Origin of the sequence: Comamonas brasiliensis (assembly GCF_018292285.1) — a bacterium.
In the GTDB taxonomy this organism is placed as follows: Bacteria; Pseudomonadota; Gammaproteobacteria; order Burkholderiales; family Burkholderiaceae_C; genus Comamonas; species Comamonas brasiliensis.
On the sequence record NZ_JAANES010000001.1, the window covers coordinates 1,753,053 to 1,810,508 of the forward strand.

General features: G+C 58.5%; 53 protein-coding genes and 1 tRNA gene (2 of these 54 running past the window's edge). 21 read left to right on the forward strand and 33 right to left on the reverse strand.

Annotated elements, in window-relative coordinates; genetic code table 11:
- Positions 1-149, forward strand: partial view of an acetyl-CoA acetyltransferase gene (locus DJFAAGMI_RS07950; RefSeq protein ID WP_211456614.1) — the 3' portion only. 1,024 nt of this gene lie to the left of the window's left edge; 149 of the gene's 1,173 nt are visible here — the last part of the coding sequence; its start codon lies off the left edge, out of view; the stop codon is at positions 147-149.
- Positions 150-339: 190 nt separating this feature from the next.
- Here the strand turns inward: DJFAAGMI_RS07950 and DJFAAGMI_RS07955 are convergent, their stop codons facing one another.
- From DJFAAGMI_RS07955 to DJFAAGMI_RS08035, 17 genes are all read right to left on the reverse strand, one after another.
- Positions 340-687: a hypothetical protein gene (locus DJFAAGMI_RS07955; RefSeq protein ID WP_003054158.1), complete on the reverse strand. Its 348-nt coding sequence runs from the start codon at positions 685-687 to the stop codon at positions 340-342.
- Entirely contained in the window at positions 684-2,069 is a 1,386-nt protein-coding gene (locus tag DJFAAGMI_RS07960) for a cytochrome P450 (RefSeq protein WP_211456615.1), read from the reverse strand. Before DJFAAGMI_RS07960 ends, DJFAAGMI_RS07955 begins: the two co-directional genes overlap by 4 nt.
- Positions 2,066-3,256 carry a hypothetical protein gene (locus DJFAAGMI_RS07965; protein ID WP_249333913.1) on the reverse strand — a complete coding sequence of 397 codons (1,191 nt, stop codon included), beginning with the start codon at positions 3,254-3,256 and terminating at the stop codon, positions 2,066-2,068. The genes DJFAAGMI_RS07960 and DJFAAGMI_RS07965 overlap by 4 nt, the downstream gene beginning before the upstream one ends.
- A gap of 141 nt (positions 3,257-3,397) precedes the next feature.
- A complete protein-coding gene (locus tag DJFAAGMI_RS07970; RefSeq protein ID WP_249333915.1) occupies positions 3,398-4,834 on the reverse strand; it encodes a capsule biosynthesis protein in 1,437 nt (478 codons plus the stop codon).
- Between the two features lie 158 nt (positions 4,835-4,992).
- The gene (locus tag DJFAAGMI_RS07975; RefSeq protein ID WP_349305222.1) at positions 4,993-6,984 is read right to left on the reverse strand and encodes a capsular polysaccharide biosynthesis protein; all 1,992 of its coding nucleotides are present in this window, start codon (positions 6,982-6,984) and stop codon (positions 4,993-4,995) included.
- 103 nt (positions 6,985-7,087) lie between these two features.
- Complete coding sequence (locus tag DJFAAGMI_RS07980) at positions 7,088-8,074, reverse strand: KpsF/GutQ family sugar-phosphate isomerase (protein WP_211456619.1); 987 nt, start codon at positions 8,072-8,074, stop codon at positions 7,088-7,090.
- Between the two features lie 26 nt (positions 8,075-8,100).
- Entirely contained in the window at positions 8,101-9,435 is a 1,335-nt protein-coding gene (gene kdsB, locus DJFAAGMI_RS07985) for a 3-deoxy-manno-octulosonate cytidylyltransferase (RefSeq protein WP_211456620.1), read from the reverse strand.
- Positions 9,436-9,533: 98 nt separating this feature from the next.
- Positions 9,534-10,367, reverse strand: coding sequence for a 3-deoxy-8-phosphooctulonate synthase (kdsA, locus tag DJFAAGMI_RS07990; RefSeq protein ID WP_211456621.1), 834 nt, complete (start codon positions 10,365-10,367; stop codon positions 9,534-9,536).
- 10 nt (positions 10,368-10,377) lie between these two features.
- A complete protein-coding gene (locus tag DJFAAGMI_RS07995; RefSeq protein WP_211456622.1) occupies positions 10,378-11,940 on the reverse strand; it encodes a glycosyltransferase in 1,563 nt (520 codons plus the stop codon).
- A complete protein-coding gene (locus DJFAAGMI_RS08000) occupies positions 11,937-13,220 on the reverse strand; it encodes a capsular polysaccharide export protein, LipB/KpsS family (RefSeq protein WP_211456623.1) in 1,284 nt (427 codons plus the stop codon). The genes DJFAAGMI_RS07995 and DJFAAGMI_RS08000 overlap by 4 nt, the downstream gene beginning before the upstream one ends.
- 180 nt (positions 13,221-13,400) lie before the next feature.
- Positions 13,401-14,117 (reverse strand): CatB-related O-acetyltransferase, encoded by a 717-nt coding sequence (locus tag DJFAAGMI_RS08005; protein WP_211456624.1) that lies wholly within the window; start codon positions 14,115-14,117, stop codon positions 13,401-13,403.
- Between the two features lies 1 nt (position 14,118).
- Positions 14,119-15,336 carry a hypothetical protein gene (locus DJFAAGMI_RS08010; RefSeq protein WP_211456625.1) on the reverse strand — a complete coding sequence of 406 codons (1,218 nt, stop codon included), beginning with the start codon at positions 15,334-15,336 and terminating at the stop codon, positions 14,119-14,121.
- 59 nt (positions 15,337-15,395) lie between these two features.
- A complete protein-coding gene (locus DJFAAGMI_RS08015) occupies positions 15,396-16,823 on the reverse strand; it encodes a mannose-1-phosphate guanylyltransferase/mannose-6-phosphate isomerase (RefSeq protein ID WP_211456626.1) in 1,428 nt (475 codons plus the stop codon).
- Positions 16,824-16,835: 12 nt separating this feature from the next.
- Positions 16,836-18,611 carry a polysaccharide biosynthesis/export family protein gene (locus DJFAAGMI_RS08020; RefSeq protein ID WP_211456627.1) on the reverse strand — a complete coding sequence of 592 codons (1,776 nt, stop codon included), beginning with the start codon at positions 18,609-18,611 and terminating at the stop codon, positions 16,836-16,838.
- 26 nt (positions 18,612-18,637) lie between these two features.
- Positions 18,638-19,768, reverse strand: coding sequence for a KpsE/RkpR family capsule polysaccharide export protein (locus tag DJFAAGMI_RS08025; protein ID WP_211456628.1), 1,131 nt, complete (start codon positions 19,766-19,768; stop codon positions 18,638-18,640).
- Positions 19,765-20,436: an ABC transporter ATP-binding protein gene (locus tag DJFAAGMI_RS08030; RefSeq protein WP_211456629.1), complete on the reverse strand. Its 672-nt coding sequence runs from the start codon at positions 20,434-20,436 to the stop codon at positions 19,765-19,767. The genes DJFAAGMI_RS08025 and DJFAAGMI_RS08030 overlap by 4 nt, the downstream gene beginning before the upstream one ends.
- Complete coding sequence (locus tag DJFAAGMI_RS08035) at positions 20,433-21,245, reverse strand: ABC transporter permease (RefSeq protein ID WP_249333918.1); 813 nt, start codon at positions 21,243-21,245, stop codon at positions 20,433-20,435. The genes DJFAAGMI_RS08030 and DJFAAGMI_RS08035 overlap by 4 nt, the downstream gene beginning before the upstream one ends.
- Positions 21,246-21,777: 532 nt before the next feature.
- Between DJFAAGMI_RS08035 and selD the strand changes: the two genes are divergently transcribed.
- On the forward strand, positions 21,778-22,848 hold the full coding sequence (gene selD, locus DJFAAGMI_RS08040) for a selenide, water dikinase SelD (protein WP_211456630.1): 1,071 nt from the start codon (positions 21,778-21,780) through the stop codon (positions 22,846-22,848).
- A gap of 119 nt (positions 22,849-22,967) precedes the next feature.
- On the opposite strand, the gene DJFAAGMI_RS08045 is transcribed toward selD, so the two are convergent.
- From DJFAAGMI_RS08045 to DJFAAGMI_RS08065, 5 genes are all read right to left on the reverse strand, one after another.
- Positions 22,968-23,444, reverse strand: coding sequence for an Lrp/AsnC family transcriptional regulator (locus DJFAAGMI_RS08045; protein ID WP_211456631.1), 477 nt, complete (start codon positions 23,442-23,444; stop codon positions 22,968-22,970).
- Positions 23,445-24,209: 765 nt separating this feature from the next.
- Positions 24,210-24,286, reverse strand: a tRNA-Gln gene (locus DJFAAGMI_RS08050).
- A gap of 114 nt (positions 24,287-24,400) precedes the next feature.
- On the reverse strand, positions 24,401-24,721 hold the full coding sequence (locus DJFAAGMI_RS08055) for a heavy metal-binding domain-containing protein (protein WP_043373436.1): 321 nt from the start codon (positions 24,719-24,721) through the stop codon (positions 24,401-24,403).
- A 282-nt stretch (positions 24,722-25,003) separates the two neighbouring features.
- Entirely contained in the window at positions 25,004-25,906 is a 903-nt protein-coding gene (locus tag DJFAAGMI_RS08060) for a LysR family transcriptional regulator (protein WP_019042081.1), read from the reverse strand.
- A 23-nt stretch (positions 25,907-25,929) separates the two neighbouring features.
- Positions 25,930-26,478 (reverse strand): MarR family winged helix-turn-helix transcriptional regulator, encoded by a 549-nt coding sequence (locus DJFAAGMI_RS08065; RefSeq protein ID WP_211456632.1) that lies wholly within the window; start codon positions 26,476-26,478, stop codon positions 25,930-25,932.
- 272 nt (positions 26,479-26,750) lie between these two features.
- Between DJFAAGMI_RS08065 and DJFAAGMI_RS08070 the strand changes: the two genes are divergently transcribed.
- From DJFAAGMI_RS08070 to amaB, 15 genes are all read left to right on the forward strand, one after another.
- Complete coding sequence (locus DJFAAGMI_RS08070; protein WP_211456633.1) at positions 26,751-27,878, forward strand: cupin domain-containing protein; 1,128 nt, start codon at positions 26,751-26,753, stop codon at positions 27,876-27,878.
- Between the two features lie 141 nt (positions 27,879-28,019).
- Positions 28,020-28,727, forward strand: a complete 708-nt coding sequence (locus DJFAAGMI_RS08075) for a fumarylacetoacetate hydrolase family protein (RefSeq protein ID WP_211456634.1) — start codon at positions 28,020-28,022, stop codon at positions 28,725-28,727.
- Between the two features lie 12 nt (positions 28,728-28,739).
- Complete coding sequence (gene maiA / locus DJFAAGMI_RS08080; protein WP_211456635.1) at positions 28,740-29,384, forward strand: maleylacetoacetate isomerase; 645 nt, start codon at positions 28,740-28,742, stop codon at positions 29,382-29,384.
- A 136-nt stretch (positions 29,385-29,520) separates the two neighbouring features.
- Positions 29,521-30,495, forward strand: coding sequence for a Bug family tripartite tricarboxylate transporter substrate binding protein (locus DJFAAGMI_RS08085; RefSeq protein ID WP_419095607.1), 975 nt, complete (start codon positions 29,521-29,523; stop codon positions 30,493-30,495).
- A 386-nt stretch (positions 30,496-30,881) separates the two neighbouring features.
- A complete protein-coding gene (locus DJFAAGMI_RS08090) occupies positions 30,882-31,550 on the forward strand; it encodes a hypothetical protein (protein WP_211456636.1) in 669 nt (222 codons plus the stop codon).
- A 278-nt stretch (positions 31,551-31,828) separates the two neighbouring features.
- Positions 31,829-33,352 (forward strand): CoA-acylating methylmalonate-semialdehyde dehydrogenase, encoded by a 1,524-nt coding sequence (locus DJFAAGMI_RS08095; RefSeq protein WP_019042050.1) that lies wholly within the window; start codon positions 31,829-31,831, stop codon positions 33,350-33,352.
- A gap of 82 nt (positions 33,353-33,434) precedes the next feature.
- The gene (locus tag DJFAAGMI_RS08100; protein ID WP_249333920.1) at positions 33,435-33,908 is read left to right on the forward strand and encodes a lysozyme inhibitor LprI family protein; all 474 of its coding nucleotides are present in this window, start codon (positions 33,435-33,437) and stop codon (positions 33,906-33,908) included.
- Complete coding sequence (locus DJFAAGMI_RS08105) at positions 33,905-34,396, forward strand: lysozyme inhibitor LprI family protein (RefSeq protein WP_211456638.1); 492 nt, start codon at positions 33,905-33,907, stop codon at positions 34,394-34,396. The genes DJFAAGMI_RS08100 and DJFAAGMI_RS08105 overlap by 4 nt, the downstream gene beginning before the upstream one ends.
- Positions 34,397-34,450: 54 nt before the next feature.
- Complete coding sequence (locus tag DJFAAGMI_RS08110; protein WP_211456639.1) at positions 34,451-35,617, forward strand: acyl-CoA dehydrogenase family protein; 1,167 nt, start codon at positions 34,451-34,453, stop codon at positions 35,615-35,617.
- A gap of 31 nt (positions 35,618-35,648) precedes the next feature.
- The gene (locus DJFAAGMI_RS08115; protein ID WP_211456640.1) at positions 35,649-36,164 is read left to right on the forward strand and encodes a TfoX/Sxy family protein; all 516 of its coding nucleotides are present in this window, start codon (positions 35,649-35,651) and stop codon (positions 36,162-36,164) included.
- 18 nt (positions 36,165-36,182) lie between these two features.
- A complete protein-coding gene (locus DJFAAGMI_RS08120; protein ID WP_211456641.1) occupies positions 36,183-36,602 on the forward strand; it encodes a DUF488 domain-containing protein in 420 nt (139 codons plus the stop codon).
- Positions 36,603-36,674: 72 nt separating this feature from the next.
- The gene (gene mmsB / locus DJFAAGMI_RS08125; protein WP_211456642.1) at positions 36,675-37,571 is read left to right on the forward strand and encodes a 3-hydroxyisobutyrate dehydrogenase; all 897 of its coding nucleotides are present in this window, start codon (positions 36,675-36,677) and stop codon (positions 37,569-37,571) included.
- Between the two features lie 4 nt (positions 37,572-37,575).
- Entirely contained in the window at positions 37,576-37,908 is a 333-nt protein-coding gene (locus DJFAAGMI_RS08130) for a cupin domain-containing protein (protein WP_211456643.1), read from the forward strand.
- Between the two features lie 258 nt (positions 37,909-38,166).
- Complete coding sequence (locus tag DJFAAGMI_RS08135) at positions 38,167-39,255, forward strand: saccharopine dehydrogenase family protein (protein ID WP_211456644.1); 1,089 nt, start codon at positions 38,167-38,169, stop codon at positions 39,253-39,255.
- A 34-nt stretch (positions 39,256-39,289) separates the two neighbouring features.
- Entirely contained in the window at positions 39,290-40,810 is a 1,521-nt protein-coding gene (gene amaB, locus DJFAAGMI_RS08140) for an L-piperidine-6-carboxylate dehydrogenase (protein ID WP_211456645.1), read from the forward strand.
- 57 nt (positions 40,811-40,867) lie between these two features.
- On the opposite strand, the gene DJFAAGMI_RS08145 is transcribed toward amaB, so the two are convergent.
- From DJFAAGMI_RS08145 to DJFAAGMI_RS08165, 5 genes are all read right to left on the reverse strand, one after another.
- Positions 40,868-41,785: a LysR family transcriptional regulator gene (locus DJFAAGMI_RS08145; RefSeq protein WP_211456646.1), complete on the reverse strand. Its 918-nt coding sequence runs from the start codon at positions 41,783-41,785 to the stop codon at positions 40,868-40,870.
- Positions 41,786-42,696: 911 nt separating this feature from the next.
- Positions 42,697-43,860 carry an acyl-CoA dehydrogenase family protein gene (locus DJFAAGMI_RS08150; protein ID WP_211456647.1) on the reverse strand — a complete coding sequence of 388 codons (1,164 nt, stop codon included), beginning with the start codon at positions 43,858-43,860 and terminating at the stop codon, positions 42,697-42,699.
- A gap of 82 nt (positions 43,861-43,942) precedes the next feature.
- Complete coding sequence (locus DJFAAGMI_RS08155; protein ID WP_003075812.1) at positions 43,943-44,335, reverse strand: cupin domain-containing protein; 393 nt, start codon at positions 44,333-44,335, stop codon at positions 43,943-43,945.
- Complete coding sequence (locus DJFAAGMI_RS08160; protein ID WP_211456648.1) at positions 44,320-45,606, reverse strand: CaiB/BaiF CoA transferase family protein; 1,287 nt, start codon at positions 45,604-45,606, stop codon at positions 44,320-44,322. The genes DJFAAGMI_RS08155 and DJFAAGMI_RS08160 overlap by 16 nt, the downstream gene beginning before the upstream one ends.
- A gap of 1 nt (position 45,607) precedes the next feature.
- The gene (locus DJFAAGMI_RS08165; protein ID WP_211456649.1) at positions 45,608-46,594 is read right to left on the reverse strand and encodes a Bug family tripartite tricarboxylate transporter substrate binding protein; all 987 of its coding nucleotides are present in this window, start codon (positions 46,592-46,594) and stop codon (positions 45,608-45,610) included.
- 472 nt (positions 46,595-47,066) lie between these two features.
- On the opposite strand from DJFAAGMI_RS08165, the gene DJFAAGMI_RS08170 reads away from it, so the two are divergent.
- The gene (locus DJFAAGMI_RS08170) at positions 47,067-47,402 is read left to right on the forward strand and encodes a cupin domain-containing protein (RefSeq protein ID WP_043003822.1); all 336 of its coding nucleotides are present in this window, start codon (positions 47,067-47,069) and stop codon (positions 47,400-47,402) included.
- Between the two features lie 7 nt (positions 47,403-47,409).
- Here DJFAAGMI_RS08170 and DJFAAGMI_RS08175 read toward each other — a convergent pair whose 3' ends face one another.
- Together DJFAAGMI_RS08175 and DJFAAGMI_RS08180 are read right to left on the reverse strand one after the other, a co-directional pair.
- A complete protein-coding gene (locus DJFAAGMI_RS08175; protein WP_211456650.1) occupies positions 47,410-48,201 on the reverse strand; it encodes a hypothetical protein in 792 nt (263 codons plus the stop codon).
- A 101-nt stretch (positions 48,202-48,302) separates the two neighbouring features.
- Entirely contained in the window at positions 48,303-49,790 is a 1,488-nt protein-coding gene (locus DJFAAGMI_RS08180) for an aminotransferase-like domain-containing protein (protein ID WP_211456651.1), read from the reverse strand.
- A 134-nt stretch (positions 49,791-49,924) separates the two neighbouring features.
- On the opposite strand from DJFAAGMI_RS08180, the gene DJFAAGMI_RS08185 reads away from it, so the two are divergent.
- Both DJFAAGMI_RS08185 and DJFAAGMI_RS08190 read left to right on the forward strand, forming a co-directional pair.
- On the forward strand, positions 49,925-50,542 hold the full coding sequence (locus DJFAAGMI_RS08185; RefSeq protein ID WP_211456652.1) for a LysE family translocator: 618 nt from the start codon (positions 49,925-49,927) through the stop codon (positions 50,540-50,542).
- Between the two features lie 9 nt (positions 50,543-50,551).
- Positions 50,552-51,079: a GNAT family N-acetyltransferase gene (locus tag DJFAAGMI_RS08190; protein ID WP_211456653.1), complete on the forward strand. Its 528-nt coding sequence runs from the start codon at positions 50,552-50,554 to the stop codon at positions 51,077-51,079.
- 39 nt (positions 51,080-51,118) lie between these two features.
- Here DJFAAGMI_RS08190 and mnmH read toward each other — a convergent pair whose 3' ends face one another.
- Together mnmH and DJFAAGMI_RS08200 are read right to left on the reverse strand one after the other, a co-directional pair.
- Complete coding sequence (gene mnmH, locus DJFAAGMI_RS08195) at positions 51,119-52,174, reverse strand: tRNA 2-selenouridine(34) synthase MnmH (protein ID WP_211456654.1); 1,056 nt, start codon at positions 52,172-52,174, stop codon at positions 51,119-51,121.
- 329 nt (positions 52,175-52,503) lie between these two features.
- Positions 52,504-53,046 carry a retropepsin-like aspartic protease family protein gene (locus tag DJFAAGMI_RS08200; RefSeq protein WP_211456655.1) on the reverse strand — a complete coding sequence of 181 codons (543 nt, stop codon included), beginning with the start codon at positions 53,044-53,046 and terminating at the stop codon, positions 52,504-52,506.
- Between the two features lie 145 nt (positions 53,047-53,191).
- Here DJFAAGMI_RS08200 and DJFAAGMI_RS08205 point away from each other — a divergent pair, with 145 nt between their 5' ends.
- Positions 53,192-53,962, forward strand: a complete 771-nt coding sequence (locus DJFAAGMI_RS08205; protein ID WP_211456656.1) for a DsbA family protein — start codon at positions 53,192-53,194, stop codon at positions 53,960-53,962.
- A gap of 181 nt (positions 53,963-54,143) precedes the next feature.
- Here DJFAAGMI_RS08205 and DJFAAGMI_RS08210 read toward each other — a convergent pair whose 3' ends face one another.
- Positions 54,144-56,531: a membrane-bound PQQ-dependent dehydrogenase, glucose/quinate/shikimate family gene (locus DJFAAGMI_RS08210; RefSeq protein WP_211456657.1), complete on the reverse strand. Its 2,388-nt coding sequence runs from the start codon at positions 56,529-56,531 to the stop codon at positions 54,144-54,146.
- A gap of 204 nt (positions 56,532-56,735) precedes the next feature.
- A protein-coding gene (icd, locus tag DJFAAGMI_RS08215) for an NADP-dependent isocitrate dehydrogenase (RefSeq protein ID WP_211456658.1) crosses the window boundary here: on the reverse strand, positions 56,736-57,456 show its 3' portion. It continues 542 nt past the right edge of the window; the window shows 721 of its 1,263 coding nt (coding positions 543-1,263); the start codon falls outside the window, past its right edge; its stop codon occupies positions 56,736-56,738.

The window sequence follows — 57,456 nt, forward strand, 5'->3', positions numbered from 1 at the left end:
TATTCACCGTCATCGAGGCCGTTGAGTTGCTTCGTACGAACGGTCAATCACGCGGGCTTCAAGCAGTCGATGCCGTGCTTTGCCACGGCAACGGGGGAGTTCTCGCCAGCCAATCCACGGCCATATTAGGTACGCAAGCCGCGCTCTAGATGCGATCAAAAGCTCCATGCCCTCAACAACAACCATGCTTAAAGCCAACCACCCGTTGGAGGGTTCTGCCAGCTACTTGCAGGACTGCACTGGCAGCCGAAATGCGCCCTCTTGATCACGCCCACTTCATAAGCCGTTGCGCCGAAGAGATCAGTGCGCAATGAAAACTGGCAGGCTCAGCACGACAGCCTATTTGATCGTCTGACCCTGCAGGCCTTTTTTCAGGATCAGGTCCACCACGGGCTGCTCGCGCTTGTTGGCACGCATGCAGTGATCCTTCTGGAAGTGGTCTGTGACCCTGATCACCCAGCGCGCCCAGCGCTTGTTCTCGCGTTCGCGCCAGGCATGCGATGAGACGCTTTCCCAGGCATAGCCGTTGAGCACGGCGGCATTGACGAAATGGTCCAGCGCGCGCACTCCGGCCCTGCCCCGCTCCGTCTTGCCGAACAGGCCGACCCAGCAAAGAATCAGCCAGCCCACGACCGCAAGCGGCACAACGGCGCACATCAACACAAAACCTGCCAGGCGCTCCTTCATGCAGCCTCTCTCTTGCGCAACTTGATACGTACCCCATTTTCGGAGCGAATCGTCAGCCGTCCCACGGGCTGCGGCACATGGCCTGGTGCAGGCAGAATCTCATAGCGCTGCAGCAGGCAGGCCAGAATCAGGACCGCTTCCTGCAGCGCAAATGCAGCGCCCAGGCAGACACGCGGGCCCATGCTGAAAGGCATATAGGCATGTTTGATCGCCTCCTTGTCTTCCTCGCGGTCAAAGCGATCAGGATCGAAGGCATCGGGGTTCTGCCACCATTTGCGGTGGCGTTGCAGCAGCCAGGGCGCCACCACCACCGTGCTGCGCTCCTTCAGTTGCTTGCCCCGGATGGGGCAGGATCGCACGTTCTCCCGCGCAAAAAAGCCCACTGGCGGAAACAGGCGCAAGGTCTCGCGAAAAATATTCCAGACCCGCGAGAAGCTCTTCATATCGCCCTGCTGCGGCAGACGATCGCCGGCCACCTCCAGCACCTGCTCGTAGGCACGCTGCTGTATGTCGGGAGACTGGGACAGCAGATAGCTGGCCCAGGTCAGTGCGCTGGCAGAGGTTTCATGCCCTGCCAGAAACAGCATGGCAACCTGATTGACCAGCTCTTCCTCGTTGAAAGGCTCGCCCGTATTCGGATCCTTGGCCTGCATGAAGGCGGCAAGAATATCCTCCTGCTCCTCGGCCTCGCCCCTCAGATGCGCCTCATAGCGCGGCTTGATCATGGCGTGCAGCAGGCCGCGGATCTCCGTCGCGGCCTGGTTGCTCTGCCAGCGATACCAGGGCATGGTCAGCCAGCGAACGCCGAACAAAGCCGGCAGCATGAGCTTGGGAGCCAGCGCCTGGTAGCGCGCAAAGGCTTCGAAGATGCGGTGCGCATCGGGCCCCTGCAAGGGCGTGGAAAAAATCGTGCGGAAAATAATGTCGGCGGTGACATGAGTCATCTCGATCTCGATGTCGTAGGGCTGGGCCTCGTCCACGGCATCCAGGCGCTCCAGCATGGCTTGCGCGGCACCCAGCATGCGCGGGAACGCGACGTTCACGCGGGCCTGGGCAAACGCCGGGTTCATCATGGTGCGCTGACGCTGCCACTGCTCGCCATTGGTCGTAAAGATGCTGTCTCCCAGCAAGGGCTCCAGCGACTCGTGCAACAGATGACTCTTGGGAAACTGCTGCGCCTCGCTCTGCATGACTCGCTTGACTTCCTGGATGTCATTGAGCATGTAGAGATCCACGCCGGGCAGATGGACCTCGCCCATCTGCATGCTGTAGCTGCGCTCGAACAGCGCGTCCATCCAGGAGCGCCGCGCATGCCAGAACATGCGCAGCTTCGATGTCTGCTCAGGGTGGGGTTTGGGATAGGCGGGGCAGAAACGACTCATCGCACCAATTTCCTCTCTATATAGTCACGCATCGGACCGGCGCTGGTGAGCAACTCGAAATAGTCATAGGCACCGGCAACTTCGCCGGCCATCAGATACTGAAAATGCATGCGCATCTTGTTCCTGCGCAACCAACGGTAGGTTGTCGACAAAAACAGCTTGTGAAAACGCGGGGAGCACATCGCCTGCGGGTTGAATCCCCACTGCGGCCGGCGCTTGCCGGAGTCGATAACGGGACTGGCGGCCTGGGTCTCATTCTTGCGTCCATCCTCGCGCAATGACAGCCCCACCACATCGCACATGCCGAAGCACACGCTGTCGCTGGGGGAAGAAATATCGGCCCAGTACACCGCTTCGTCCACGGCAATCTCGCGCAAGGTCTGCCGCAAGGCACCGGCGCCGGGAAACAGCCCGAACAGCGGAATGCAATTGCCCAGGGTGACCAGATTCACCAGCGGCCTGCGCGAAGGCTGCAAGGATAAGGGACTTTCTGCCAGTTTCCGGCTAAGTGCCTGAGTCAACTTCAAAGCCTGCACGCTGCCCACGCTGAAACCGACCACCACCACTTCGCGCCAGCGCTGCTGCTGCAGGGCCTGCGCTACCTCGGCGGCCATGGTCTCGATGCGCGCATCGAGCACGGGAAAGGTTTCCCGGGAACTGACATGGGCAAAGTTCAGAATCCTCAGAAGCCAGCTGATATGCAGATAGCCATCCAGCACCAGACCGCCCCAGCCGAAGGCAGCGACCGCCGCCAGCATCAGCGCGGCTGCGCCCACTGGCGGCAAGCCGTCCCACGCACTGACAAGCATTGAGCCCATGCCCAGTCCGGCCAACAGCACCAGCAGCATGTAACACAGCGGATACATCAGCGCCCACAGGGTAAAGCGCGCCTGCTCACGCACGGGTTTTAGCCACTGCCTCAGATTCCAGATAGAGACATAGGTGCCCACGGCCTGGCGGAAAACCTCTGCCCGACTTGAAGGCCAGTGCAGACGGACCTGATCATGCCAGTCGAAAAAAACAAAATCGGCGCTAGCCGAGTTTCCGGAATCGGTCTGAGAGACTTTCCAGCGTGAATGCAGCGATTTCTCCTGCCCATGCTCCCCGGCGCTCCATTTTTCTCTGCCGCCAATCGCGTATTTTCGATCCGCAGAAGCCACCGGCTGCTTTTGCGCCTCGGCGCGCATCAACTGGTGATAGTGCCTTGCACCGCGCGGATCAAAGCCGCCCATGAAGATCACGAGGCGTTCTCCATCCCCTCTCTTCTCGGAAGGCTCGAATGAGATGTTCTTTTCGCTGCTAGTCATTGGCCCCCTCCATACCAAGGCTTATTCGACAGAGGCGACCCCCTGCAGCATGGAAGGCATGGCATCTTTCTGATTGGCCGGCCTGGAAACAAAGACTGGCTCCGCAGCCTCTTCGGGCCAGAGTACAGGATCCACCGACAGGCCGCCGCCCCACAGGCGCTGGGCCATCTGTCCATCCAGCGCAGCCCCGCAGCGCCAGGAAACCGCCGACAGCCGGCGATAGAAACTGCCATTGATCTGCGTGCACTCTATCAATGCCTTGCGAAAGCGCGAGAGCATTTCCTGATCAGGCACCGCCTGATGGGCCCGAAACCAGAAGTCCCTCATCTTGCCCTGATAGGTCAAACCTTCAAGGTCATACAAGGCATTGCCGCAGACCTTGACGGGAGCACCATGACCCAAGGCCGAAAGCCCGGTCGTGCTGTTGACCAGCACCACGCCCTTGGCGCTCTTGAGCAAGGAAGGCAAGTGTTGATCATGGATATAGAACACCTTGCCCTGCAGACCATGCCGCCGCGCCAGCAGATGAATGATGTTGGCGTAGTTCCGGTGTCCACGGTCCATGGGGTGGTGCTTGAAGACCACCACGTCGTCCGCAATCGACTTTCCACCTTCAGGCACGCCATTCGTGCGCTCCAGCGCCTGAGCCCGGGAAAACGAGTGCAGCACGTGATTGATGAAATCCGTCACGAAATCATAGTTCGAGTGAACCACGATCTGGGCATCGTTATAGACCTGCAAGGGAGCCAGAAAGAATTTCTTGCGCAGATCACCGAGCAGCAGATTCTCTGTCTCCTTTTCCGTGCGCCGATACCAGAATTTACGCAGATAGCTCAGCCACCACCAGGGAGCATCGCGCACCGTCATGCTTCGGTGATGCAGGGCGTTATTCCAGAACCACTGGCCCAGCCAGGCTGCAAAAAAATACAGCATGCCCCACATGGCCGAATGCCAGAACGAGTTTCCGACTTTCTTCCACGACTCTGTCGCCGGCCCGTTTGAATGAGAACGCGGCAGCACGTCTTCCTGCTGCGTCCTTTGTTTCAGCCATATGGCCAGTCTCTTTTCGAAATGAGAATGTCCATTCACGCCCATGGGCTCAAAAGTGATGTGATCGGGCCGCAGATAACCTTCTTCAAACACCCCGAAGGCGCAGCCCAGACGCTCGGTCATGGAGCGCACGCAGGCATGGACGGGCCTGCAATCGCCGAACAGCAGCACGGCATCTATCCGGTGCCTGATGATGAAGGCCTCCAGCACCTCAGGCCACTGCGTCAGTTCTCCGCGAAACGAATGCGCCTTGCGCGGGTAGAACAGCCAATCCCCGGCATTGAAGTTGAATTTGAAGACAGTCGCCCCCACCGAGCGCAAGTCCTTGGCCAGGTTCCAGAAAAAAGGCCCTACCGGGCCTTGCAGCAACAAAACACGTTTAGACGCAAATCCACTCTTGTTCTTCATGCGTACGGGACTGCGGGCTGTCAGGCCGCTTGGTATTTCTATGGAGGCGTCATGAAGCATGACCCCTGTATTTTAGGGGTTTCACCGGAAGACGCCCGCGCACATCACTGCACGTTGACAACAAATCGATGAAAAATAATTGCAAAAAAAGGTAAGTGTCACCAGTCCGACAAAATCGACTTCAGCAGCACCCTGCTTTTGCGCCATTGCCGCCGCAGCCAGCCAGACTTCAAGCCTTGCAAACCGCCAGATTGCTCCAGCGCCGTGCGTTGCTCCAGCAAGCGCCTGAGCACCGCCTCGCAGCTGGTGTAGCCCCTGAGCACCGGATCCCAATACAAGGGATAGTGCAGCAGCGCCCCCGCAACCAACTCATCCAGTGACAGCGGGCGGCTTCGGCGCGGCACGGGCAAGTGATCCTGCGTCAGGCCCCAGCCTGCATAGAACGGGCGCCCGTGCACAACCACCTGCTTGTTGCGCAGCAAGGCATCAAAGCCTGTCAACGAGGTCATGGTCACCACCACATCGCAAGCCTCTATGCAGCTGACCACCGAAGCGCCCCGCTCAATGTGGTCGGCATGCTGCAAGGCCAAAGCCGGCTCGACATGGCCTTTGCGATTGCCGCTGCTCACATCAGGGTGCGGCTTGAAGACGATGAATGCTTCCGGAAACGCTGCGCGCGCCGCCTGGATCAGACCCAGATTCGTGCAGACGCCATCGGCATCGCAGCCAAAGCGAATGGAGGCATCATCTTCCACCTGACCTGGCACCAGCACCACCTGCCGACCGGCCTGCGGACGGTCCTTGTGGAACCAGCCCACCGGGCGATTGGGCTCCAGGTTGTACTTGGTGATGCCATGCTCGACGATAAAGGCACGCACATTGCGCGCACGCTGCAGATCCTGCGCCGTGAATGCCCGGGTGTTGAGCAAATCCTCGAGCTCCGAAGGCTGACCAGGGTCGAAATAAATGCCCTTGGCATCCAGCACAAAGGACTGCGGCGGGATCAGATCGGAGCCCAGGCCCACGGAGCGGACAAAGCCATCCTCCATGCGCAGCAGGCGCACGCCCGCTGCATCCGCCAACTCCTGTACACCTGCCGGCGGCACCCGGCCCCAGCAGACCAGGCAATCATCATCAGCAGGCTGCAAAGCCCCGGCTGCAGCAGCATTCTTGACAAAGACCACCTTGCCGGGATACAGGGACAGCATGGCCTTCACGTTCGCGGCCTTCCAGCGTCGAAAGCCCACCACAATCATGCGTCCGCCAAAGCGCCTGGCCACCTGGCGCTGACGCTGCAGCCAGTCCATCACATCCAGTACATCGCCACGTTGCCGGGTCTCCGGATTCAAATAGCGGGTGTAGTGCATATAGCCGGCTGCAAACAACTCGTCCACCGAGCGTCGGCGACCGGAGCGACGCAGCATGGCGGCATGCTGGGGCTGGCGATCATCCGTCTCGCCCCAGCCCGCATACCAGGGAACGCCAAAACAAACCAATGGCTTGTTTGCCAGCAAGGCCTCGAAGCCCATGGTCGAACTGACCACATAGACCTTGTCCATCTGTGCAATCAGACTCATCGGATTGACGGCGTCGCGCAGCACCATCGTACGGGCATCGGGCTGCACGCCCGTCAGATAGCCGCCCTTGCGGCCCGAAGTCACCTCGGGATGGGTCTTGACATAGACCGTGGCCCGCGGGTTTTCGGCCAGCGCAGCGGCCAGCATGGCGTCAAAGGTAGCGGCATCCGCCCCGCCCTTGGCCACGCTCATATCGCCCGCCGTCTGGTCCACCACCAGCACCCGCTGAACATCGTCGCTGCGCAGCACGCCCTCCGGCAGATCAGGAGCGTGGTTGTATTTGCTAAGCGCGGCGGAGAGCAGCTTCTCTCTGGCCTGCTGCACCAGCGCGGCATCCGCAGCCAGCAGATTGACATCGCTGCAAAGCAGGCGCTCCAGTGCACTGGGCCGCGTGCAGTCGTAGTAGATGCCCGCGTCATCGACCACCAGCGACAGCGGCGGGAAATGCTCGCCAGTGCCAAAGGAGCGCAGAAAGCCATCTTCCAGCGCCACATAAGGCAGGCCATGCTTGCCTGCATAAGCTATGGCTTTGCGGGTGCTTGGGCGCAGGCCCCACCCGGCCACAGCATCCACATCAGAACGAAGCCAGGACGAAAGGCGTGAGACATCAGCTCCCGCCAACCTATCAAGGAAAGGGATTCTGCCAATGCCCTTCGAGAGAATCCCGAACCTCATATCAAACTGCCGGAGAAGATTCGCCCTTCAGACCATAGATCTGAAGGACGCCCGTCACTTGACCTCCGCCATTCTTCACAACCAGAGCTCCCACCTCTTTTTCCCTCATGAAGGCTTCGGCTTCTGCAAATCGAACCTCTTCACCAATCGTCAGGGGGTTCGATGACATCATCTGCTGAGCACTCAGAAGCTTCACATCATCCTGCACACCGAACGCCCTGCGCAGGTCGCCATCAGTGATGATGCCTTGCAGCGCTTCGCCATCCATCACCAAAGTCAGTCCCATGCGGCCATAGGTGATAGAGGTCACCACATCGCGGAACGATGCATCGGGGGAACATACAGGCAACGGACCTTTTTGCATGGCGTCGCATACGCGCGTCAGCAGGCGGCGCCCCAGGCTCCCCCCGGGATGGAAGCGCGCAAAATCTTCTGGCTGGAAGTCGCGCTTTACCGTCAAAGCCACCGCCAGGGCATCGCCCATCGCCAGCGTATTGGTGGTGGAACTGGTTGGAGCCAGATTGTTCTTGCAAGCTTCACGTTCAACCCCAACATCCAGCACAACATGCGAATGGCGTGCCAGTGTGGACTCCATCTTGCCAGTCAGTGCAATGATCCTGTTCTCCTGATGTTCCAGGAACGGGAGAATGCGCAGCACTTCTTCCGTTTCGCCCGAATTGGAAATCAGCAGTGCCACGTCGATGGGCTTGATCATGCCCAGATCTCCGTGGAATGCTTCTCCCGGGTGCACAAAAAAGGCTGGCGTTCCGGTGGATGCGAGCGTAGCGGCAATCTTCTGCCCAATGATGCCGGACTTGCCCATGCCCACCACCACTACACGCCCCTGCATGGCCAACACCATCTCCACCGCATCGTTGAAACGGTCATCCATACGCGAGCGCATGCGGCGCAGTGCTTCAATCTCTATGTCCAGCGTCTCCTGCGCAATGGCCAAAGCATCGCCAGCAGTATCGTTCTTCACTTTCATGTCCATTTGTCTACTTCCTCTATTCGTCATTGGGACATAGCAGACATCACGCCTGCATAGCCTTCGGCAGAGCCGATCACAGCTTGTTTGCCCTGTGCGGCCAGAATGGCATCCGCCAACTCACGAAAGGCTCCCTGCCCGCCGGGGGTCTGCAACACGCCGCTTGCTGCCTGGCGCACGTAAACAGGGGCATCAGGGACGGCGAAGCTCAGGCCGCAAGCCGCAAATGCCGGCAAATCAATGCTGTCGTCACCAATGCAGACTGTTTGTTCTGCCTGTACCCCAGCCTGGGACATCAGTTCACGACAAGCAGCGGCCTTGTCCTTGACGCCCAGCATGCACAGAGTCAAGCCCAAATCGGCAACGCGCTTGCGTAGCGTGGCTGAGTCACGGCCGGAGAGCACGGCCACACGCACGCCGCTTTCTTCCAACAGCTTCATACCCAGGCCGTCCCGCACGTGAAAGCGCTTCAGGCACTCGCCAGTAGCGTCATAAAACAGTCCGCCATCGGTCAGCACCCCGTCCACATCGGTGATCACCAGGCGAACATCTGCCAACGTCGGCTGCGACTCTGGCTCACGCCCTTCCAGCAGCGCGCGCACGCGCTCCAGACATTCGGGAGTATCAACGCCAGGCCCTGTAGGCTCCACCGCATAAGCGCGGATCTTCAGACCGGCAGCCATGAGGCGCAGCTGCTCAAGCTTTTCAGCCTTCTCTGTCATGGGCTGGGGCAAACCGGAATAGCGCTCCAGCACCTCACGACGATAGGCGTAGACCCCCACATGCTTGAGATAGGTGGCTTCCTGCGCATCACGTGGATAGGGGATCGGTGAGCGGCTGAAATACAGCGCGTCGCCGTTATCGGCCAAAACTACCTTCACCGTATTCGGGTTCAGAGCTTCCTGCCCATCGATCGAATGGCAGAGCGTTCCCACAGCTACGCTAGCATCAGCCAGCATGCCATCCACCAATCGCTGCACGTCACCGGGCCGCACCAGCGGCTCATCGCCCTGCAGATTGACATAGATGTCTGCGGGTACCTGGGCCATCACCTCGGCCAAGCGGTCCGTGCCAGACGGATGATCCTTTGAGGTCATCACCCAGCGACCGCCAAATGCCTGCACAGCCTGCGCCACGCGATCATCATCGGTTGCCACCAGCACGGCCTGCACACCTGCAACCTGGCATGCGCGCTCGTACACATGCTGAATCATGGGTTTGCCCGCAATATCAGCCAGAGGCTTGCCGGGCAACCGGGTCGAGCCATAGCGGGCCGGAATCACAATAGCTACTGCTGTGCCTAGGCCAGCACCGCCCCAGGAACAAGCGTCCGAAGTGGTTTCGGTCAGAGCATGTTGCATATTTACCAAGTATTAAAACAATAGCTACTAACGCTTATCAGACAGGCGATAGCAGCTATTTTTATAAAAAATCAGCGAAAGCCGCGATGCATCGCCGTTCAGTCAATCACCAACGGCTCGAAAGACTTCACCAAGTCGTCCACTGCCTTCACCTGGGCCAGGAAAGGCTCCAGCTTGTCCAGCGGCAATGCACTGGGGCCGTCGCACTTGGCCTGGTTCGGATAGGGATGCGCCTCCAGGAACAAACCTGCCAGCCCTGTTGCCATGCCCGCACGGGCAAGGTCCACGATCTGCTGACGGCGTCCGCCCGATGCGCCTGCGTTAGGGTCGCGCTGCTGCAGCGCATGCGTCACGTCGAAGATGATGGGCAGATCACCCGTCACCTTCTTCATCACGCCAAAGCCCAGCATGTCGACCACCAGGTTGTCGTAGCCAAAGCAGGTGCCACGGTCGCACAGCATGAGCTGGTCGTTGCCGGCTTCCTTGAATTTCTCCACGATATTGAGCACCTGGGAAGGGCTTAGGAACTGGGGCTTCTTGATATTGATGGGCTTGCCCGTCTTGGCCATGGCAACCACCAGATCCGTCTGACGCGCCAGGAAAGCAGGCAGTTGCAATACATCCACGACCTCAGCTACAGGCGCCGCCTGCCAGGGCTCATGCACATCGGTAATTACCGGAACGCCAAACTCTTTTTTTACCGCCTCAAAAATCCTTAAACCTTCTTCCAAGCCTGGGCCACGGTAGGAATGAATAGAGGAGCGATTGGCTTTATCAAAGCTGGCTTTGAAAATGTAAGGAATTTTTAACTTGGAAGTAACCTTTACGTAGTGCTCTGCACATTTCAAAGAAAAATTCAAATCTTCTAGAACATTTACACCACCAAATAGAGTAAAGCTTTTGGCATTGGAAAGTTTCTCTTGCTTATTCATCTCTCAACCCTTAATTAAGAATATCTTTCAAATATTCGTCAAATCCCGCAATAACATTTTTGTTTGTAAATATTTTCTTTGCAGACTCCTGAGATTTTCTCCGCATCCTTTTATCTTCTTCAATATCAAACTCAAATTTTCTAATATAATCAATAATATCCGCTGGATTATCTATTATGCCACATTCAAATTCATTAGTCAGGCACTCCTTTCCCAACTGATTTGTCAACAGATGCTTTCCTGCAAATACAGCTTCTACACTTTTGAAGTTCAACCCACCCTGAACCAAAACTGGATTTAAAGAGACATCAATTAATTTATAAAAATCGTCGAGATTTTTTACAAACCCCACACTTGATATTTTCTCATCAAAAAGCATCAACTGATTAATTAATTCATTTTTTGCTACTGAGCCCGCGATAAAAAGAGTACTTTCTGGAGAGTACATCTTAATTACTGGCCACCATTCTTTTATAATTAACTCCAGAGCTTTAACATTAGCATCCATAGCCCCACCAATAAATCCAAAATTCAGTGGTTTACCTGATGGTCTAGCTTTAATTGCTCTAAGTTGATAATCAAAACCTGCGGAAAGATTAATTAGATCTGCCTTTAGATCTTCTTTTTCCAAAATTCTTTTATCAGCATTGGAAATAGAAAGAACAGCATCAGCCCTATTTAACTGAGCCAGCTCCATTTTTTTCTCATTTACTTCTGAGAAAAAAATTCTCTCTTTTCTATTTAGGTAACCCTTTGATCTCTCAAATTGAACATCATGAGTATCACAAATAATTTTTGTTTTGTCACTCAAGAAAGGCTCTACCAAGTCTAAAACATCCATCATCCAAGCATAAGAAACAATAATAATTGGATAGTTTTTGGCATGGTACAGTGAGTTTACCTTCCTTTTTGCAGAAACTGTCGGCTTATTAAAACATCTTTCAGAAAATTTATCTTGCAAAATTTCATTTTTTCCAATAAATTTTCTAATCTTTTTTTCCAATCCTCTCTTAAAAATATCTATTTTCTTGAATTTTTTCTTCTTATTTTTATAAAAATAAACATTTTCACAAACCGTCAAAAGAGAGGATACTAGATTACTTTCTTTTACTTTATCAACTTGAGGTATTAATATATCTACAGCATAACCAATATTTTTCAAATTTGACAGCAGGTTATATGCGCGCTGATGAGACCCCAAATTCAAAGGCAGAATTGGACCAGGAAACACAAATAGGATACTTGACGACACACCAGACCTCATGTTCGATATGTAGCCTACAGAATTTACCCAGACTACAGACTTCTCTGAAAATGAAAAAAGAGCAACTAATAAATCATCATCCAGGCTAGGCCTAGACTCCGACAGAAGAACTACTCGATCAGATAAAACGGCCCACTTTATTAGATCTTCATCATTTTCAATTAATAATTTTCTCTCACAGAAAAATTTATCTTTTTCTTTATTTTTCGCATTATAAAAAATAGCTTGAGCCTCAGGATTTTTACTCAAATATCTCTCAATAGATTGTTGATAATCTTTATCATCCAATAATATAAAGAGCACTTTCATAATAACTCCAATCCTTTAATATACTTAAAGCCCCCATAATAATCAATAACAACAGAGCTATTTATATCTCTTCCCTTCCAATCATCATCCACGATAGAAATATCAGTTTTTTTATTCAAACAACTCTTTTCAAAAGAAAATTCAAGATTCCCAAAAATATCCTTAAGAAGATTCTTGATATAAGAAATATCAATCAAAGAACTATTATTTCTATAAGTCAAATCTAGTCTTTTACCGGGACTAAAATTTAATGAGACAGAAATTACTTCCTTGCCAGAAAGAAATTCCTTTATAAACGGATGTGCTATTTCTGATTTTGTTTTTCTTTTATTTTCAGATAATTCACAACCTATATTTTTACTTATCACATTTTCCGAAAAATCAGAATCACTTTTTATAAGATTACTATCCAAAAGAAAACACAGATAGTCTCTAATTTCCTTAGAGTCATTTTCTTCAAGTGAATCATTTTTTAAACGACTTACGCAATTCAATCCCGAATATATAGACTCGCCAATACATACCACCTGCTTTCCAGCAATCAAAGCCTCCAAGCCAACTGTACTGTTAATTGTAACCACAACATCTGCGGCCTCAATCCAGTAACTCAGTGGTTTCTCTGCTGAAATAATTAAATTTTCATAAATCGGAAAATTGAGCTGAAGCCCCTCAACTTCTTCTGGATGCGGCCTAACAACAAAAATTGTTCTACCATCGTTAAACCTTTCATATATACATATAAGAGCTTCACGCATAGTCTTGTAAGGACTATAGTAAATAATATTAGTATCCAGTTGGACTTGTAAAGGAAAAAAAATCACTCTAGTTTCTTTAGAGTGGTCTTTTGATTTCTCATTCAATGAAAAAATTTTAGCGCAATAAGAATTCAGCTCATCACTGAACCGGCTATACCTCCAAGCTCCTGCTTTTTTATTGGAAAGGCTTGATGCTCCATTAACCCCCTCCTTATCAAGAAACAATGAATCCTTAAATAAGCCGCGCTCAATATATGAACTATCAATATTAAGCTCTTGCACCATAAGGCGGAGAGCATTTGCTGTAAATCCTGTGTAGCCATTCCAAATACAGATGTGAAATGGCTTAATATCATCAATTATACTATTTAAAGCAGCAATATAATTAGCGCATTTATCCAGATTTTTTGAATACTGTGAAGGCCATACTAATCTAAGATTTCTTTTTGCCTCCGCTTCCAATAATTTTTTTGGCTCCACTACTAGATTCATTTTTTTCAATGAATCATTTTCAAATTTCTTCAAATAATCATTCAAATAGACTACTTTGAAGCCCTCCGATTTTATATATGAACCCTTATTAGGGTTGTACATCAATATAACTGGTGAGATGTTATTCGCGAATAGCTTTCGCGCCAGCAACATCACTCTTTTCTGGTTCTCTAAATGATCACCGCATTGAATTAGCACATTCATTAAGAGCCCCTACTTCATCTCATACAATTCATCATTTTCGAGAAAATATTTTTTTGCCCTTAATGCGATAAGACTCCCATTTTCCTTTCGAAGCTCTAGCTCGTCCAATGCGTGATTAATCGACGAAAAATCAATTCCAGTCATCGACTTCGGATCATAATTCCACCAAGAAATTTTCCTTAGTCTTTTTATTGTGTCTACATCAAATCTAAACCTGAGATGACGAGCGGGAGTTCCAGCAACAATTTCATATGGTTTTACATCTCTAGTGACAACTGATCCTGCAGCAATTACGGCACCATCCCCAATAGAAACACCTCTTCCAATAAAAACCCTAGCACCGATCCAGACATCATTCCCAATTAAAGGAGCTTTTTTCAAAGTTTCTTTAGGAAGAGATAGACTATGCTTGAACTCCCTAAAATCTTTCCAAAAATCAAACCCACTAGCACCATACTGGAAAGGATGAGTGCTTAAAAAATTTGTCGGATGATTGCCTGGGCCAATAATAACCTCCGGGGCAACCGAGCAGAATCGACCAATACGGCCAAGAGAACCTATATCTCCGCCCCTAAAATAGGTATAAGCCCCTATTTCAGCACCATAAGAAAATTTAGTTCCTGCACCAATAATACATGGAGCCTCAATAATCAATTTTATATTTCTCTTTACATCTGCAGGAGAAATCAAAATTCCCATTTTTTTCAATGTCTCTTCAGAAATCATTTTAAACCTTTAAATAATTATTTTCAGCTTTCTTCAGCGCATCCTCTTTATCTCCTGAAGGAAAGAAAATAAACTTCTTTTCCAGTTCAGAATTTATCTTTCTTATATTAACATCCCCGAAATAATTAATAAGAGAATACAATATACCCTGATCTATCCACCACTGTGTGTTTCTTGAATTATTTCTCTCAGGATTATATTTCTCGTCAAACAATTTTGAAAACAGCTGGAAAAAATCTCTCATTTTTTTATTGTTCTTCACGATACATAAACCAGCACCCATATCCCTCCAAGGGTACAACTCAGGCTCTTTCATTCTTATCGCAATATCAAAATCATCAAATATCAGAGAAATCGGCACTCGCGAATGAATTAAGACATCTGCATCAGTTATCATGAAATTTGAATCCTTATAGTGATCCATTAGATCTGAAACGATCAGAAATCTCGAAGATGCATAATAAGGTATTGGATCTTTAGAATTAAATGTCTCAGTACTATAAGATAGACCCAGTTGGTTTATCTTAGAAATTTGCTCATCACGAGGATTTATTATATGCAAATGAATACTAAATGCCTCATTAACTACAGGCATTGATTTTTCAATAAAGCTGAAATATTTATCGAAATAGTTCGCATCCAATGAAATTAGCCAAATGTCTGCAATAGGCTGTTTCTTTATAACGAAATTGATTTTTCTTTTGCTTGGCTTTTCTCTTCTTGATAGAAAATCAATACTTTTAGGGGAAACTAAATATTGCAAGCCTCTTAATGAATTATTAGAATAACTAAGAGTTTCTACGTAACGAGAGAACATCAATCCTGCCGCTTCAAAGTTATCCATATGCGGCAACAAAGACATATAATCTCCACTAGCCTTATATAAAAGGGAGTGATAGGATAACCCATTTTTTAAAATCTCTAGGTTCACTTCCTTTTTTATAATTTCTATAGATTTATTCTTATTATTATCCCTATATATGGACTCCATCCAAAAAGAAAAGACATCAGAATATAATCCACCACCAGCGTATACAGAGGTATAAATCTTTGCCCAAAAACAAACCTCTTTATAATTCTTCAGCTGAAAATATGCGACTATTAATGAGAATAATATATCCTCATCATAATTATTCTCAATCCATGCACGAGACGACTCTCTAGTTACACTAATGTAATCATGATTTCTCATGAAATTTTGGATGTCTTTTTTTTCCATAGCAAACCTATTTATGGTGAAAGATGCTTCCTGTAATAACTCTACCACTCACAATAGAGTTACACAGAGACACGACCATACTTATCAGAATATCGAATAATATCGTCCTCTCTCAAATATGCTCCAGATTGAACTTCAATTATTTCAAGTGGAATTTTCCCGGGATTCTCTAAAGAATGTATTGTTCCCACTGGGATATATACCGATTGATTTTCCGTAACTAGCGTTTCTACTCCATTCATTGAAACTTTTGCTGTGCCAGCAACAACTATCCAATGCTCTGATCTATGGTGATGCATTTGCACAGAAAGCTTCTGTCCAGGAGTAACTAGTATCCTTTTCACCTGATAACGTTCACCGCTATCAACTGAATCATAATGGCCCCACGGTCGATATACTTGACGATGAGAAGTCGCTTGGGACTTCCCTAACTTCTTGATAGAATCAACAATCTTTTTCACATCTTGTGAACGCTCTTTTTTTGCGACCATCACTGCATCTTTAGTTTCGATGACAATAATATTGTCAACGCCAAGCACCGAAACCAATCTATTTTCCGCATGTATATAGTTATTGTTTGATTCGTGAAGAATAACCTCTCCTTGAGCCGCATTACCTTTATCATCTTTCTTTGAAATATCCCAAACAGCGGACCAAGCGCCAATGTCGCTCCATCCAGCGTCCAACGGAACGACAGAAACCGAATCGGATTTTTCCATTACTGCGTAGTCAATGGATATATTTGGTGATTTTTCAAATTCAGCTACATTAAGGCGGAGAAAGTCCATATCTACGCACGCAGACTGCATCGATGCCTTTGCTGACTCAAGTACATCTGGCGCATGAACTTGCATTTGCTGCAGCATTACTGAAGCTCTAAAAAGAAAAATTCCACTATTCCAGTAAAATCGCCCATCTTCATAATACTTCTGAGCCGTTGCTTGATCTGGTTTTTCGACAAATTCAGCAGCTGCCTGAGGGATACTCTCTTTTTTTTCTACACGAATATATCCATATCCAGTTTCTGCCGAGTGAGGCACCACTCCGAAAGTAACAATACGATTCTGAGTTTTTGCAATGGCACTTCCGATATCTACCGCTTTATTTAATGCATCGATGTCATTTATGACATGATCTGCAGGCATTACGAGAAGCAAGGCCTCCGGCTCATCTTCTTGAACCTGTATGCAGGCACATGCTATTGCTACTGCCGTATTACGCCCGAAAGGCTCAAGAATAATTGCTTTTGGAGTCACTCCCACAGCACGACACTGTTCAGCGATCAAAAATCTATGCTCTTGATTTCCAATCACTATTGGTGAATCCCTATTCACTATATTTTTATCAAGTCGTGCTATCGTTTGCTGAAAAAGAGATTTATCCGAAGCTAAAGAGAGAAACTGCTTTGGATAAGACTCTCTAGAAAGAGGCCACAACCTAGTACCGGAACCACCAGATAAAATAACAGGTATCATTTTATTAATCATTAAATAGAATTTTTATAAGCCAATAACCACTTTTGCACTAATAGCAATCTGATATATTATTTGCGTCATATCTTTCCAGAATTGACGTTTCTTCTCATCTACTTTGGGCAAGACAAGAACCTGATCGCCAGCTTTGATCTGTGCATCGGCAAACAGCTTGCTGATATCGACTTGCTGAAAAGCGCCATCACGATGAGCGACCACCACGCGCGCATTGTCAGCCGACTGGGTGAAGCCCCCTGCACGATCGATATAGTCCTTCAGGCTCAGCGAACCGTCGAATGCCACAGCATTCGGAAACAGAACCTCACCGCTCACCAACACCAATCCATCCTTGCGCGGTATGCGAATGACATCACCGTTTTCCAACAACATATTGTCGCGCTGACGCGCTTGGGCGATTTGCACCTGGCCTGTGGGCTCGACCTTTTTGGCACGCTCCACCCACTGCAATGTCAGGTTTGCTTCTTCTTGGCGTAAGCGAGCCTCATCGGTGCTACCGCTGCGAGCTGTAAGCAAAGCCGTTTCGAGGCTACGCAAGCTGGTAGCCAGCATTTCCTTCTGGCGCTCCTTCACGCTCATGCGGAAGAGCTGAATGCTTTCGGGCTCGGCGTCAGGCAGAGTCTGGATGCCTTGCATCAACGCGCCCAGACGGGTGCCATAGGGCAGCACATATTCCTGAGAATTCATATGCTCGCCTTCGACTCGCACGGTAATGGTGCCGGGCTTCTTGTCGGCGGTGAATTCCAGCTCATCTCCGTTTTGCAGCACCAATGCATTGGCTTCCTGCAGCGGGTAGTACTCCGTGTTCTTCACGATTCCGGTATTGCGAGCAATACGCACATGGGTTGCCTGGGCTTGAGGTTTGGCCAGTTGCATCAACTCAGCCACTGTTTCGGAGCCACGGGAAAACTCAAAGCGCTTGGCATTGTTTACGAGACCAGATACGCGCACCCGGTTGGCAATGGGGGGCACAAAAATCACATCACCATCATTAAGCTGCAGCAGCGGCAACTGGCCTTTGAGCAGAAAGTCATAGAGGTTGAAAGTAGCACGCACAGAGCTACCGCGCTTGACCTGCACGGTCAGAAAACTGCCACGCTCAGGGTCAATACCGCCCGCCTGGTCCAGATAATTGAGCAGGCTATCCATGCTGGTGCCGTTGTATAGGCCCGGACGCATGACATTGCCACCCACAAAGATGCGCACCGGCTGGGCTGCAGCCAGGCTGGCATAGCTGTATACATTGGCGCGGAATACACGGCGTACTGCTGCCTCTACCTGCTGCTGAAGATTCTTGTTGGCAATGCCCAGCACCTTGATGGGCCCGACCTGCGGCAAGAAGATATTTCCCTGTGGGTCGACAGCGGCCACGCTATCAAAGGTAAAGCCACCCCACAACCGCAAATGGATACGGTCACCCACCGTCACCAAATAATCGGGGTTGAACTGTGTTGCCCCTGCACGCGCAAAGTTGCCGGTAAACAGGTTGGCGCCAAATACATCGCTATTGAGATTGGCTGTGTAATCAGCGGTCTGTGGGGCTTGGGGCAATACGGGGGCCTGCAAGGTGACAGCGGCGCCAGAACGGCTTGCCGAAGCATCGCTGAAAGTCCCGCCAGAAGGTAACAAGCCTAGTGCCTGATTGATCTGGAAAGGATCAACACTGGACGCAGATGCATCCTGACCTGAGCCGGCTTTAGAGGTCTGTGCCTGGGCTGGTGCCAAACCAGTCAACAGCACCGCGACTGCCGAACTGATACAGGTATGCGCGATAAAACGTTGCATGATAAAACTCGAAAAGTTCAAAACAATCAGTCGCGGTGGTCGCGCACGATAGAAGCAAGCAATTGCACCAACCCTGCCAGCAGCAAGGCACCGAGGATAAAGGTGACAATGTTGTAGAGACGGCGGGGGCGCAAAGGGTATTCGGGCATCGATGGGCTCTGAAGTACCAGCACCTTCTTCAAGGTACGCGTTGCCTCCACGCGGCCTTTTTCCAGTGCCACTAACGCGCTCTTATAGGCATCCTGCTGAAACTGCGCCTCCAGCTCCAGGCGCTGGTACTCTTCTACGGTCTTGTTCAGCGACTGCCCCTTGGCACTGGTCAAACGTGCTTTTTCTGTCTTGATCTGCTTTTCCACTGCCTGAATCTGTAGGTCAACCTCCACGACCGCAGGAGCCGTGGGTGCCAGATAGCCCAACAGCGCGGTCTTGCGCGCGCTAAGTTCGGTCAACTGCTCATCGAGCTTGTTGACCACACCGGCAAGATTCTCCGCCGCAGACTGCGGCGAAATCAGCCCCTTAGCATTCTGGAAAGCCAGCACGCGCTGGCGCGCATTCAGCGCATGTTCGCCACGCTCTTTGACCTGCTTTTCGAGAAAGTTCACCTGCTCCTGCGCCAGTTGATGACCCAGCGTATTCATATAACGCTCGCCTTCATGTACCAGTGCGCTGGTGATCTTGCGGGCCATTTCAGCGTCATAGGCCTGGGCCTGGATGACCAGCACACCGGCATACTCGTCATATTCCACGCTGATGCGCGAGAGAAAATGCCTATGAAAAAACTCCAGAGACGCATCATGGAAGAACATGCGCGAAAGCACGTCGTGATCGTGGCTGCTGTAATGCTCGCGTAAATTCAGATCCTTATCCAGTTGCAGCAGCATATCGACAGAGAGCAGTCTATCGCGCAGCAACATCTGGTCTGCACGTGATATTCCATCGCCGCCAGCCAAGAGCGAGCTGAAATCCATAGCCTGCGAAGCCGCCATGTCGGTTCGTTGAATCAGAACGCGGGCTTCGGAAACATAGCGATCAGACGCGATACAACCCCAGTAAATAATCGCCAATATAGATGCACATAATGCAATGGCCAGCGCCTTCATGCGCCAGATGGCATTGCAATAGCTTTTGAGTCGTTCTTTTTTTTGAAAATCATTCATGTGGAAATACTGTCTTTATAGTTTTTCATAGCATCTTCGATGCTGTCGAACCAATGGGCTTGGCCTTCATGCAGCCAGATACCTGCCTGACAGAACTCGCGCAAAGTACCATCGCTGTGCGAAACCATAATGAGCCCGGAGCGATCCGCAATGCGCTTGAATGCATCAGATGCTTTTTTTCTGAACGAGGCGTCGCCAGCTGAAGTGGCCTCATCCGATATATACACATCAAAATCAAATGCCAGAGAAAGGCCGAACTGCAGGCGAGATTTCATGCCTGAAGAATAAGTACGAACGGGCTCATCAAATGATGAGCCCAGTTCAGCAAATTCTTCGACATAGGCAATCTTTTCGGCCATGGACAGATCCTCGCCAAAGCCATGCAACCGGCAAACAAATTTGGCGTTCTGCCGCCCCGTCAAAGAGCCTTGCAAACCACCGCCATAGCCCATAGGCCAGGAAACTCGACTACGCCTCTCTACCGTTCCACGTGTTGGTGTATCCACTCCACCAATCAAGTTGAGCAAAGTTGACTTGCCAGCACCATTACGGCCAACCAACCCCACGCTGATCTTAGTTGGAATAGTGAGCTCTACTCCCTTGAGAATCCAGCGCCCCACCCCATGCGGTGTCTGATAACGCTTGTGTACGCCGTCTACAATAATCATTGTGCCCTCAATTTCTGAGCAAAACGCACCTGCAAGGCAAGCCCCAAAAAAATAGAAACAACAGAAAATCCGTATAAATATTCAAAATTAGCTTCCGGAGCTTGGTGATAAATTGAAAAAAAACCACCTCGCAGTAGCTCAAGACCATGCGCAAATGGATTATAAAAAGCCCACTCTCTATATTGGATCGGGATTGCAGACAATGGAAATACCGCGCCCGACAAAAAATATAAGGGCCGAAATAAGAACATCATCAAGTTCCCCGCTTCTGGGACAAGATCGCTCAAAACAGAGAGAATAAGCCCTACCCCTAAAGCACAAAGCATCAGTCCGACAAAGGCGAGCATGGCCTCCATCGCTGAATCCGGAACAATCGAGTGGCCAAGGAACGCCAAAACGCCTAATAGCGCAATTAATATCAGAAGACCTAAAAGTGCCTCAAGGCTCGCTCGAACAATCACGGTATCAATGGGCCGTACCTGACGATAGGCAAACAAGGCCTTGTTGGCATCGACCGCACCCATGGCGCGCTGGAAGACGTTCTGTACCGTAAAGTAGCCAGTTAGGCCCAGGACCAGCCACACTGCCACATCCGCGCCAGCAACAGAACGTGCACGCAGAACGGTGTACAGCAGCAACATGAAGCATACATGCAACACAGGCTCGAGCACGATGAGCACCCAGGCTCCGCGCGTCGCGCTCAGGCGCGCAACGGCCTCGCGCAGGAAAAGTGCGTTCCAGACTGCAAAAGTGACGGAAAGTGAACTACGTGGCGCAGAGATTACACCAGAAGACGGGGCTGAGTCCAAGATAAATCCTCGTTCTTTTGGACTCAAGACGCACTGAAATCCAATCGGTCGATTGTAAATGAAAACATAAGCAAAACCTTATTACAGGCAGCCACTACCCCGCACTTCACATTCAATTACATTGCCAATAAACTATTGAAATATCTTATTTGATATATTTTAACTATTATATAAATTTAATGCAGGGCACGATTGATTAGGATTTTTTAATCTTAAATGCACGCATGCATTTCAATATCAAAATAATTCTCATACTTGTCTCCAAAATATCATTTAATAATAGAACTTATGAAATACAATTCAGATATTTAAAATTTAAATATTAAATAATTCAAAATAATTTTCAAAAAATCAGATACACAGCATCCTCATGCTTCATGCCTTGCCAAACAAATCCCAGGGAATGAACCAAAAGATTGCTGATCAAGGCCGCAAGCAGTCAATAATGAGAGCCTACTGTGCAAGCAGGATGAACCTCTGACCGAGCACAAACATCGCTGCAACACCGGTGCCGCTTGCCGTCTGGATTGATATGAACACCACTCAAGAAACCGCCTCCCCTTCGACACCGCGCCTGACCTCTCTGTCTCACGGCGGCGGCTGTGGCTGCAAGATTGCCCCCGGCGTGCTGTCGGAGCTGCTGGCCAAAAGCAATTTGCCCAAGCAGTTTTTCCCCGATCTGCTGGTGGGCACGGAAACCGCAGACGATGCGGCCGTCTACAGGATCAATGACGAGCAGGCCATTGTGGCGACGACGGATTTCTTCATGCCCATCGTCGACGATCCCTATGACTTTGGCCGCATTGCCGCCACCAACGCGCTGTCAGATATCTATGCCATGGGCGGCACGCCGCTGATGGCGCTGGCCATTGTGGGCATGCCCATCAATGTATTGCCCCACGATGTCATCGCCAAGATTCTGGAAGGTGGGGAATCGGTCTGCCGCGACGCAGGCATTCCGCTGGCTGGCGGCCATTCGATTGATTCGGTCGAACCCATCTACGGCCTGGTCGGTATCGGCATCGTCAATCCCAAGCAGATGAAGCGCAATGCCGATGCCAAGGATGGCGATGTGCTGATTCTGGGCAAGCCCCTCGGCGTGGGCATTCTCTCGGCGGCGCTCAAGAAGAATTTGCTCGACGATGCGGGCTACCGTGCCATGGTGGATGCAACCACCAAGCTCAACCGCCCAGGTACAGAACTTGCAAAGCTTGACGGCGTGCATGCGCTGACCGATGTGACGGGCTTTGGCCTGCTGGGCCACGGCCTGGAACTGGCCCGTGGTGCCCAGCTCAGCGCACGCATTGACAGCGCCAGGCTGCCTGTGCTTCCGGGTGTTCAAGCGCTTGCAGAGCAAGGCATTTTCACGGGTGCTTCGGGGCGCAACTGGGCATCCTACGGCGACCACATTCAGCTGGCTTCGTCCGTGACAGACGCCCAGAAAGCGCTGTTGACCGACCCTCAAACCTCGGGAGGCCTGCTGGTTTCCTGTACCGCCGATGCCGTCCAGCAAGTGCTACAAGTCTTTGCTGATAGCGGGTTTGCCGATGCCGCAGTGATTGGACACATGGAAGCAGGTGTGCCCAAGGTCTTTGTGGACTGAGCGCGACTGGAGGTCGAAAAAACGGGACGAAGGGACACAAGCCCCCTGCTCCCAGCTTCCCACTCCATGAAAAACGCCCGGCATAGTCCGGGCGTTTTTCATGGATGCACCTGATGCAATCAGGACGCTGAAGCTTCACCGACCACCTCGGCCGTAGTACGGCGATCGATCTTGCGGCTCAGCACCACCGAGGTATAGGTCTGCTGAATGCCGTCGATCAGGCCGATGCGGTCAAGCAGCGCATCCAGCTTTTCATTGCTCTCGCAGCGCACAAACACCATGTAGTCGTACTGCCCGCTGACGGCCGACACCTCTTCCACCTCAGTGAAGCGATTGAGTGCCTGCATCACCGAAGTGGCCGTCTTGGGCTGGACACGGATACCGCAGTAGGCACGCACGGCAGACTGCTCCATGCGGGAGCCAAGGCGAACGCCATACCCAGCGATCACGCCTTCCTGCTCCAGCTTGGCGATGCGAGCGACCACCGTGGTGCGCGCCAGATTCATCTGCCGGGCCAAGTGCGCGGTCGAGGCGCGCGCATTGGTCTGCAGCAGGCGCAGCAGCTGGCGGTCCGTTTCATCCAGTCGATATTCCATACCTTGTCTATCCAAATCTTGCCGTGCTCTCACGCAAACGCTGCGCCAGACACTTATCCCCAAGAACTCTCTGCCAGCAACTGCAGCCATTCATTTGCCAAGTGGCTTGTGTTCCTGTTTGCTATCGGCCAAACGCTTGGCGCGAGCATCAGTTGCACCCAACTGCCAGTGATTGTGTCAGCTAACCCAGTTTGGTAGCGAGCTTGTCTTTTCAGATGGCAAGTCTGTATACATTTGTTTCATCCAGGCAAGATATTCAACATATCTGCACTTGCCTGTGCTTGTGGCCAGGGCAAGAGCGCGCTGCGATACCTTCAGCCGGATTACTGCCAAAGTCAGGCTTCTACATCGAGCATTCCTGCTCGTTCACAAAGACCCAGAGCGCTCATTGAATAACAGCGACACAAAAGAGCAAAGAGTCTACCGGCTGTTTTCCCGCACCCATTCAAACCACCGACGATACGGCGAAATCGCTCGGTAAGTTTGGCTGGTTTAGCACAACTATCTGCAAATGGTAAGTACTTACCCTAGGCAATTCGCTGAGCCTACGCGTCGTTTTCTTCCATGCCCAACTCCGCCAGACAACATGGCTGCCCTCAATCATTGCAGCCCTGTACCCGGCAGTGCGGCCGACCACCAGAAAACGCGCCTGCATGCCCAAGGCAAATGACAGCAAGCTCGGAGCTCGCCACCAGCTCACGGCACGCATCGGCAAGTCCGCAAACAAAAAACCCCGCTCATGGTGATGAGCAGGGTTTTGAATTTTGGCAGGGGAAGAAGGATTCGAACCTTCGCATGCTGGAATCAAAATCCAGTGCCTTAACCAGCTTGGCGACTCCCCTACGATGGATCGAATTCTACAACGACTTTTCGCTACAAATTTCGAAGTAATCCAAAAATGTGCAATTGCACATGGAATTGGTGTGCAGCCATCCAGCAGGTCAGGCCCAGGCCGCCTATTCCACCACGACAGCCGTCCCGCTGGCAGAGACCATGAGCATGCCGTTGCCCTGGCCCAGCACCTCGAAATCAAGATCCACGCCGACCACCGCATTGGCTCCGGCCTCGGCAGCGCGCTGCTCCAGCTCCCTGAGGGCAATCTCGCGCGCCTTCTGCAACTCGCGCTCATAGGTTCCGGAACGTCCGCCCACGATATCGCGGATGCCGGCAAAGAAGTCCTTGAACACATTGGCGCCCAGAATGGCCTCGCCCGCCACCACTCCGCAATAACGGGTGATGCGCTTGCCTTCGATGGAGGGAGTGGTGGTGACAATCATGTTGGGCTTTCAAAAAAACAGCACGCCGGGATCCGTGCGCGTCCGCACTACTGGGTATTGCTCAGAGCCCCTGATGCAGCAGATGCAGACGGGCCTGGCAGCAGGATCGGTGCAATCCGCCAGGCCCAGTATAGACATGTAAACCATGCACCATGACTAGCCACGATTCAGGACGTGCAAAACGTCAATGCAGCAATGCCAAGCTGCATCTATCTCGCGTCGATACTCAGCATTAAATACCGCTCAACCGCAATACCATCAAGCGAAAGCCGCTATCAAAAATCATGAGTCCGGCAACAGCAGCTTCTGCATGCCTTGCACGGCGTCGCGCAGAAAGCTCCAGGTCGTGGCTATGCGTGGAATCTGGCGCGACTCCACGGGCATGCTCATCCAGAAGGTGCGCGTAAAACATGCCTGCTCGGGCAATACACGGCTCAGTATCGGGTCTCTGTCGGCCACAAATGCTGGCAGCACGGCCAGACCGGCGCCGGCGCGCACGGCCTCGTATTGCGCAGTGATGCTGGTACTGCGCAGCGCAAAACGTTCGGGTCGGTGCAAGGTATCCAGCAGTTGCAGCTCGCGCGTGAACAGCAGATCGTCCACATAGTGCACAAAGCTGTGGTGCCGCAGGTCCTCGGTTCTGGCCACCAATGGCTTGCGCGCCAGATATTCACGCTGGCCGTAAAGATAGAGCCGGTAGTCGGTCAGCTTGGTGACGACGACCGAACCGCGCTTGGGCCGCTCCAGCGAGATGACGATATCGGCCTCGCGGCTGGACAGATGCAGCATGCGCGGCAGCGCCAGCAAATCCACGCTGAGCAGCGGGTAGCGCAGTGTGAGCCTGGCGAGTTCGGAGGCCAGCATTTGCGTACCAAAGCCTTCGGTGGCCCCCACCCGCACCAGCCCAGCCGGGCCCTCGGCGGTGGCCGCATGCGCCAGCGGGCCTCGCTCCAGGCCGTCCACTGCGCTTTGCATGGTGTTGGTCACTTCCTGCAACTGACGCCCGGCCTCGGTCAGCCGCCACTGCCCGCCTTCGCGCGCGAACAGCACGGCACCGAGCTGCTTTTCCAGCGCCTGAATGCGCCGCGAGACCGTGGTGTGCTCGACTCCCATGCGCCGCGCAGCCGCAGCCATGCTGCCGCTGCGGGCCAGTTCGCCAAAAAAACGCAGATGGTCCCAGTCCAATGTCTTTCCTTGCGATCCTTGGTTCAGTCGTTCTCGCTGTCCTGCGCTTTGCCCGCGAGGCCCTTGACCGCCTTGATGGCCGCGCTGCGCTTGCGCTCGGCACTGCGCTGGGCGACTGCGCTCGGGGCCCTCGCGAACTCGTCGTTCTCGTGGATCAGCAGCGACAGCATTTCCATGAACTGCGCCCGCTTGTCATCGGCAAGAGGCTCCAACATGCGGCGCTGGGCACGCAACACCGAAGGCTCGGCAGCGACCAGCAGATCGCGTCCCTCTTCGGTCAGGCTCAGCAAACGCACGCGTCGATCCGCAGGGCTGGCGTTGCGCGCCATCAGGCCGCGTGCTTCCAGGCGGTCGATCACGCTGCCTATGGTGGAGGTGTCAAAGCCGATATTGCGTGCCAGTGTGCGCTGGTCAATGCCCGGCTGACGCAGCACGGCCGACAGGGCGGCGTACTGCACGGGCGTCACGCCGAACTCCTCGGTTTCTTCCATGAACACGGCCACCGCGATCTGCTGCAGCCTGCGGATGTGATAGCCGGGATAGTTTTCTAGTTCTGCGGGTTGGTATTGCATGTCTTGAGGGCCGACGCCGGGCTCGCCCTGCCGCGCGGCAGTTGAAGGGCCATGACTGAAAGACCCCGATATTCGCACGACTGCCGCCCTGATTCGCGCTAAGCCCGCTACCGGGTTTCACCCAATCAACGCTGATGCAGATCAACATTATGCTAATCATCAGTGTGCTGTTTATTTGATTCACAGCATTTCCTGGCCCAACTCAAGGCCGCCAGAACCTGACGCAAGGCAGCAACGCACTGCCCGACAGATACCAAAGAAAGAGACAAACCATGAGCCTTGTGCAAGCCCAGCCCTCACCGGTCAAGCTCACGGCCCGCAACACACCCGGCCAACCTGAACCAACCGCTGCGCTGGAGCGGTTGTACCGGGGCTTCGAGCAGGAAATGCTGGTGCCGCTGTGGACGGAAATCGGCGCCCTGATGCCCGCCCACCCCAAAAGCCAGGCCGCCGCGCATCTGTGGCGCTGGGAGAATCTGCTCAAGCTTGCAGATGAAGCCGGTCGCATCGTGCCCGTGGGCCGGGGCGGCGAGCGCCGCGCGATTGCCCTGGCCAATCCGGCGCTGGGCGGCCGCCCGTTTGCCACGCCCACGCTGTGGGCTGCCATCCAGTACCTGATGCCCGGCGAAGATGCGCCCGAACACCGTCACACCCAGCATGCCTTCCGCTTTGTGGTCGAAGGCGAAGGCGTGTGGACCGTGGTCAACGGCGACTCGATCCGCATGTCGCGCGGCGACTTCCTGCCCCAGGGCGGCTGGAACTGGCACGCCCACCACAATGCGGCCAGCCAGCCCATGGCCTGGATAGACGGGCTGGATATTCCGTTTGCCTACTACACCGAATCCCAGTTCTTCGAGCATGGCCGCCTGCATCTGGACCAGCAGGAGCGCATCACGCCCGAGTTCTCGCGCTCCGAGCGCCTCTGGGCTCACCCCGGGCTGCGCCCTGTCGCTCACCTGCAGGACAGCCCAAGCACACCTTTGCTGGCCTACCGCTGGGTGGATACCGACCGCGCGCTGACCGAACAACTGGCACTCGAAGCCGAAGGCTGCGCCGCCACGGTCAGCCCCGGCCATGCCGCCGTGCGTTACACCAATCCCTGCAACGGCCGCGATGTGCTGCCCACCATACGCTGCGAAATGCACCGCCTGACCCGTGGCGCCAGCACCCGGGCCAAGCGCGAAGTGGGCTCTGCCGTCTTCCAGGTCTTTGACGGCCAGGGGACGGTGACCGTGGGCGAGCGCCAATGGCAGGTGCGGCGTGGCGACATGTTCGTCGTGCCTTCCTGGCAGCTGTTCAACGCGCAATGCGATGCCGATCAGCCGCAGCTGGACCTGTTCCGCTTTGCGGATACGCCGATCTTCGAGGCCGTCCATGCGTACAGGGTGGAGACCCCCTGAACCGCTTCGCGTCTTCCCCCTCAAGGGGACGACAGCCTTTGCTGCGGGGCCGCGGGGTCGCCCAGGCCCTTGCTGGCTGCCTCACACATAGAACGTGTCTTTCTCAAGCACTTAGTCATCGACACCAATCAGGAATCACACATGACCCAAGCCAACTATCTCTGGGCGCCGTCCCCTGTGCAATCTCTGCCCGTGCGCGGCAGCGAGCAGCGCCTGCCCGTCAACCGCCTGTTCTTTGTGGGCCGCAACTACCACGCCCATGCGGTGGAGATGGGCCGCCCCGTGGACAAAAGCATCGAGCGCCCCTTCTACTTCACCAAGGCCCCGCAGACGCTGACCGAATCGGGTGCCTGGGTGGCCTATCCCCCCGAAACCGCCAACTACCACTTCGAGATGGAGCTGGTCGTGGCCATCGGCAAAGCGGGCTTTCGCATTCCTGCCAGCCAGGCCCATGAACATATCTACGGCTATGCCTGCGGCCTCGACATGACGCGCCGCGATCTCCAGCTGGTGGCACGCGACAAGGGCAGACCCTGGGATCTGGGCAAGGATGTGGAGCAGTCCTCCGTCTCCAGCGAAATCGTGCCCATGGCCGGAAAGGTGATCGAGTCCGGCCTGATCGAGCTGAGCGTCAACGGTCAGGTCAAACAGCAGTCCGATGTGAACAAGCTGATCTGGAACATCCGCGAAATCATTGCCGACCTGTCCCTGTTCTATCACCTGCAACCCGGCGACCTGATCTACACGGGTACGCCCGAGGGCGTGGGGGCAGTAGTGCCCGGCGACCAGATCACGGGCCGCGTGGAAGGCGTGGGCGAGATTGCACTGAGCGTGGGCCAGCCCGAGTAAGGCGTGCAGACCATGAAGCTCTACAGTTTTTTTCGCAGCGGCACCTCGCACCGTCTGCGCATCGCCCTCAGGCTCAAGGGCCTCACGCCCGACTACCTCCCCGTCGATCTGCGCGTGGACGAGCAAGCCGAAGCGCCGTTCAAGCAAATCAACCCGCAAGGCCTGGTGCCCGCGCTGACGCTGGACAGCGGAGAAACGCTGATCCAGTCGCCGGCCATCATCGAATGGCTGGAAGAGCGCTACCCCACGCCCGCGTTGCTGCCTGCCGACCCCGAGGCCCGCGCCCATGTGCGCGCCCTGGCGGCCATCGTGGGCTGTGATGTGCACCCCATCAACAACCGCCGCATCCTGCAGACCCTGCGCCAGCAGTTCAGTGCAGACGAGGCCGCCATCAACGCCTGGTGCGCCACCTGGATCACGGCCGGCCTCGACGCCATCGAAGCCTTGCTGGCACAGGACGACACACGCGGGCACTTCTGCTTTGGCCATGCACCGAGCCTTGCCGATGTCTATCTGATTCCGCAGGTCGAGAGCGCACGCCGCTTTGGTGTGGATCTCGCCCGCTGGCCGCTGATCAGCGCCGTCGATGCAGCCTGCAGCGCCCTGCCCGCCTTTGCACAGGCAGCACCTCTGGCCCAGCCCGACGCTCCGCACTAGACCCCTTCCCGTGCGGCCGCGCCCAGACGCGGCTGCCCAGCAACGCTTTGCAGTCCCTAAAAACACCCACCGGAGACAAACTGTGAAACACAAGCAAAATCAGCCAAAAAGCCAATCCACACATACACAAACAGCTATTAAAACCATAGTATCCGCAGCCGCTCTGCTGGCCGTAGCCGGCCCTGCGCTGGCTCAGGGCGATGCGTCCGGTTATCCCAACCGCCCCGTGACCGTTGTCACGGCCTTTGCCGTGGGCAGCGGCCCTGATGCCGTGCTGCGCATCGTGGGCGAAAAGCTGGCCCAGCGCTGGAAGCAGGGCGTGACCGTGGACAACCGCCCCGGCGGCGGCGGCTTTGTCGCCATCGAGTACGCACGCCGTGCCAAGCCCGACGGCTATACCCTGCTGCAACTGGACAGCGAACATATCTCGGCCCTGCCCTATCTCTACAAGAACAAGAACTTCAACACGCTGAGCCACTTCGATCCCGTGGCCCCGCTGTTCCTGACTCCTTTCTTTGTGGCCGTCCCCACGAATTCGCAGTGGAAGAACATGGGCGATCTGATCAAGTCCGCCAAGGCCGAACCCGGCAAGATCAGCTACGGCTCCTGGGGCGTCGGCAGCCCCGGTCATCTGGGCGGCGAATGGCTGGACTATCTGACGGGCAGCAAGATGACCCATGTGCCTTATCGCGAGGTCAGCCAGCTGTTCACCTCAGTCGCCAATGGCGACCCGACCTGGAGCTTTGCCAGCCTGCCCTCCAGCCAGGGCATCTACAAAAGCGGCAAGATCCGCTATCTGGCCGTGGCCGCCCCCAAGCGCATCGCTCAAATGCCGGACGTGCCCACGGTCGCCGAAGCCGGCGGCCCTGCCGAGCTGGATGTGAACTCCTTTGTCTCCCTGCTCAGCCCCAAGGGCGTGGACGCCGCCTTGCGCGACAAGATCCGCACCGATGTGGTGGCCGTGCTGCAGGACCCCCAGGTGCGCGAGAAGTTCTCCACCTTCGCCTTCCAGCCCATGAGCTTCACCGTGCCCGAGATGCAACAATTTGCCAAGAAGAAGTCCGAGCAATACAAGCTGCTGATCGAGAAGGCCCAGATCAGCCTCGACTGAGAGCCGGCTGCGGCCATTCCGAAAGCGCGGCCCGGTCACATTCCCCCAGCCCTCAAAAGCCCCGTCAGCATTGGCTGCATGGGGCTTTTTTGCCTGCCGCACCGACACTGGGCAACAGGTACGGCGCACGGCCGGCAGTGCTCGCCCCCGTTGCAGCCCAGCTCCAGCAGGCCTGCAAAAATGCTAGCAAGCCGGGGTTACACTTGTTGCGAGGCGCTCCCACGGACTTGCATCCAGGCTCTGGAGCGCCCGCATGCCAAGAGGCTGCTGCCGATCCGCGGCGGGCCCGCTCTCAAGGCAGCTTCCCGCCCAGGCCGCAGCGCCGGGCTTCCTTCTGTTTTCACGTGACTCCACGCGATTCAGACCCTTCAAATCGTTATAAAAAGATGAACAATTCCATCAAGACAGCCATCGCCTTTTTGCTGCTGCCTCTGGCTGCAGCCTCACAGGCTGCCGAGCCGCCATCGCCCATTGCTGCGGCCGAGCTGTACATCCGCACCCTGGTCAATCACGACGAGCAGGCCATCAGTCAGCTCAATGACTATCTGCGGCCCGACCGCCTGCGCTCGGGCCGCAGCGCGGACTACGCCAATGCAGCCGAGTTGAAAGAGGCCGACAAGGACTTCCCGCGGGAAATCGCCGACGTGGCCCTGCCCCTGTTCCCCGAAGCTCAGCGCAATGCCCTGCGCGCGCCCGTGGAAAGCCTGATGAGCACGGTGCAAAAGACACGCCAGCAATCGCAGTGCAAGACCGTCTCCGCCAGCAAGCCCAAGCTTGACAAGCATGGCGTGCTCAATACCGAGGTGAAGTTCAGCTGCCAGCTGGTCAAGACTCCCGAAACCTGGGCCGAAGGCATTCAGCGCATGGCGCGCAACAAGCTCAGCGTGGACCAAGTGCAGGGCGAGCTCAAGAAGCTGCAGGCTGCCTACTCGGTTCCCGCAAACCACACTTACGAAGGCACGCTGTCTCTGGGCATGGTGCCCAAGGACAAGGACAAGGCATGGCGCAACGACTTCGCGAGCGAAGCCTTTGACGAGATGTTCAGCGAACTCTAAGAGCGTCTGAGCCCTGCGAAAGAGCTCAGCCTGATGTGGCCCGGCCTCCGCGGCTCGGCCCGCCCACCAGCATTGCAGCAATGCCTGGGGCGGAGCCGGGCCGTTTAGCATTCTGCCCCCGCAGGCGCGGCAGCCATGCCTGCAGCACAAGCCCCAAAGCGCTGGCAGACATAGCATCCACTCGTGCACATTTGCACACCCTATGTGCAGTGTTTGCTATTGCTAGAGCAAATCCGCACACATACCATGAGGAACAAATTCACCAACGGAGACACCTCATGAACGCACCGACTTCCGCCAAGGTTCTGGCGCCCACGGTCAAGCTGCTCATCAACGGGCAGATGGTCGAATCCAAAACCACTCAATGGCGCGATGTGGTCAACCCTGCGACCCAGGAAGTGCTGGCGCGCGTGCCTTTCGCCACGCCCGACGAGGTCAACGCTGCCGTGGCCAATGCCAAGCAGGCGTTCAAGACCTGGAAGAAGACCCCCATCGGCGCACGTGCGCGCATCTTTCTGAAGCTGCAGCAGCTGATCCGCGAGAACATGAAGGAGCTGGCCGCCCTGCTGACGGCCGAACAGGGCAAGACCCTGCCCGACGCCGAAGGCGATGTCTTCCGCGGCCTGGAAGTCGTGGAACATGCGGCCAATATCGGTACGCTGCAGCTGGGCGAGCTGGCCAACAATGTGGCCAACGGCGTCGATACCTATACGCTGAACCAGCCGCTGGGCGTGTGCGCAGGCATCACTCCCTTCAACTTCCCGGCCATGATTCCGCTGTGGATGTTCCCCATGGCCATCGCCACGGGCAATACCTTCATCCTCAAGCCTTCCGAGCAGGACCCCATCGTCACCATGCGCCTGGCCGAGCTGGCACTGGAAGCCGGCGTGCCTCCCGGCGTGCTCAATGTGATCCACGGTGGCGAGGACGTGGTCAACGCCATCTGCGACCATCCCGATATCAAGGCCATCAGCTTCGTGGGTTCGACCAAGGTCGGCACCCATGTCTACAACCGCGCCAGCCTCAACGGCAAGCGTGTGCAATGCATGATGGGCGCCAAGAACCACGCCATCGTCATGCCCGACGCCAACAAGGAGCAGTCGCTCAACGCACTGCTGGGCGCGGCCTTCGGTGCTGCCGGTCAGCGCTGCATGGCGGTCTCCGTGGCGGTGCTGGTGGGAGAAGCCCGCAACTGGATTCCCGATCTGGTGGCCAAGTCCAAGACCCTCAAGGTCAATGGCGGCACCGAGCCCGGCACCGATGTCGGCCCGCTGGTGAGCTGCGCGGCCCTGTCACGTGTCGAAGGCCTGATCGAGCGCGGTCTGGCCGACGGCGCCACGCTGGAGCTGGACGGCCGCAAACCGGAGGTGGCCGGCTATGCCAAGGGCAATTTTGTCGGCCCCACCATCTTCAGCGGCGTCAAGCCCGGCATGAGCATCTACGAGCAGGAAATCTTCGGCCCCGTGCTGTGTCTGGTCGCGGCCGAGGACATCGATCAGGCCATCGAATTCATCAATGCCAACCCCAATGGCAACGGCACGGCCATCTTCACCCAGTCGGGTGCGGCCGCGCGCAAGTTCCAGGAAGACATCGATGTGGGCCAGGTCGGCATCAATGTGCCCATTCCCGTGCCCGTGCCGCTGTTCTCGTTCACGGGCAGCCGAGCCTCCAAGCTGGGCGATCTGGGCCCCTACGGCAAGCAGGTGGTGATGTTCTACACCCAGACCAAGACCATCACGGCGCGCTGGTTCGACGACAGCACCACCAGCCACGGCGTGAACACCACCATCAGCCTCAAGTAAGCCGGCCATGAAACCCGACAGTGCAGCCCTGCCTCTTGCCAGGCCCGGGCTGCACTGGGCGGCTTTGCCGATGATGGCAGGCATGTACGTTCAAGAATTGTCCCGTTTCCCATCTCAGCGTTCTGCCATCGGCACAGCCGGCATTGCCGCCCGGCCGCTGGCCCGGCTCTTCGCCCTGGCCGTCAGCAGCCTGCTGCTCATCCATCTGCCTGCAACTGCAGCCCAGGAGGGTGATCAGGAGGCGCCGCATTGCCCGTCCGGCCAGCCGCTGTCGCTTGCCTGCCTGCAGCAGCAGGCCCAGGTCATAGAACGCAGCATGCAAGTGCTCTATCTGTCGTTGCAGCGCCGGCTGCCCCAGGCCAGCGCCCAGGCTCTGCAAGCCGAGCAGCAAGAGTGGACACAGGAGCGCGACCGACGCTGCCAGCCCAATGGCTATGTCCATGAAGCCGAAGACATGGCTGCCTGCCGCATCGGCATGGCCCTGAGCCGGGTCGTGGTCTTCAAGAACCAGTGGCATCCCTTGACCAAGAACGCGCAAGGTGGTGAACAGCCATGAACCGGGCAATTCCACATCGACAGAGCCTGCAGCCCCCAATGGGCTGCGATGATGCGGGCATGACGATCCGCACTCCCCAAAGCAGGCGCACATGGCCTGCAACCGTTGCCAGCCAATCGCTTGCAGCTCTTCTGATGGTAGCCAGCTTGAGCCAGCACGCACTGGCCCAGGCCGGTGCCGACTGCGTGCCCGGTGGCACCACGGCCCAGACCAATGCCTGCGCCATCAAGGATTTCCAGCAGGCCGACACCGACCACCAGATTCTCTACGGCGATGTGATGCGCGCGCTATCGGCCCATGAGCGCCCCGTCTTGCGCAAGGAGCAAGGCGAATGGAGCCGCCATCGCGTCACCCAGTGCAAGCAGGCCACGAAGGCCTTTGAAGCGCAGCCCGACTGGCCCAGCCGCTACCACGGCTGTCTGGTGCAGCAGATCACGGCCCGCGATGCGGTGCTCAAACGCTGGCTGCACCAGGGTCCGCCGGGCTGAGCTGCAAAGCCGTCAGGAGCCAGAAGACGCATAGAACAAAAAAGGAAACATGAAATGGACTTTGAACTCAGCGAAGATCAACGCGCTTTTGCCGATACCGCCCGTGCTTTTGCGCAGGCCGAGCTGGCGCCGCATGCGGCAGAGTGGGACCGCGAGCATATCTTCCCGCGCGAAGCCATTGCCAAGGCGGGCGAGCTGGGATTTTGCGGTCTCTATGCTCCGGAGAGCATAGGCGGCCTGGCCCTGCCGCGACTCGATGCGACGCTGGTCTTCGAGGAAATGGCGGCCGTCGATCCATCGACCACGGCCTTCATCACCATCCACAACATGGCGACCTGGATGCTGGGCACCTGGGCCACCGATGCCGTGCGCGCCCAGTGGGGCGAGGCCTTGACCAGCGGCAGCAAGCTGGCCAGCTACTGCCTGACCGAGCCCGGCGCAGGCTCGGATGCAGCCTCGCTCAAGACCCGCGCCGAGCTGGTGGGCAACGAGTACATCGTCAACGGCAGCAAGGCCTTCATCAGCGGCGCGGGCAGCACCGATGTGCTGGTGCTGATGGCAAGAACCGGCGATGCCGGCTCCGGGGCTTCGGGCATCTCGGCCTTTGCCGTGCCTGCCGACGCGGCCGGCGTGAGCTATGGCAAAAAGGAAGAGAAGATGGGCTGGAACAGCCAGCCCACGCGTGTCATCAGCTTCGACAATGTGCGCATTCCCGCGCACAACCTGCTGGGTCGCGAGGGCGAAGGCTTCAAGATCGCCATGAAGGGCCTGGACGGCGGTCGCATCAATATCGCCACCTGCTCGGTGGGCGCGGCCCAGGGCGCGCTGACCCAGGCGCAGCAGTACATGCAGGAGCGCAAGCAGTTCGGCAAGGCCATTGCGAGCTTCCAGGCCCTGCAGTTCAAGCTGGCCGACATGGCGACCGAGCTGGTCGCGGCACGCCAGATGGTACGTCTGGCGGCATCCAAGCTGGACGCCGGCGCGCGCGACGCATCGACCTATTGCGCCATGGCCAAGCGCTTTGCCACCGACGCCGGCTTCATGGTCTGCAACGAGGCACTGCAGTTGCATGGCGGCTATGGCTACATCCGCGAATACCCGCTGGAGCGCCTGATGCGCGACACGCGCGTGCACCAGATCCTGGAGGGAACGAACGAAATCATGCGCGTCATCATTGCCAGGCGCATGCTGGAGGGCGATGCACCGGAGCTCATTCGCTAAGCTGCAGCTGTCACACCAAGCAAGGACTGCCATGCCCGCCAAACCCATCGCCCCTGAAACCCTGCAGCTCATAGACGCCGTGCGCGATGCGCTGCTCGATTGCACAGCCGTGGAAGAGAAGACCATGTTCGGCTGCCATGTGTTCATGGTCGACGGCAAGATGTGCCTGGGCGTGGAAAACGACGAGTTGCTGGTACGCCTGCCCCCCGCCAGTCATGCGCAGATTGCGGAGATGCCAGGCGTGCGTCCGCTGTCCTCGCGCGGACTGATGGACGGCTACTTTCTCGTCGGCCCCACGGCCTATGCCAGGCGCGATCAATGGCTGTACTGGATAGGTGAGGCCCTGGCCTTCAACCCGCTGGCAAAGGCCACGCCAAAACGCAAGACAGCCAGCAAGGCCGCGAACAAGGCTGATAGCAGGAAGCCGGCCGCCGAAGAAAGCCCTGGCGCTCCAGGCGCGAGCAGCGCACGCAAGCGCTCAAAGCCGTCGCCCAAGCCGCTGGATACCGACGCCCCCCGCAAGCACCCCATTTTCGACAGCGAATAAGCGCAAAGGACCGATCTCATGGCCATACGCATAGTCCAGCTAGGCAGCGAACGCGCCCCCGACGAGGGCCTGCGTATAGGTACGGTGCGCAGACCGCCGCGCGGCGTGCCCAAGGCCGAGTTCGCAAGCCGCAACTACTACGACTGCTGGTATCCCGAGCTCTCGCCCGAAGTGGAGCTGATGCAGCAGGCCCTGGAAGCCATCAAGCTGCGCAAGGCAGGCCAGGAGGCACAGGCCGACAAGCTCTGGAAGCAGTTTGAAAAGCAGTTTCGCAAGCAACTGGCCGAGCCAGCCGCCGATCGCACACTGGGTCTGCTTGCGGCCCTGTCGCATGACTCCGCCTTTTCTCTGGGCTGCTACTGCGACGACGAGGCGCATTGCCACCGAAGCATCCTGCGCAGCCTGCTCGCGGACAGAGGGGCAACTCTCAAGGATTAAGCGAAAAACCGATCAATCGCTTATGGATAAAGCGTTAAACGCTATCACTTCAATAACAGCAAGGAGACAGACATGCAAATCGCTTTTATCGGCCTGGGCAATATGGGAGCCCCCATGGCCATCAATCTGGCCAAGGCCGGCCACAGCGTCAAGGCCTTTGACCTGAGCCAGGAGGCCATCGCCAAGGTCGTGGCCGCAGGAGCACAGCAAGCTTCGAGTGCCCAGGATGCCGTACAGGGCGCCGAAGCCGTCATCACCATGCTGCCCGCCAGCCAGCATGTGGAGAGCCTGTTCCTGGGCCGCGACGGCGCGGCCGGACTGCTCGCACATATCGCCAAGGGTACGCTGGTCATCGATAGCTCCACCATCGCCGCAGCCACCAGCCAGAAGGTGGCGCAGGCGGCTCAGGCGGCAGGCATCGACTTTATCGACGCCCCGGTCTCGGGCGGCACCGGCGGTGCGATTGCCGGCACGCTGACATTCATGGTGGGCGGCAGCGACGCGCAGCTGGCACGCGCCCAGCCTTTGCTTGAAAAAATGGGCGCCAATATCTTCCACGCCGGCGCTGTGGGTGCGGGCCAGACGGCCAAGATCTGCAACAACATGCTGCTGGGCATTCTGATGGTAGGCACCAGCGAAGCGATTGCACTGGGCGTGGCCAACGGCCTGGACCCCAAGGTGCTTTCCGAAATCATGCGCCGCAGCTCGGGCGGCAACTGGGCTCTGGAGAAATACAACCCCTTCCCCGGCGTGCATGAGAACGCACCGGCCAGCAAGGGCTATGCAGGCGGCTTTGGCACGGACCTGATGCTCAAGGATCTGGGCCTGGCGCAGGACAATGCCACGGCCAATCGCGCCAGCACGCCGCTGGGCGGCATGGCGCGCTCCATCTATGCGGCGCACAGCCTGTCCGGCCATGGCGGCGAAGACTTTTCCAGCATCATCAAGATGCTGCAGAAAAAGGTCTGAGGCCATGGCCCTGCCCCACGCCCAGCCCGGGGTTCCCGTCGAAGTGCAGCCCTACGGCACTTCGCTGGGAAGCCAGAAGACCGCTGCACTGTTCAAGTCCGACACCCTGGAAGTGATCCGTCTGGTGCTGACGGCAGGCAAGCGCCTGCCTGCGCATCAGGTGCAGGGCGAACTGACGATTCAATGTCTAGAGGGGCAGCTCGCCGTCATCCAGGGCGAAAGCCGCCAGACATTGGGCGCGGGGCAGTTGCTGTTTCTGCCCGCCCAAACCATGCATGAAATCGAGGCCGAGCTCGACTCCTCGGCCCTGATCACCATCGTGCTGCACAGCCACTAGTCGCTGGCTGCCGCAGCCGACCGTCCAGCCCCGCTCGGCCCCGGCGGATGTCTGCGCCAGCCTCTGGCAAGAGGGCGCCAAGCTGACAGCGCCTATCCGGCAAGCGCTGCCAGCTATTGTTTCTGAAGCCAGAAGACTTCTTGTCTGCCCACGCAAATCGACTCCTGCTGACGCTTGCCACAGTGGTGCAAATCGCTGCCCTGTGTTTAAGATGGCCCCAGAGGAAGTGATCGCTGCGTTGCTCTCAAGGAGTTCTCCATGATGAAGCTGACTGGACACAACATTCTCATCCTCGGCGCCGGCAAGATCGGCTCAACGATCGCCGACATGGCTGCCGAGCTGCATGAAGCCACCGTCACACTGGCCGATATGCAGCCCCCGCCCGGCAGCGACCCGCAGATACGCCCCCTGCAGCTGGACATTGACGACGATACGGCTCTGAGCCGCGCACTGCAACTGCACTCGCTGGTCATCAATGCCCTGCCTTTCTTCTGTGCCGAGCGCGTGGCCCGGGCTGCGGCGCGGCAGGGCGTGCATTACTTCGATCTGACCGAGGATGTGGCGGCCATGCGCGCCATACAGGAGATGGCGGCGCAGGCGCGCTCGGTGCTGATGCCGCAGTGCGGACTGGCGCCGGGTCTGATCGGCATGCTGGGCGGCCATCTGGCCCAGCAGTTCGACGAGCTGTTCGATCTGCAGCTGCGCGTGGGCGCGCTCACGCGCCATGCGACGAATGCGCTGCGCTACCACTTCACCTGGAGCGTGGACGGCGTCATCAACGAATACTGCAAACCCTGCAACACCATCGTCAACGGACAGCCCATGCTGGTGCCGCCGCTGGAGGGGGTCGAGCCCCTGATTCTGGACGGTGAGAACTTCGAGGCCTTCAACACCTCGGGCGGTCTGGGTACGCTGTGCGAGACGCTGCAGGGCCGGGTGCGCAACCTCAACTACAAGACCATACGCCACCCCGGACACCGCGATGCCATGCATTTGCTGCTGCATGGACTGCGTCTGATCGAGCGACGCGATCTGCTGCGCCAGGTGCTGGAAGGCGCGGTGCCCCACAGCCGCGAAGACATGGTGGTGATTGCCGCCATGGCCAGCGGCATGCGCACGGGCCGGCTGGAGCAGCTGACGCGCGGGGCCCGTGTCTTTGGCGCTGCACTGCGCGGCAAGCAACGCACGGCCATAGAGCTGACGACCTCGGCCGGCATGCTGGCCGCGGTGGAGCTGTTCGCCACGGGCCAGCTGCCGCAGCAGGGCTTTGTGCGCCAGGAGCAATGCACGCTGGCCGCACTCTCGAGCACCCGCGTGGCCCCCTACTTCGAAGGCCTGCTCGGCTGAGGCCTGTATCTCACACCCATCAGGAGGGAACGCCATGACTGCCATCTCCGCAACAGACTTCCGAACCGTGCTGAGCCGCTGCGGCATAGTGCTGCAGGCCCTTGAAGGCAAGGACATCAGAGTGCACTCGCCCATCGACGGCACGGAACTGGCCAGTCTGGCCGCCCTGCCTGGTGCCCAGATCCCGCCGGTCATAGACCACGCGGTGCAGGCTTTCAAGCAGTGGCGCCTGGTGCCCGCCCCGGTGCGCGGCGAGCTGGTGCGGCTATGGGGCGAGGAGCTGCGCAGCGCCAAGGCCGATATAGGCCATGTGATTTCATGCGAGGTAGGCAAGATCGTGCAGGAGGGCCTTGGCGAGGTGCAGGAAGGCGTGGACATCTGCGAATTTGCGCTGGGCCTGTCGCGCCAGCTGCATGGCAAGACCATTGTTTCCGAGCGTCCCGGCCACCGCATCATGGAGCAATACCACCCGCTGGGGCCGGTGGCCATCATCACGGCCTTCAATTTTCCGAGTGCCGTGTTTGCGTGGAACGCGGCGATTGCCCTGGTCTGCGGCAATCCGGTGATCTTCAAGCCCTCCGACAAGGCACCGCTATCGGGCCTCGCCACCTTCAAGGCACTGGAGCGGGCCATTGCCCGGTTTGGCGACCGGGCTCCGGCAGGTCTGGCGCAGATCGTGCTGGGCGGCGCAGCTGCCGCCGAGGCCCTGGTGGACAGCCCCCGGATTGCGCTGGTTTCGGCCACGGGATCGAGCCGTATGGGCCGCACCGTGGGCCCCAAGGTGGCAGCGCGCTTTGGCAAGCGCATTCTGGAGCTGGGCGGCAACAACGCCATGGTGGTCACGCCCGCAGCCGATCTGGATCTGGCCGTGCGCGCCATTGTCTTCAGCGCCGTGGGTACGGCCGGCCAGCGCTGCACCTCGCTGCGCCGCCTGATCGCGCACCGTGATGTCAAACAGCCGCTGCTGGACAGGCTGCTGCCGGCCTACCGCAGCCTGCGCATCGGCAACCCGCTGCAGCCGGATACCCTGGTCGGCCCGCTGATCAACGAGGCATCGTTTGAAGCGCTGCAGCACTCGCTGAGCCAGGCACTGAAAGACGGAGGTCATTTGCTGACGGGCGGCCAGCGCCAGCTGGAGCAGCAGTTTCCTCAGGGCTTCTATGTGGCTCCGGCCATTGTGGACATGCCGGCCCAGACCGGCATCGTGCGCCACGAGACCTTTGCGCCCCTGCTGTATGTGCTGGGCTACGACGAGCTGGAGCAGGCCATTGCGCTCAACAACGATGTGCCTCAGGGCCTGTCCTCCTGCATCTTCTCCAACGATCTGCGCGAGGTGGAGCTGTTCCTGAGCGCGGCCGGCTCGGACTGCGGCATGGCCAATGTCAACATCGGGCCCAGCGGTGCCGAGATCGGCGGTGCCTTTGGCGGTGAAAAAGAGACTGGCGGCGATCGCGAAAGCGGCTCCGACGCCTGGAAGCAGTACATGCGCCGCACGACCAACACCATCAACTATTCGCGCGAGCTGCCGCTGGCCCAGGGCATTCAATTCGGGTGACCCACAGGTACCGCGGCCCGCGAGTGCCAGGGAGGCCATGCAACGCGGACTCCGGGGTTAACGAACTCCGTTCAAGAGTCCTGGCTGCCCGGCTTCCACCAGGTTCTGCACGCTGGCCACAAAGGCCTCGAGCACGGCCGGCATGCCCTGTGGCCGCCAGGCCAGCACGGCCGGCGTGGTCACCCGGCTGCCGCGCAGCGCCGCAAAGCGCACGCCGTTCATGCCCACGGTCTGCATGCAGGCAGGCACCAGGGCCACCCCCTGCCCGGCCGAAACCAGCGCCATGACGGTCAGCCACTGGCGCGCGGCATGGCGTGTATGGGGATGGATGCCGGCCTGCTGCAGACAGGCGATGACGTTGTCGTAGTTGGCCGGCGCCACCTCGCGCGCAAACATCACAAAAGTGTCCTGGGCCAGTTCGCGCAGATCGATTTCGCCGCGCTGGGCCAGCGCATGGTCGCTGGGCAGGCAGCAGACAAAGGGCTCCTCGCCTATGGACATCGTGCGTATATCGTCGTGCGGCGTGCCGATGTTGAGAAAGCCACAGTCAATCTGCCCGCTGGCAATGGCCTGCAGCTGGTCGCGCGTCGACATCTCGTGCAGGCATAGCTCGACCAGCGGGCGCTCGGCGCGAAAGGCCCGGCAGAACCCAGGCACCTGCCGGTAGACCATGGACCCCGTAATGCCGATGTCCAGCCGCCCCTGCAAGCCCTGAGCCACACCGCGCACCACCTCGGCCGCATGCTGGAGCTGGGCCAGCACCTTGCGCGCCTCATGCAAAAAGGCCTCGCCTGCCGGAGTGAGCTTCACGTTCTTGGCGTCGCGCTCCATGAGTACCGTGCCCAGATCCTGCTCCAGCGCCTTGAGCGCCATGCTCAGCGGCGGCTGGGTGATGCACAGGCGCTGGGCGGCCCGGCCGAAGTGCAGCTCCTCGGCCAGGACCACAAAGTAACGCAGCAAATGGGTTTTCATCATGATTCGCAAAGTTTGGTCAAGACCATACTCGATGCGGCAAGACACCGGGAGTTCGCCTCGGTGGGTCATGTGTCTCGCTCACCATCTCCTGCGGTCATGTAGCTGCAATAGAAAATTCAGTTCAGCCTCTAGCCCTTTCACAGCTTGCGCAAGCAGCTATCAAAACAGCCAGCAGATTTGTCGCCAACGACAGAGACCTTGCCGGCCACGCCGGGATTTCGCCCCGGCGGGCGACTCACTTTCTGACGCGTCAGAAAGTAAGCAAAGAGCGCCTCCCTACCGTCTGCGTCCCTGCGCTTCGCTGCGGGCAAACCTGCGTCACGCCATTCAGGCTGCGCTGCCGCCCAACTCGCTGCGCGGCACACCGCTTCGCTCAGACAGACGGCGGCAAGCCAGTTCACGATGCAACGCTGTCCTGCGGCAGCGTTGCCCGCACAGCCCCAACTGCGTGCCACAGGCGCAGACACACGGGTGAATGCGGGCGGCCTGCAAGAATTGTGACGAGATCAACCTCAAACGCTTATCCAAAAGCGATAGCCGATATCGAGAAACAAAGAAGCTATCTTGATTCGCCCCTTGTGCCCACGCCTGCAACGACAAGCTCTTGCGGCGCGCAGTTGCACCGCAGAGTGCAGCTGCATCGTCATCCAATCTGCGGCCGTCTGTCTGAGCGAAGCGTGCAAGGCACGCGCAGCGAGTTGGGCCGCATAGCCGCAAGGGCTTGACGACGCAGGTTGCCTGCAGGGACGGGGGCAGCGGGGCTGTGTTCTTTGCTTACTTTCTTGAGGGCGGCCTTCCGTCACAAGCAAGAAAGTAAGGCGGCTGGCGGGCCGAAACCCGCCCTCTGATCCTGGCAAAGAAAGGTCAATAGGTTCATTGGCTCGACCCTCCCTCCCCTGCCCCTCAGCCCGTCAATACGACTTGGGCAAGCCCAGCACCTTCTCGGCGATAAAGCACATGATGAGCTGCGGGCTCACGGGCGCCAGGCGCGGAATCCACGACTCGCGCATATAGCGCTCCACATGGAACTCCTTGGCATAGCCCATGCCGCCGTGTGTGAAGATGGCGGTCTCGCAGGCCTTGGCGCAGGCTTCAGCGGCCAGGTACTTGGCGGCATTGGCCTCGGCGCCGCAGGGCAGGCCCTTGTCATAGAGGAAGGCGGCCTTCTGCACCATCAGGTGTGCGGCCTCCAGCCCCATCCAGGCCTGGGCCAGCGGGTGCTGCACGCCCTGGTTCTGGCCTATGGGCCGGTCGAAGACCACCCGTTCGTTCGCATACTGTGTGGCGCGCGCCAGGGCCGCACGGCCCAGGCCCACGGCTTCGGCCGCGATCAGGATGCGCTCGGGGTTGAGGCCGTGCAAGATGTACGAAAAGCCCTTGCCCTCCTCGCCAATGCGGTCCTGCACCGGGATGCGCAGACCGTCGATGAAGAGCTGGTTGGTGTCCACACATTTGCGGCCCATCTTCTCGATCTCGGTCACGGCGATGCGGCTGCGGTCCAGGTCGGTGTAGAACAGCGACAGGCCCTCGGTACCCTTGCACTCCTCCACGGGCCTGGTACGAGCCAGCAGCAATATCTTGTTGGCCACCTGGGCCGTGGAGATGAAGACCTTCTGCCCGTGCACCACATAGACATCGCCTTCGCGCACGGCACGGGTCTGCAGCTTGAGGGTGTTGAGTCCGGCATTGGGTTCGGTCACGCCGAAGCAGGCCTTGTCCCGGCCCGCGATCAGCGGCGGCAGCCAGCGCTGTCTTTGCTCGTCCGTGCCGAAGACAACGGCCGGGTGCAGGCCGAAGATGTTCATGTGCACGGCCGATGCGCCCGACAGGCCCGCACCCGTGGCCGAGATAGTGTGCATCATCAGCGCCGCTTCGGTGATGCCAAGACCCGCGCCGCCGAACTCCTCGGGCATGGCAATGCCCAGCCAGCCGGCTTCGGCCAGGGCCTGGTGGAAGTCGTACGGAAAGCCGCCGTCCCTGTCCTTCTTCAGCCAGTAGTCATCGTCGAAAGGCGCGCAGGCCCGCTGCACGGCATCCCGGATCTGTTCCTGCTCGGCGCTCCATAAAAAATCCATGGCGGCTTCTCTCTATCGGTTGAATCTCAATGAAATCCGCCTCAAACGCCCGTCCCACAAGCGCTATCAGCTATTATTTTTATCAATCAGGCCGGCGCACGCGTGCCGGATTCTCGCCATAGGGCGGGCTGTAGATGACCAGCAGACGCACGGGCGTGTCGCTGGTGACGCGAAACACATGCATGCAGTCCTCCGGAAAGAAGCAGGTATCGCCCGCCTGCATGGCAAAGCGCTCGGTCTGACCCTGGCTTTGCACCTCCACCTCGGCCGTGCCGTCCAGCAGATAGCAGGCCTGCTCCATGCCCGGGTGGGCATGCGGCAGCGCACCGCCGCCTTTTTCCAGCGTTCCGAGCACCACCTCCATGTGCTGCGCACCGACATTGGCCTGGCTGACGAGGCGCCGGTTCACCGTGCCGTGGTGGTTGGCAGGGCTGTATCCCTGTACGTCCTGCTCACGGATCAGATAGCGGGGCATATGTCTGTCTCTCTTTTATCGTTGGATGATGAAGCCTGCATGCAGCCACCGCTGGCCTGCAGCGCGGCAATCTGCGCCTCGCCAAGACCCGCCTCGCGCAGCACCTGCAGCGTGTGCTGACCCAGCTGCGGCGCAGCGCTGGCCTCTCGGTCCGGGGGCGTTGCGCTCCACTGAGTGGGATTGGCCGTGGTGCGCAGCCGTCCCTCGCTGGGATGCTCTATCTCGCGCACGAATCCCGTGGCCGCATGGTGGGGGTCGGCCAGCAAGTCCTCGGGCGAGGCCATGGGCATATTCGGCACGTCGGCCGCATCGAGCAGTGCACGCCACTCGGCCGTGCTGCGCTCGCGCATCAGGCTCGCCACCTCGGCATAGACGGCATCGATATTCGCTGCGCGCTGGCCGTGGGTGGCAAACATGGGCTCACGCATGCGCTCGCCCTGCCCTATGGCGTTGAAGAAGCTGTGCCAGTGCTTGTCGTTGTAGATCAGCACGCAGAGATGGCCGTCGCTGGTGCGGTAGGGCTTGCGATGGCGCGTCAGCAACCGCGCATAGCCGGCATCGCCCAGCGGCGGCTCGAAGCTCAGCCCGGCCATGTGATCGCCGAGGATGAACTGTGTCATGGCTTCGAACATGGGCACGACCACCGCCTGGCCCCGGCCGCTTTTCTCGCGCGCATACAGCGCAGCCGTGACCGCATAGACCGCATGCAGGCCCGTGACCCGGTCGCCCAGCGTCATGGGCGCATAGGACGGCTCGCCACCGCCGTACTGCTGGGCCAGCCAGGGCACGCCGGTCGCGCCCTGGATCAGGTCGTCGTAGGCCGGCTTGGCCGCATAGGGGCCCGCCTGATCGAAACCGCAGCAGCTCACATGGATCAGCGTCGGATGGCTCTGCTCCAGCGTCTGCCAATCCAGGCCGAGTCTGGCCATGGCCTGGGGCCGCACATTGCTGATGAAGACATCGGCATCGGCCAGCAGCTGCAGCAGCGCCTGGCGCGCTGCGGCCTGCTTGAGATCCAGCACCACCGAGCGCTTGCCCTGGTTGGCCTGCAGAAAAATGGGGCCCATGCCGAGGTTGCGCATGGGGCCTACATGGCGCATGTTGTCGCCCTCGGGTGACTCCACCTTGATCACATCGGCGCCCAGGGCGGCCAGAATCTGCGTGGCAAACGGCCCCATGATCACCGAGGTCATGTCCACGATCCTGACGCCTGCCAATGGCCCCGCTGAAGTACCCACAGCCTGACGGCTATCGCTGTGCATGCTCGTCATATCACTGCGCCTCGATGCCGGCCTGCTTGACCAGTTGCCCCCATTTGGCCAGCTGCTCCTTCACATAGAGTGCGAACTCGTCGGGCGTGGCCGTGGGCCAGACTTCAAAGCCGACCTGGGCCAGTTGCTCCTGCACGGCCTTGTCCTTGAGGATGAGCTGCAGCTCGCCGTTGATGCGCTCGGCTATGGCCTTGGGCATGCCGGCCGGGCCGAAGATGCCATTCCACGAGGTGATGTCGAAACCCGGCAGCGTCTTGCCGATGGCCGGCACATTGGGCAGCAGCTGCGATCCTTTGGCCGCCGTCACGGCCAGCGTGCGCACGCGCTCGGTCTTGAGCGTGCCCCAGGCCGAACCCAGGTCGGCCACATACATCTGGATCTGGTTGCCCATCACATCGGTCAATGCCTGCGGGCTGGACTTGTAGGGCACGCCGGTGATCTGCGTACCGGTGATGTATTTGAAGGTTTCCGAAGCCACCAGCGAGGTGCTGTTGGGCGTGCCGTAGGAAAGCTTGTCCGGATGCGACTTGGCATAGGCAATCAGCTCGGCCACAGTCTTTGCAGGCACCGAGGGATGGACCACCAGCGCGAATGGCAGCTCGCCCACGCGAGCCACGGGCGTGAAGTCCTTGATGGGGTCGTACTTGAGGCCCTTGACCAGCCAGGGGTTGGCCGAATGCGAGGTGTTGGTGGTCATGAACAGCGTATAGCCGTCCGGCTTGGCCTTGACCACATGCGCGGCTGCAATCTGGGCATTGGCCCCGGCCCGGTTGTCCACCACCACGGGCTGCTTGAGCCGCTCGCCCAGCTTGTTGGCCACCACGCGGGCCACCGCATCGGTGCCGCTGCCCGCGGCAAACGGCACCACCAGCGTGATGGGAGCCGCCGGATAGCCCTCCTGCGCCAGCGCCGTCCCCGCAAGGCCCATGCCCATGGTGGCTGCCAGGGCTGCGCTGGCACAGGTGTGCAGTAAGAATCGCTTGTTCATGCTTGTCTCCTTGTTCAGGCTGCGGCACCTGTATCCGGTGCCTGCTGTGCATGCTGAGGCGTTCAAGCATTCAAGTCCAATTGTTTAAACAGAGTGAATGATTCGATTTGCCAATCATTCAATCCTGCGGTGCATGCGCCCCGCTGCGCGCGGCGCTTCGCCGCCCCTCCCGGGGCGAAATGAGCCGGATCTGTATCTGCCCTTATGCGTTGGGGTGGCCGCAGCAACCCGTGCTCGGCCTGCGATCGATGCCAGATCGGGCTTCAGTCCCATGCCCGCCGAGAATCTACGGCGGTTTGCATGATCGCAGCCAGCGCACCCGGACCCGAGTGCTACGCACCGACCAGCGCTGATGAGCAACGAAGCGAGGCGATAAGGCCTGATGCCCTACAGCGCTGTCACAAAACGGTGATTGAACTTGGGCCACGCTCGGGGGAGAATGCGTTATTACCGCTTTCGCTCAGGTGCTGTCATGGACCATATCCACTCCACGCCCACCCACCAAGCTCTGGATGTCGCTCCTTACGGAGCCAGGCTTTCAGCCGCTCACTCGAGCGTGCTCTTCAAGGCGGAAGATCTAGAAGTCATTCGCGTCGTGCTGCGCTCGGGCCAGTCGCTGCCGCCGCATCGCGTACCTGGCAGCGTCAGCCTGCAATGCCTGGAAGGTCGACTCGAGGTTCTCATCGGTCAGACCGTGCATGAACTGGGCCCCAAGCAACTCATGCATCTGCCGGCCAATATGCCCCACGCCGTGCGTGCCATGGAAGACTCGTCTGCGATTGCCACCATCGTGCTCTGTGAGGCCTGAAGCATTTCTATCGAACAGGCAAAAACTGCATGAAAGGCCCGGCAAGCAGGCCCTGGGCATAGCCGATGACGGAGCGCCGGTAGCGCTCGGTGGTGTAGTCCGCCACCAGATCCAGCCGGCCAATGATCTTGCCCATCTCGCGCTCGAAGCTCAGGTTGCGCCCCTCTTCTGCTATCTGGTTCGATAGCAGCAAGGGCTTTCCTCCAGGTGCCTTGCGCGAGTTGAGAATCCAGTTGGCAATCTCCAGATTGCGCGCCGCATTAAAGACATGCTGCGGGTCCAGTCCGTCGATCAGCGTAAAGCTGGTTCGCCCACCATGCGCGGTGATCAGCATATCGGCGGCGGCATGAACGAAGGCCGCAACCCGGTCCCCGGCGAACTCTGGCTGCAAGGCCAGGGACAGCGCCGCCACGTCGCGCTTGTCCTGCAGTTCATGCCAGGGCTGGCGCTCCATGACGGCAATGCGCACATAGGTCATGGCCGCTTCCCGGCTGGAGGCAGTCTTTTTCCATTCGGCGGGATTGCGGCGGTAGAGCTTGTCCATGATGAGAAACAGGCTCTCCAGGTTCTCCTTCATGGCCAGCGTCGCCATGCGGTTGCTGTCGGACTGCAGCAGCTCGCGCGAGTGAAAGTTCTCGCCCTTTACTTCGCCATGATTCGTGGGGGCACTGGAACAAGCAGCCAGACTGCACAGCACCAGCACTGACAGCAGCCGCAGCCCCATGCGCGGGCCGCCGCGCAGAGGATCGCGCGTGCAGTGGCCTGCGGCGGCAAGGGGCAAAGCTCGTGCTGCTGTCATGCTACAAACATAACAGCAGATGCTGCCGGGTCAGTCACGCCAAAGGCGCGCGATTGTTATCAATCGTGAACAAGGCCCGGGCCTGCTCACCGGCCAGGACGCTATTTGCGCAGCTGCCTGAGGATCTGCTCCAGCACCCGCCACGGCTCGGCCTGGTCGGCCATCGCCACGGGCACACGCAGCTTGCTGCTCGTTGCCTGCTGCGGCGAAAACAGCAGGCCCGGTGCCAGCAGCAGATTGCTCAGCGCCGCCTGACGCGCCAGCACTTCGGTATCCACGCCGCAGTCCACCCAGGCAAAGGTGCCGGCCACGGGTTCGTACTCCGCATGACAGCCCAGCGCTTCGAGCTTGCGCAGGCAGCGGCCGCGCGCCCGGTCCACCCGCTCGCGCAACCGGTCCACATGCTTGCGAAAGGAACCGTCGGCCAGAATATGGTGGACGATCTGCTCCGCCGGCAGCGAAGAGGTCAGCCCCGCCAGCAGCTTCATGTCGGTGAGCCGGTGCACATACTCGGGCTTGGTCGCGATATAGCCCACGCGCAGGCCGCCCGACAAGGTCTTGGAATAGCCGCCCACCAGAATCACGCGCTGCAGTCTGTCCATGGCCGCCAGCCGCAGCGGCATGGCGCCCAGAAACTCGGCATAGGTATCGTCCTCGACGAGCAGGAAATCATGGCGCTCGGCAATGCGCAGCACCTCGTGGGCGACACCGGCAGACAGGCTCAGCCCCGTGGGGTTGTGCACCGCCGTGTTGAGGATGAAGAGCTTTGGTTTGTGGCTCTGGGCCAGCGAAGCCAGGGCCGCCACATCGGGCCCGCCAGGCAGGCGCGGCACGCCGACCACATTCACACCCATGTACTTGAGCCGCCCGAAGATCAGGAACCAGGCCGGGTCTTCGACCAGCACGGTATCGCCGGGCTTGAGAAAACAGCGCACGACCAGATCCAGGCCATGGGTCACCCCGCCCACCGTCATGAGATTGGCCTCGGGATGGGCCGGCACCTCATGGGCTTGCAGATTCGAGGCGATCTGCTGGCGCAGCGGCAAAAAGCCCTGGGGATGACCATAGCTGAGAAAGCTCTGCTCGGCGCGCGCATTGTTGCGGGTGATGGCGCGCATGGCGCCGGTGATCAGACCCTGGTCCATCCAGCTCGAAGGCAGGCAGCCCGCGCCTCCGGTGCCCGCACTGTCGTCGCGAAAAATGCCGCGCAGCAGATAGGCGGTGTCAAAGTCCGCCGGCTGCGCCGACGCTGCAGCGGCGGCCGCAGGCTCCATCACGCGGCGCTGGGCCGCCACATAAAAGCCGCTGCCGCGCCGCGACTGCAGCAGCCCCTGGGCCGCCAGCTTGTCATAGGCCTGGACCACGGTGTCACGGCTGACACTGGCGCTTTCCGCCAGTGCCCGCACCGAAGGCAGACGCACGCCCACACGCAGGCCATGGTTGCGGATCAGGCCGCCGAAATGCTCGACCAGCTGATCCACCAGTCCCACCGCACTGGAGCGCATGGGTTGCCAGCCCATGGATCCCGTCCCGGCCACGGGCGAGGCTGTCGGGGCCGCTGCCCCGCCGTCGATCTGTGCATCCAGCATCGGGCGCTTTCTCAAAGTGTCAGGTCAATTAGAGCAGGCCAGCTCATCAACTGGCCTGCTAAAGTGTACTGATAGTGTACTGATATCCAAGCTTAGCATAGAGGCACAACGCTTATGTCGCCCCAAGGTTCACCATGTCATTCCTGCCTGAATCCTCAGCCTTCATCCTGCCACTGGCCATGTTTGCCTTTGTCAGCTCCGTGACGCCCGGTCCCAACAATGTGATGCTGACGGCCTCGGGGGCCACTTTCGGCTACCGCCGCAGCGTGCCGCATATGCTGGGCATCTGCCTGGGCGTGGTCATCATGGTGCTGCTGATCGGCGCGGGCCTGGGCAAGCTGTTCGAGGCCGAGCCTCGCATCTACACCCTGCTCAAATATGTGGGCGCCGCCTATCTGATCTGGCTGGCCTGGAAAATCGCCCTTGCCGGCGGCGTGGATCAGGGACAGTCAGGCAACCGTCCATTCGGCTTCTGGCAGGCCGCCGCCTTCCAGTGGGTCAACCCCAAGGCCTGGATCATGGCCGTGGGCGTGGTCGCGACCTACACGCCGCGCGAAGGCTTCTTTGTCAATCTGATGCTGTCGGCCCTGGTGCTGGGCCTGGTCAACTACCCCAGCATCAGTATCTGGACCCTGTTCGGCAGCACCGTGGGGCGCGCACTGCGCACGCCACAGGCCCTGCGCATGTTCAACGGTGTGATGGCCGGCCTGCTGCTGCTGTCGCTGGTGCCCATCTTTGCCGAGCATGTCTAAACTCGGCCCATGTCCTATGCCATCCGCCAGCTCAACGAATCCGACCTTGCCCACTACCGCGCCCTGCGCCTGCAGGCTCTGACCGAATGCCCCGCCGCCTTCGGTGCCACGCCCGCGACCGAGCTGACACTCGGCGACGCGCAACTGCTGAGCCGCTTCAGCGGCGCCCTGGGTCAGGCCATATGGGGAGGCTTTGATGCAGACGGCAGACTCTGCGCCAGCCTGGGCTTGCATCGCGACCAGGGAGAGAAGACCGCGCACAAAGGCCATCTCTTTGCCATGTATGTGACAGCACAAGCCCGTGGCCATGGCCTGGCTCGTGGCCTGCTGGACACGGCGCTCGAGCATGGCAGAGTGCTGAAGCTGCGCCAGCTGATGCTGGGCTGCAATGCCGGCAACGACAAGGCGCTGCGCCTGTACGAACAAGCGGGCTTTCGCGCCTACGGGCGGGAGCCGGCGGCCCTCTATGTGGGCGGCGAGTACTTTGACGAAGTGCTGATGGTGCAGGAGCTGGACCGGCCTCTGGCCAGTGCCTGACGGCCGGTCAAGCCGCTCGCATTGAACAAGCGGCCTGACTCAGCGGGCCTGCATCGCAATGATCTGCTGCGCCAGACCGGCGATGGCCTCGTCCGAGAGCTGGTCGGTCTCCAGAACCTGGCGTTTGGGCCATTGCTCGAAGTGATTCGACTGGGAGCGCTCGTAGTGCGGGTCGTAGTGGCGCAGCATCAGCTCTTCAAACAGCGGGGACAGCTCCCCGCCCCGCGCCCATTGCTGCCAGCGGCCCACGGTCTCCTTGCCCTGCAGCTCCTTGAGCCAGCCCAGTTTGGTGGCCAGCATTTCGGGATCGTCGCCCAGGTAGGCATAGTCGCGCAGCAGATAGGACAGGCGTGCGGCTGCCGTGGCGCGCACCTCGATGACCGGAGCCTTGTGCAGATGCTGTACCAGCACCAGCGGCAGGCCGACGCGGCCGATCTTGGCGCTCTCGCCTTCCAGATAGACGGGGCGCGAGAGATCGAAGGTCTCCAGCTGCTCGGCAATCAGGGTCTCGAAACGCTTCTGGCTGGGCTGCTCGATGCCGGGCAGACCGCCCAGCAAGGAGCCCTTGTGGCTGGCATAGCCCTCCAGATCCAGCACCTGCTCGCCGCTCTGGGCCAGCGCATGCAGCACGCGCGTCTTGGCCGAGCCGGTGGCCCCGCACAGCACTCGCATCTGCAGCTGCGGCACCAGGCTTTCAAGCTGCGCAATCACATGGCCGCGGAACGCCTTGTAGCCGCCGGCCAGCTGCTGGGCATCCCAGCCGACCAGGCGCAGCCAGGTCACCATGGAGCCGCTGCGCAGGCCGCCGCGCCAGCAATAGACCAGGGGCTTCCAGTTGGTGGGCTTGTCGGCAAAGGTTTCGCGCAGATGGCGCGCCAGATTGGCCGACACATAGGCCGCGCCCAGACGCTTGGCCTCGAAGGGGCTGACCTGCTTGTAGATGGTGCCGATCTCGGCGCGCTCGGCATTGCTCAGTACCGGACAGTTGATGGAGCCCGGAATATGGTCAAGCGCGAACTCGGCGGGCGAGCGGGCATCGATCAGGGCATCGAACTGGTGGCGTTCAGGAACGCGAACGGGCTGGCGGTGGGACACGGCAGACTATCCATGGCTGCGCCTGACGGCCTGCATGGCTGCCGGGCAAATGGCGTGTGCTCGGGCGTGAAGCGGCAATCGCGATGGGCTGCGATTCGACTTGAGGCTCGGCAACATGAAAAACCTGCCGCCTCATCCAACGATGGAGCCCGGCAGGCCACGAAGCATGGGCGTGGATCGAGCCTCGATACGCACAACCGCTGCGGCAAGCTTGCCCGCTGCGGTCATTCCCTGTGTGCTGCATTTTCGCAGATGTGGCGGCCTGCTTCAGCGCCGGCAAGCAAAACCCGGCACACCCGGGCCTGGACCGAATCCAGCGCTGACGCTGCTCACTTGCGCGGACGCAGCAGCATTTCGTCGCCGCTCATCTGCACATCGAAGAAGCGCAGAAAGTTCTGGCCCAGCAAGGCGTCTTCGCTGTCGTCGCCGGTATAGCCCGTGCCCACACGCACATCGCGCACACGCAGGCTGGCAATGCGCACCTCGTCGGCCGTGACGATGCGGCCGTCACGTTCGCCGTTGGCCGTGCGAAAACGCACTGTCTCGCCGCCTTCCAGTCCGGCACGCTCGGCCAGCGCATCGGTCACGCTGACCGAGGTGGCCCCGGTATCGACCAGAAAGGTGACTGGCTGATCGTTGACATAGCCCTTGGCGCGAAAGTGCCCGTCCATGCCGCGCTCTATGCGCACCGTGCCATCGGCCAGGACCTTGGCCTGGGCCGGCTTGAGGAAATGCTGCATGGCCAGATACATCGCGGCCATGACCACCAGCCAGAACAGCAGAAACAGCATGGTGCTGCGCCGTGCCACGGATTGCGGGGAAGGCTCGGACTCTGGCGAGGACTGGGGCGGCGGCGTGACATTCAGGCGCATGGACAGGCAAAGAAGCTGAGGACAATGCAGCCATTTTGCCAAGACCGGCGCCAAGGTCATCCCCCGGGTTACGGTACAGCGGCCCGAGCAGCGCTTACATTGAAGCTTGTTTGCAAAATCCAACGGCCTTGCAGGTCGCCCAACCATGAACACATCCCAGCTGCCCGCTCTGGTGCTGCACTATATTTTCGATCCCCTGTGCGGCTGGTGCTATGCCGCCGCCCCGCTGGTCAAGGCCGCGCGCGAAGTGCCCGGCATCGCCGTGCAATGGCATGCCGGCGGCATGCTGACCGGCGCTCACGCGCGCACCATCACCGCAGACTGGCGTGACAAAGTCATGCCCAGCGACCAGCGCATTGCCGAGATGACGGGCCAGCCTTTTGGCGATGCCTATCTCAACGGCCTGCTCAATGACATCGGCGCGCCGCTGGATTCCGAGCCCCCGACCACGGCCCTGCTGGCCGCCGAAGCGCTGGCCGGCAAGGGCCTGGAGATGCTGGCTGCCGAGCAGAAAGCCCATTACGTGGAGGGCCGCCGCATCAGCGAGCCCGCCGTGCTGCGCGAACTGGCAGCCGGCATCGGTCTGGACAGCGCGGCCTATGACGCGGCCTACGCCGAGCAAAGCGGCGCGGCCACGCAAAAGCATATTGCCGAAAGCCGCGAATGGCTGGGCATGGTGCAGGGCCAGGGCTTCCCCACCCTGGCGCTGGAGTTCGACCACCCCGAGCAGGCTGGCCAACGCGCCGTGCAGCGCATCGAGATCGGCGAATGGCTGGGCGATGTCGACGGCTGGAAGCAGCAGCTGGCCGACTGGGCCGAGCAGATTGCCGAGCTCAACCAGCAGCAGGCCGGCGATACCGACGCCAGTGGCGACCCCAGTTGCGGCCCCGACGGCTGCGAGCTGCCACCGCGCTGAGCGGCGCGGCCAGCGCGGCACACGCCTGCACGGCAGATACTCTTTTATTCATAGCTTACAACGCTTGTTATTTAAAGAATTCAGGCATTATTCAACCTGAATTCCTTATCTATAAAGCGCAAGCAGCTATATTTTTTAATCCCTCTGCCGACAACTCCGCACCCTGTCGCTATTGCCTTCGCTATTGCGGCAGGGCATAGGCGATCACATAGTCACCGCGCTTGGGCGACTGGCGTGCGCCACCGGCGGTGATCACCACATACTGCCTGCCGGTTCGGGGCGAGACATAGCTCATCGGCCCGCCCTGGCTGCCCACGGGCAGGCGCGAGCGCCAGATCTCCTTGCCGTTGGCGCTGTCGAAGGCACGCAGATAGAAGTCCTGCGTGCCCGCGAAGAACACCAGCCCCGACTTGGTGACCATGGAGGGCCCCAGCGTGGGCATGCCGATGGGAATGGTCAGCCACATGGGAATGCCCAGAGGGCCGGTGTCGCGCACCGTGCCCACGGGCACCTGCCACTTGATCTGGCGCGATTTCAGATCCACGGCCGTCATGCTGCCGAAAGGCGGCTTCTGGCAGGGAATGCCCAGCGGCGACAGAAAGCGCTGGCGCATGGCCCCAAACGGCGTGCCTTCCTGGGGCACGGCCCCCATCTCGATGCCGCTGGCGCCGGGCTTCATATCGGCGCGTGCAATCATGTAGTTCGCCAGGCCCAGACGCATATCGTTGACGAACATGGTCTGGGTGATCGGGTCTATGGAGACGCTGCCCCAGTTCATGCCGCCCAGCGAACCCGGAAACTGCAGCGTCGGCCCCATGCCCGGCGGCGTGAACACGCCCTGATGATCCATGTCCTTGAAAGCGATGCGGCACAGCAGCTGATCGAAGGGCGTGGCGCCCCACATATCGGACTCCTTCAGGGTCTGGTTGCCGATATTGGGCATGCCCGTGGAATGCGGCTGGGTCGGCGCATAGCGCTCGCCGGGTACATGGCCTTGCGGCACGGGCAGCTCCTGCACCTCTGCCAGAGGCTCGCCGGTCTCGCGGTTGAGCATGAAGATCATGCCCTGCTTGGTCACCTGCAGCAGCGCGGGGTCCACCCCGCCCTGGGCATTGGTCACATCGACCAAAGCGGGCTGGGACGGAATGTCGAAGTCCCACAGATCGTGGTGCACGGTCTGGTAGAGCCAGCGCGGCTTGCCGGTCCTGATGTCCATGGCCACGATGGCGGAGCTGTTCTTCTCCATCTCCGGCGTGCGCTGGGCCGCATAGAAGTCCGGCGTCGCATTGCCCGTGCCCAGATAGGCCAGGCCCAATCTGGCGTCGTAGGACATGCCGCCCCAGACATTGGGCGAGTTGCGTGTATAGGTCTGCCCCTGCGGCGGCTGCCCGGTGATCTCGGGATTGCCCGGGTCCCAGGCCCAGACCAGCTTGCCGCTGAGCACATCAAAAGCGCGCACCACGCCCGAGGGCTCGTCGGTCGAGAAATTGTCGGCCACGCGGCCGCCCACGATCACCAGGTTCTCGGCCACCAGCGGTGCCGAGGTCTGCTGATACCAGCCCTGCTTGACCTCGCCCATGCCCTGGGTCAGATCCAGCACACCGTCCTTGCCGAAGTCGGTGCATGGCTTGCCCGAATCGGGATCGAGCGCAATCAGCCGCGCATCGATGGTGGGCAGAAACAGCCGGCGTCGGCAGCCCGGAGCGACATCGCCGGACCTGCCGGACGCGCCCGATGCCCTGAGCGCGGCCTCGTTGCCGTCAAAGTAGGCCAGGCCCCGGCAGCGCTGCCAGTTGGGCGACCTGGCCTCGGGGTCGAATTTCCACTTCTCCTCGCCCGTGTCCACATCCAGCGCCAGAACCTTGCCGTAGGCCGTGCAGACATACAGGCGGTCCCCGATCTGCTGCGGCGTGTTCTGGTCTTCGGCCCCCGAGCCCGTGCTCTGGGGCGCATCGCCGGTGCGTGCCGTCCAGGCCACGGCCAGCTTGTCGACATTGTTGCGGCTGATCTGCTCGACGGCTGCGAAGCGCTGGCCTGCGGGGCCCTGCCCCCAGTCCGTCCAGTCCGAGGCCTTGATCTCCATGGAGCCGAGCGATGGCAGCTCGGTGACCTCGGGGGCGATCACGCCCTTGGGCGAGAAGGCACTGACGGCCGTCGCGACGATGGCCAGGCCCAGCACCACCACCGACACGGCGGCGCCCAGGCGGCCATAGTCGTTCATGACCAGCTTGCCCGCTTCAAGCTGTGCATAGCCCAGGGCCACGAGCAGGCCCAGCACGGCAAACACCATCAGGCGCGAAACCAGCGGCCAGAACTCCCAGCCCGCATCCCACCAGGCCCATACCAGGGTCAGCACAAAGGCCAGCGCATAGAGATGGGCACCGGCCCTGCGCCGCGCCAGCAGCAATGCCGCCGAGACCAGCAGCGCCAGCCCCATCAACACAAAGTACCAGCTGCCTCCCTTGCCGAGCAGAATGCCGCCGCCTATGGTCATGTACAGACCCATCAGCAGCATCAGCAGCCCCACCACAAGCCAGTACCAGCGCCCGTCATTGGATGAAGGAGCCATAGCCTCACCTGAAATTAATTGCCATTTGTGTATTGCACGCTTTAATGCCGATACACATCGACATACTTTCGAGGCTTTGCACGCCAGACTAAGGACTACAAGCGCCAGGTCAGGGGCACAGAAAAAAGCCGCACCGTGGAGACGGTGCGGCCGCTGAGATCGCAGTGCCGGCAACTCTTGCAGCTGCCGGGCAGGCAGCGCGGCTCAGTCCATCATCGAGATCACCACATCCCCGAAGCCTGAGCAGGACACCTGGGTCGCACCGTCCATCAGACGGGCGAAGTCATAGGTCACATGCTTGCTCTGAATGGCTTTTTCCAGCGACTCGACGATCAGGTCTGCAGCCTCGCGCCAGCCCATGTGGCGCAGCATCATCTCGGCGCACAGGATCATGGAGCCCGGATTCACATAATCCTTGCCCGCATAGCGCGGCGCCGTGCCGTGGGTGGCTTCAAAGCAGGCAATGCTCTCGGACAGGTTGGCACCGGGAGCAATGCCGATGCCGCCCACCTGCGCGGCCAGCGCATCGGAGATGTAGTCGCCATTGAGATTGAGCGTGGCGACCACCGAGTACTCGGCCGGACGCATCAGAATCTGCTGCAAAAAGGCGTCGGTGATCGAGTCCTTGATGATGATGTCCTTGCCCGTCTTCGGGTGCTTGATGCGGCACCAGGGGCCGCCGTCGATCAACTCGGCACCGAACTCGCGCTGCGCCAGCGCGTAGCCCCAGTCACGGAAAGCGCCTTCCGTGTACTTCATGATGTTGCCCTTGTGAACCAGGGTCACGCTGGGCTTGTTGTTGTCGATGGCGTACTGGATGGCCTTGCGCACCAGGCGCTCCGTGCCCTCGCGCGAGACGGGCTTGATGCCGATGCCCGAGGTTTCGGGAAAGCGGATCTTGTTGGCGCCCATTTCCTTGGCCAGG

Bases quoted from the DNA above. Each gene is read 5' to 3' on its own strand.
- DJFAAGMI_RS07955 (WP_003054158.1), bottom strand. From the start codon at position 687: ATGAAGGAGCGCCTGGCAGGTTTTGTGTTGATGTGCGCCGTTGTGCCG.
- DJFAAGMI_RS07960 (WP_211456615.1), bottom strand. From the start codon at position 2,069: ATGAGTCGTTTCTGCCCCGCCTATCCCAAACCCCACCCTGAGCAGACA.
- DJFAAGMI_RS07965 (WP_249333913.1), bottom strand. From the start codon at position 3,256: ATGCGCGCCGAGGCGCAAAAGCAGCCGGTGGCTTCTGCGGATCGAAAA.
- DJFAAGMI_RS07970 (WP_249333915.1), bottom strand. From the start codon at position 4,834: ATGAAGAACAAGAGTGGATTTGCGTCTAAACGTGTTTTGTTGCTGCAA.
- DJFAAGMI_RS07980 (WP_211456619.1), bottom strand. From the start codon at position 8,074: ATGAAAGTGAAGAACGATACTGCTGGCGATGCTTTGGCCATTGCGCAG.
- kdsB (WP_211456620.1), bottom strand. From the start codon at position 9,435: ATGCAACATGCTCTGACCGAAACCACTTCGGACGCTTGTTCCTGGGGC.
- kdsA (WP_211456621.1), bottom strand. From the start codon at position 10,367: ATGAATAAGCAAGAGAAACTTTCCAATGCCAAAAGCTTTACTCTATTT.
- DJFAAGMI_RS07995 (WP_211456622.1), bottom strand. From the start codon at position 11,940: ATGAAAGTGCTCTTTATATTATTGGATGATAAAGATTATCAACAATCT.
- DJFAAGMI_RS08005 (WP_211456624.1), bottom strand. From the start codon at position 14,117: ATGATTTCTGAAGAGACATTGAAAAAAATGGGAATTTTGATTTCTCCT.
- DJFAAGMI_RS08010 (WP_211456625.1), bottom strand. From the start codon at position 15,336: ATGGAAAAAAAAGACATCCAAAATTTCATGAGAAATCATGATTACATT.
- DJFAAGMI_RS08015 (WP_211456626.1), bottom strand. From the start codon at position 16,823: ATGATTAATAAAATGATACCTGTTATTTTATCTGGTGGTTCCGGTACT.
- DJFAAGMI_RS08020 (WP_211456627.1), bottom strand. From the start codon at position 18,611: ATGCAACGTTTTATCGCGCATACCTGTATCAGTTCGGCAGTCGCGGTG.
- DJFAAGMI_RS08025 (WP_211456628.1), bottom strand. From the start codon at position 19,768: ATGAATGATTTTCAAAAAAAAGAACGACTCAAAAGCTATTGCAATGCC.
- DJFAAGMI_RS08030 (WP_211456629.1), bottom strand. From the start codon at position 20,436: ATGATTATTGTAGACGGCGTACACAAGCGTTATCAGACACCGCATGGG.
- selD (WP_211456630.1), top strand. From the start codon at position 21,778: ATGAACACCACTCAAGAAACCGCCTCCCCTTCGACACCGCGCCTGACC.
- DJFAAGMI_RS08045 (WP_211456631.1), bottom strand. From the start codon at position 23,444: ATGGAATATCGACTGGATGAAACGGACCGCCAGCTGCTGCGCCTGCTG.
- DJFAAGMI_RS08055 (WP_043373436.1), bottom strand. From the start codon at position 24,721: ATGATTGTCACCACCACTCCCTCCATCGAAGGCAAGCGCATCACCCGT.
- DJFAAGMI_RS08065 (WP_211456632.1), bottom strand. From the start codon at position 26,478: ATGCAATACCAACCCGCAGAACTAGAAAACTATCCCGGCTATCACATC.
- DJFAAGMI_RS08070 (WP_211456633.1), top strand. From the start codon at position 26,751: ATGAGCCTTGTGCAAGCCCAGCCCTCACCGGTCAAGCTCACGGCCCGC.
- DJFAAGMI_RS08075 (WP_211456634.1), top strand. From the start codon at position 28,020: ATGACCCAAGCCAACTATCTCTGGGCGCCGTCCCCTGTGCAATCTCTG.
- maiA (WP_211456635.1), top strand. From the start codon at position 28,740: ATGAAGCTCTACAGTTTTTTTCGCAGCGGCACCTCGCACCGTCTGCGC.
- DJFAAGMI_RS08090 (WP_211456636.1), top strand. From the start codon at position 30,882: ATGAACAATTCCATCAAGACAGCCATCGCCTTTTTGCTGCTGCCTCTG.
- DJFAAGMI_RS08095 (WP_019042050.1), top strand. From the start codon at position 31,829: ATGAACGCACCGACTTCCGCCAAGGTTCTGGCGCCCACGGTCAAGCTG.
- DJFAAGMI_RS08100 (WP_249333920.1), top strand. From the start codon at position 33,435: ATGTACGTTCAAGAATTGTCCCGTTTCCCATCTCAGCGTTCTGCCATC.
- DJFAAGMI_RS08105 (WP_211456638.1), top strand. From the start codon at position 33,905: ATGAACCGGGCAATTCCACATCGACAGAGCCTGCAGCCCCCAATGGGC.
- DJFAAGMI_RS08110 (WP_211456639.1), top strand. From the start codon at position 34,451: ATGGACTTTGAACTCAGCGAAGATCAACGCGCTTTTGCCGATACCGCC.
- DJFAAGMI_RS08115 (WP_211456640.1), top strand. From the start codon at position 35,649: ATGCCCGCCAAACCCATCGCCCCTGAAACCCTGCAGCTCATAGACGCC.
- DJFAAGMI_RS08120 (WP_211456641.1), top strand. From the start codon at position 36,183: ATGGCCATACGCATAGTCCAGCTAGGCAGCGAACGCGCCCCCGACGAG.
- mmsB (WP_211456642.1), top strand. From the start codon at position 36,675: ATGCAAATCGCTTTTATCGGCCTGGGCAATATGGGAGCCCCCATGGCC.
- DJFAAGMI_RS08130 (WP_211456643.1), top strand. From the start codon at position 37,576: ATGGCCCTGCCCCACGCCCAGCCCGGGGTTCCCGTCGAAGTGCAGCCC.
- DJFAAGMI_RS08135 (WP_211456644.1), top strand. From the start codon at position 38,167: ATGATGAAGCTGACTGGACACAACATTCTCATCCTCGGCGCCGGCAAG.
- amaB (WP_211456645.1), top strand. From the start codon at position 39,290: ATGACTGCCATCTCCGCAACAGACTTCCGAACCGTGCTGAGCCGCTGC.
- DJFAAGMI_RS08145 (WP_211456646.1), bottom strand. From the start codon at position 41,785: ATGATGAAAACCCATTTGCTGCGTTACTTTGTGGTCCTGGCCGAGGAG.
- DJFAAGMI_RS08150 (WP_211456647.1), bottom strand. From the start codon at position 43,860: ATGGATTTTTTATGGAGCGCCGAGCAGGAACAGATCCGGGATGCCGTG.
- DJFAAGMI_RS08155 (WP_003075812.1), bottom strand. From the start codon at position 44,335: ATGCCCCGCTATCTGATCCGTGAGCAGGACGTACAGGGATACAGCCCT.
- DJFAAGMI_RS08160 (WP_211456648.1), bottom strand. From the start codon at position 45,606: ATGACGAGCATGCACAGCGATAGCCGTCAGGCTGTGGGTACTTCAGCG.
- DJFAAGMI_RS08165 (WP_211456649.1), bottom strand. From the start codon at position 46,594: ATGAACAAGCGATTCTTACTGCACACCTGTGCCAGCGCAGCCCTGGCA.
- DJFAAGMI_RS08170 (WP_043003822.1), top strand. From the start codon at position 47,067: ATGGACCATATCCACTCCACGCCCACCCACCAAGCTCTGGATGTCGCT.
- DJFAAGMI_RS08175 (WP_211456650.1), bottom strand. From the start codon at position 48,201: ATGACAGCAGCACGAGCTTTGCCCCTTGCCGCCGCAGGCCACTGCACG.
- DJFAAGMI_RS08180 (WP_211456651.1), bottom strand. From the start codon at position 49,790: ATGCTGGATGCACAGATCGACGGCGGGGCAGCGGCCCCGACAGCCTCG.
- DJFAAGMI_RS08185 (WP_211456652.1), top strand. From the start codon at position 49,925: ATGTCATTCCTGCCTGAATCCTCAGCCTTCATCCTGCCACTGGCCATG.
- DJFAAGMI_RS08190 (WP_211456653.1), top strand. From the start codon at position 50,552: ATGTCCTATGCCATCCGCCAGCTCAACGAATCCGACCTTGCCCACTAC.
- DJFAAGMI_RS08200 (WP_211456655.1), bottom strand. From the start codon at position 53,046: ATGCGCCTGAATGTCACGCCGCCGCCCCAGTCCTCGCCAGAGTCCGAG.
- DJFAAGMI_RS08205 (WP_211456656.1), top strand. From the start codon at position 53,192: ATGAACACATCCCAGCTGCCCGCTCTGGTGCTGCACTATATTTTCGAT.
- DJFAAGMI_RS08210 (WP_211456657.1), bottom strand. From the start codon at position 56,531: ATGGCTCCTTCATCCAATGACGGGCGCTGGTACTGGCTTGTGGTGGGG.